The organism is Pseudomonas sp. 18175 (assembly GCF_050432925.1).
Lineage (GTDB): Bacteria > Pseudomonadota > Gammaproteobacteria > Pseudomonadales > Pseudomonadaceae > Aquipseudomonas.
In genome coordinates this window covers 114,527-171,679 of sequence record NZ_JBKFTO010000014.1, presented here as the reverse complement: position 1 = coordinate 171,679, position 57,153 = coordinate 114,527, and the positions used below count along the sequence as shown (strand labels likewise).

51 protein-coding genes and 1 pseudogene (2 of these 52 only partly in view) are annotated in these 57,153 nt (G+C 59.3%); 34 read left to right on the top strand and 18 right to left on the bottom strand.

Going from position 1 to position 57,153, the window contains the following annotated elements; genetic code table 11:
- Positions 1–156 carry the 3' portion of a glycine zipper domain-containing protein gene (locus tag ACLD1Y_RS20355; protein WP_429479613.1) on the top strand. Its footprint begins 318 nt before the window's first position, so 156 of the gene's 474 nt are visible here — the last part of the coding sequence; its start codon lies beyond the left edge, outside the window; the stop codon is at positions 154–156.
- Positions 157–315: 159 nt separating this feature from the next.
- Here ACLD1Y_RS20355 and ACLD1Y_RS20350 read toward each other — a convergent pair whose 3' ends face one another.
- From ACLD1Y_RS20350 to ACLD1Y_RS20340, 3 genes are all read right to left on the bottom strand, one after another.
- Entirely contained in the window at positions 316–747 is a 432-nt protein-coding gene (locus ACLD1Y_RS20350) for an acyl-CoA thioesterase (RefSeq protein WP_429479612.1), read from the bottom strand.
- A gap of 23 nt (positions 748–770) precedes the next feature.
- Positions 771–2,708, bottom strand: a complete 1,938-nt coding sequence (locus ACLD1Y_RS20345) for a RecQ family ATP-dependent DNA helicase (RefSeq protein WP_429479611.1) — start codon at positions 2,706–2,708, stop codon at positions 771–773.
- 296 nt (positions 2,709–3,004) lie between these two features.
- Positions 3,005–4,180, bottom strand: a complete 1,176-nt coding sequence (locus ACLD1Y_RS20340; protein ID WP_429479610.1) for a tetratricopeptide repeat protein — start codon at positions 4,178–4,180, stop codon at positions 3,005–3,007.
- A gap of 173 nt (positions 4,181–4,353) precedes the next feature.
- Between ACLD1Y_RS20340 and ACLD1Y_RS20335 the strand changes: the two genes are divergently transcribed.
- The 9 genes from ACLD1Y_RS20335 to ACLD1Y_RS20295 all read left to right on the top strand — a co-directional run bounded on the left by ACLD1Y_RS20335 (position 4,354) and on the right by ACLD1Y_RS20295 (position 11,005).
- On the top strand, positions 4,354–4,524 hold the full coding sequence (locus ACLD1Y_RS20335; RefSeq protein ID WP_016979054.1) for a YhfG family protein: 171 nt from the start codon (positions 4,354–4,356) through the stop codon (positions 4,522–4,524).
- Positions 4,524–5,123 (top strand): putative adenosine monophosphate-protein transferase Fic, encoded by a 600-nt coding sequence (locus tag ACLD1Y_RS20330; RefSeq protein WP_429479609.1) that lies wholly within the window; start codon positions 4,524–4,526, stop codon positions 5,121–5,123. The genes ACLD1Y_RS20335 and ACLD1Y_RS20330 overlap by 1 nt, the downstream gene beginning before the upstream one ends.
- A gap of 301 nt (positions 5,124–5,424) precedes the next feature.
- Positions 5,425–5,745: a hypothetical protein gene (locus ACLD1Y_RS20325; RefSeq protein WP_429479608.1), complete on the top strand. Its 321-nt coding sequence runs from the start codon at positions 5,425–5,427 to the stop codon at positions 5,743–5,745.
- 270 nt (positions 5,746–6,015) lie between these two features.
- Positions 6,016–6,498, top strand: a complete 483-nt coding sequence (locus tag ACLD1Y_RS20320; protein ID WP_429479607.1) for a hypothetical protein — start codon at positions 6,016–6,018, stop codon at positions 6,496–6,498.
- Between the two features lie 4 nt (positions 6,499–6,502).
- Positions 6,503–7,144, top strand: coding sequence for a DUF1493 family protein (locus tag ACLD1Y_RS20315; protein ID WP_429479606.1), 642 nt, complete (start codon positions 6,503–6,505; stop codon positions 7,142–7,144).
- Positions 7,145–7,416: 272 nt separating this feature from the next.
- Positions 7,417–7,773: a DUF1493 family protein gene (locus ACLD1Y_RS20310; RefSeq protein ID WP_429479605.1), complete on the top strand. Its 357-nt coding sequence runs from the start codon at positions 7,417–7,419 to the stop codon at positions 7,771–7,773.
- Positions 7,774–7,936: 163 nt separating this feature from the next.
- The gene (locus tag ACLD1Y_RS20305) at positions 7,937–8,794 is read left to right on the top strand and encodes a DMT family transporter (RefSeq protein WP_429479604.1); all 858 of its coding nucleotides are present in this window, start codon (positions 7,937–7,939) and stop codon (positions 8,792–8,794) included.
- 116 nt (positions 8,795–8,910) lie between these two features.
- Positions 8,911–10,281 (top strand): reverse transcriptase domain-containing protein, encoded by a 1,371-nt coding sequence (locus ACLD1Y_RS20300; protein WP_429479603.1) that lies wholly within the window; start codon positions 8,911–8,913, stop codon positions 10,279–10,281.
- 139 nt (positions 10,282–10,420) lie between these two features.
- Positions 10,421–11,005, top strand: a complete 585-nt coding sequence (locus ACLD1Y_RS20295) for an SLATT domain-containing protein (protein ID WP_429479602.1) — start codon at positions 10,421–10,423, stop codon at positions 11,003–11,005.
- Positions 11,006–11,058: 53 nt separating this feature from the next.
- Here ACLD1Y_RS20295 and ACLD1Y_RS20290 read toward each other — a convergent pair whose 3' ends face one another.
- Both ACLD1Y_RS20290 and hslO read right to left on the bottom strand, forming a co-directional pair.
- Positions 11,059–12,600, bottom strand: a complete 1,542-nt coding sequence (locus ACLD1Y_RS20290; protein WP_135291159.1) for a phosphoenolpyruvate carboxykinase — start codon at positions 12,598–12,600, stop codon at positions 11,059–11,061.
- A 179-nt stretch (positions 12,601–12,779) separates the two neighbouring features.
- Positions 12,780–13,682, bottom strand: a complete 903-nt coding sequence (gene hslO / locus ACLD1Y_RS20285) for an Hsp33 family molecular chaperone HslO (RefSeq protein ID WP_429479601.1) — start codon at positions 13,680–13,682, stop codon at positions 12,780–12,782.
- Positions 13,683–13,786: 104 nt separating this feature from the next.
- Here hslO and ACLD1Y_RS20280 point away from each other — a divergent pair, with 104 nt between their 5' ends.
- Positions 13,787–14,590, top strand: coding sequence for a phosphatase PAP2 family protein (locus ACLD1Y_RS20280; RefSeq protein ID WP_429479600.1), 804 nt, complete (start codon positions 13,787–13,789; stop codon positions 14,588–14,590).
- 48 nt (positions 14,591–14,638) lie between these two features.
- Here ACLD1Y_RS20280 and ACLD1Y_RS20275 read toward each other — a convergent pair whose 3' ends face one another.
- Positions 14,639–15,046 (bottom strand): RNA-binding S4 domain-containing protein, encoded by a 408-nt coding sequence (locus ACLD1Y_RS20275; protein WP_176997352.1) that lies wholly within the window; start codon positions 15,044–15,046, stop codon positions 14,639–14,641.
- 116 nt (positions 15,047–15,162) lie between these two features.
- On the opposite strand from ACLD1Y_RS20275, the gene ACLD1Y_RS20270 reads away from it, so the two are divergent.
- From ACLD1Y_RS20270 to rimK, 3 genes are read left to right on the top strand one after another with little or no spacing between them, the layout of a single operon-like run.
- Positions 15,163–15,942 carry an EAL domain-containing protein gene (locus ACLD1Y_RS20270; RefSeq protein ID WP_429479599.1) on the top strand — a complete coding sequence of 260 codons (780 nt, stop codon included), beginning with the start codon at positions 15,163–15,165 and terminating at the stop codon, positions 15,940–15,942.
- A 46-nt stretch (positions 15,943–15,988) separates the two neighbouring features.
- On the top strand, positions 15,989–16,438 hold the full coding sequence (locus tag ACLD1Y_RS20265; RefSeq protein ID WP_169868620.1) for an ATP-dependent zinc protease family protein: 450 nt from the start codon (positions 15,989–15,991) through the stop codon (positions 16,436–16,438).
- A complete protein-coding gene (rimK, locus tag ACLD1Y_RS20260; protein ID WP_003187674.1) occupies positions 16,435–17,340 on the top strand; it encodes a 30S ribosomal protein S6--L-glutamate ligase in 906 nt (301 codons plus the stop codon). The genes ACLD1Y_RS20265 and rimK overlap by 4 nt, the downstream gene beginning before the upstream one ends.
- 77 nt (positions 17,341–17,417) lie before the next feature.
- Here the strand turns inward: rimK and ACLD1Y_RS20255 are convergent, their stop codons facing one another.
- Positions 17,418–18,731 carry an ATP-binding protein gene (locus ACLD1Y_RS20255; protein WP_429479598.1) on the bottom strand — a complete coding sequence of 438 codons (1,314 nt, stop codon included), beginning with the start codon at positions 18,729–18,731 and terminating at the stop codon, positions 17,418–17,420.
- A 117-nt stretch (positions 18,732–18,848) separates the two neighbouring features.
- Positions 18,849–19,589, bottom strand: coding sequence for a two-component system response regulator OmpR (ompR, locus tag ACLD1Y_RS20250; RefSeq protein ID WP_429479597.1), 741 nt, complete (start codon positions 19,587–19,589; stop codon positions 18,849–18,851).
- A gap of 356 nt (positions 19,590–19,945) precedes the next feature.
- On the opposite strand from ompR, the gene ACLD1Y_RS20245 reads away from it, so the two are divergent.
- From ACLD1Y_RS20245 to tauD, 7 genes are all read left to right on the top strand, one after another.
- Positions 19,946–22,270: a Tex family protein gene (locus tag ACLD1Y_RS20245; RefSeq protein WP_429479596.1), complete on the top strand. Its 2,325-nt coding sequence runs from the start codon at positions 19,946–19,948 to the stop codon at positions 22,268–22,270.
- Positions 22,270–22,653 (top strand): PaaI family thioesterase, encoded by a 384-nt coding sequence (locus ACLD1Y_RS20240; RefSeq protein WP_429479595.1) that lies wholly within the window; start codon positions 22,270–22,272, stop codon positions 22,651–22,653. Before ACLD1Y_RS20245 ends, ACLD1Y_RS20240 begins: the two co-directional genes overlap by 1 nt.
- A 215-nt stretch (positions 22,654–22,868) precedes the next feature.
- Positions 22,869–24,452: a glutamate--cysteine ligase gene (gshA, locus tag ACLD1Y_RS20235; protein ID WP_429479594.1), complete on the top strand. Its 1,584-nt coding sequence runs from the start codon at positions 22,869–22,871 to the stop codon at positions 24,450–24,452.
- A gap of 263 nt (positions 24,453–24,715) precedes the next feature.
- Positions 24,716–25,693, top strand: coding sequence for a taurine ABC transporter substrate-binding protein (gene tauA, locus ACLD1Y_RS20230; protein ID WP_429479593.1), 978 nt, complete (start codon positions 24,716–24,718; stop codon positions 25,691–25,693).
- A gap of 16 nt (positions 25,694–25,709) precedes the next feature.
- Positions 25,710–26,489: a taurine ABC transporter ATP-binding subunit gene (tauB, locus tag ACLD1Y_RS20225; protein WP_135291148.1), complete on the top strand. Its 780-nt coding sequence runs from the start codon at positions 25,710–25,712 to the stop codon at positions 26,487–26,489.
- Entirely contained in the window at positions 26,486–27,313 is an 828-nt protein-coding gene (gene tauC, locus ACLD1Y_RS20220) for a taurine ABC transporter permease TauC (protein WP_429479592.1), read from the top strand. The genes tauB and tauC overlap by 4 nt, the downstream gene beginning before the upstream one ends.
- A gap of 14 nt (positions 27,314–27,327) precedes the next feature.
- Positions 27,328–28,164, top strand: coding sequence for a taurine dioxygenase (gene tauD / locus ACLD1Y_RS20215; protein WP_429479591.1), 837 nt, complete (start codon positions 27,328–27,330; stop codon positions 28,162–28,164).
- A gap of 126 nt (positions 28,165–28,290) precedes the next feature.
- On the opposite strand, the gene mgrA is transcribed toward tauD, so the two are convergent.
- The 4 genes from mgrA to epsC all read right to left on the bottom strand — a co-directional run bounded on the left by mgrA (position 28,291) and on the right by epsC (position 34,329).
- Positions 28,291–29,328, bottom strand: a complete 1,038-nt coding sequence (gene mgrA, locus ACLD1Y_RS20210; protein ID WP_049710594.1) for an L-glyceraldehyde 3-phosphate reductase — start codon at positions 29,326–29,328, stop codon at positions 28,291–28,293.
- Between the two features lie 108 nt (positions 29,329–29,436).
- Positions 29,437–30,765 (bottom strand): OprD family outer membrane porin, encoded by a 1,329-nt coding sequence (locus tag ACLD1Y_RS20205; RefSeq protein ID WP_429479643.1) that lies wholly within the window; start codon positions 30,763–30,765, stop codon positions 29,437–29,439.
- A gap of 269 nt (positions 30,766–31,034) precedes the next feature.
- On the bottom strand, positions 31,035–32,996 hold the full coding sequence (gene betT, locus ACLD1Y_RS20200; RefSeq protein WP_429479642.1) for a choline transporter BetT: 1,962 nt from the start codon (positions 32,994–32,996) through the stop codon (positions 31,035–31,037).
- Positions 32,997–33,402: 406 nt separating this feature from the next.
- A complete protein-coding gene (epsC, locus tag ACLD1Y_RS20195; RefSeq protein WP_429479590.1) occupies positions 33,403–34,329 on the bottom strand; it encodes a serine O-acetyltransferase EpsC in 927 nt (308 codons plus the stop codon).
- Positions 34,330–34,496: 167 nt separating this feature from the next.
- Here epsC and ACLD1Y_RS20190 point away from each other — a divergent pair, with 167 nt between their 5' ends.
- From ACLD1Y_RS20190 to ACLD1Y_RS20135, 12 genes and pseudogenes are all read left to right on the top strand, one after another.
- Positions 34,497–35,492, top strand: a complete 996-nt coding sequence (locus tag ACLD1Y_RS20190) for a D-cysteine desulfhydrase (protein WP_429479589.1) — start codon at positions 34,497–34,499, stop codon at positions 35,490–35,492.
- Between the two features lie 281 nt (positions 35,493–35,773).
- Entirely contained in the window at positions 35,774–36,574 is an 801-nt protein-coding gene (tcyJ, locus tag ACLD1Y_RS20185) for a cystine ABC transporter substrate-binding protein (RefSeq protein ID WP_429479588.1), read from the top strand.
- Positions 36,574–37,239 carry a cystine ABC transporter permease gene (gene tcyL / locus ACLD1Y_RS20180; protein ID WP_429479587.1) on the top strand — a complete coding sequence of 222 codons (666 nt, stop codon included), beginning with the start codon at positions 36,574–36,576 and terminating at the stop codon, positions 37,237–37,239. The genes tcyJ and tcyL overlap by 1 nt, the downstream gene beginning before the upstream one ends.
- Positions 37,240–37,242: 3 nt before the next feature.
- Positions 37,243–37,971 (top strand): annotated as a pseudogene (gene tcyN / locus ACLD1Y_RS20175) (L-cystine ABC transporter ATP-binding protein TcyN); the annotation flags it as partial.
- 521 nt (positions 37,972–38,492) lie between these two features.
- Complete coding sequence (locus ACLD1Y_RS20170; protein WP_429479586.1) at positions 38,493–39,236, top strand: hypothetical protein; 744 nt, start codon at positions 38,493–38,495, stop codon at positions 39,234–39,236.
- Positions 39,237–39,433: 197 nt separating this feature from the next.
- A complete protein-coding gene (locus ACLD1Y_RS20165) occupies positions 39,434–40,678 on the top strand; it encodes an SfnB family sulfur acquisition oxidoreductase (protein WP_429479585.1) in 1,245 nt (414 codons plus the stop codon).
- Between the two features lie 24 nt (positions 40,679–40,702).
- Positions 40,703–41,896: an SfnB family sulfur acquisition oxidoreductase gene (locus ACLD1Y_RS20160; protein ID WP_429479584.1), complete on the top strand. Its 1,194-nt coding sequence runs from the start codon at positions 40,703–40,705 to the stop codon at positions 41,894–41,896.
- Positions 41,896–43,248, top strand: a complete 1,353-nt coding sequence (locus ACLD1Y_RS20155; protein WP_429479583.1) for an LLM class flavin-dependent oxidoreductase — start codon at positions 41,896–41,898, stop codon at positions 43,246–43,248. The genes ACLD1Y_RS20160 and ACLD1Y_RS20155 overlap by 1 nt, the downstream gene beginning before the upstream one ends.
- Before the next feature lie 56 nt (positions 43,249–43,304).
- The gene (locus ACLD1Y_RS20150; protein WP_429479582.1) at positions 43,305–44,120 is read left to right on the top strand and encodes a MetQ/NlpA family ABC transporter substrate-binding protein; all 816 of its coding nucleotides are present in this window, start codon (positions 43,305–43,307) and stop codon (positions 44,118–44,120) included.
- Entirely contained in the window at positions 44,117–45,232 is a 1,116-nt protein-coding gene (locus ACLD1Y_RS20145; protein WP_429479581.1) for a methionine ABC transporter ATP-binding protein, read from the top strand. Before ACLD1Y_RS20150 ends, ACLD1Y_RS20145 begins: the two co-directional genes overlap by 4 nt.
- On the top strand, positions 45,222–45,866 hold the full coding sequence (locus ACLD1Y_RS20140; RefSeq protein WP_017736886.1) for a methionine ABC transporter permease: 645 nt from the start codon (positions 45,222–45,224) through the stop codon (positions 45,864–45,866). The genes ACLD1Y_RS20145 and ACLD1Y_RS20140 overlap by 11 nt, the downstream gene beginning before the upstream one ends.
- 23 nt (positions 45,867–45,889) lie before the next feature.
- Positions 45,890–46,516 carry a class I SAM-dependent methyltransferase gene (locus ACLD1Y_RS20135; protein WP_429479580.1) on the top strand — a complete coding sequence of 209 codons (627 nt, stop codon included), beginning with the start codon at positions 45,890–45,892 and terminating at the stop codon, positions 46,514–46,516.
- A 117-nt stretch (positions 46,517–46,633) separates the two neighbouring features.
- On the opposite strand, the gene ACLD1Y_RS20130 is transcribed toward ACLD1Y_RS20135, so the two are convergent.
- The 4 genes from ACLD1Y_RS20130 to ACLD1Y_RS20115 all read right to left on the bottom strand — a co-directional run bounded on the left by ACLD1Y_RS20130 (position 46,634) and on the right by ACLD1Y_RS20115 (position 54,263).
- The gene (locus tag ACLD1Y_RS20130; RefSeq protein ID WP_429479579.1) at positions 46,634–48,814 is read right to left on the bottom strand and encodes a glycoside hydrolase; all 2,181 of its coding nucleotides are present in this window, start codon (positions 48,812–48,814) and stop codon (positions 46,634–46,636) included.
- A gap of 255 nt (positions 48,815–49,069) precedes the next feature.
- Positions 49,070–52,117, bottom strand: coding sequence for an efflux RND transporter permease subunit (locus ACLD1Y_RS20125; RefSeq protein WP_429479578.1), 3,048 nt, complete (start codon positions 52,115–52,117; stop codon positions 49,070–49,072).
- Entirely contained in the window at positions 52,114–53,184 is a 1,071-nt protein-coding gene (locus ACLD1Y_RS20120) for an efflux RND transporter periplasmic adaptor subunit (RefSeq protein WP_429479577.1), read from the bottom strand. The genes ACLD1Y_RS20125 and ACLD1Y_RS20120 overlap by 4 nt, the downstream gene beginning before the upstream one ends.
- Entirely contained in the window at positions 53,181–54,263 is a 1,083-nt protein-coding gene (locus tag ACLD1Y_RS20115) for an efflux RND transporter periplasmic adaptor subunit (protein ID WP_429479576.1), read from the bottom strand. The genes ACLD1Y_RS20120 and ACLD1Y_RS20115 overlap by 4 nt, the downstream gene beginning before the upstream one ends.
- A 121-nt stretch (positions 54,264–54,384) precedes the next feature.
- Here ACLD1Y_RS20115 and ACLD1Y_RS20110 point away from each other — a divergent pair, with 121 nt between their 5' ends.
- Positions 54,385–55,545, top strand: coding sequence for an AAA family ATPase (locus tag ACLD1Y_RS20110; protein WP_429479575.1), 1,161 nt, complete (start codon positions 54,385–54,387; stop codon positions 55,543–55,545).
- A 116-nt stretch (positions 55,546–55,661) separates the two neighbouring features.
- On the opposite strand, the gene ACLD1Y_RS20105 is transcribed toward ACLD1Y_RS20110, so the two are convergent.
- Positions 55,662–56,513 (bottom strand): transporter substrate-binding domain-containing protein, encoded by an 852-nt coding sequence (locus ACLD1Y_RS20105; RefSeq protein ID WP_429479574.1) that lies wholly within the window; start codon positions 56,511–56,513, stop codon positions 55,662–55,664.
- Positions 56,510–57,153, bottom strand: the 3' portion of a protein-coding gene (locus tag ACLD1Y_RS20100; protein ID WP_429479573.1) for an amino acid ABC transporter ATP-binding protein. The gene runs 133 nt beyond the window's last position; only the last 644 of its 777 coding nucleotides appear in the window; its start codon lies off the right edge, out of view; the stop codon is at positions 56,510–56,512. The genes ACLD1Y_RS20105 and ACLD1Y_RS20100 overlap by 4 nt, the downstream gene beginning before the upstream one ends.

Here is a 57,153-nt window from a genome sequence, read left to right as displayed (position 1 = left end):
GGCGCGGGTGGTGCGCTGGGCAACTACATGGGCAACAAGAGCGATGACGATGATCGTCGCTCCCGCGATAGCCGTCGTTATGATCGTGATGACCACCGTGGCCGTGGGCATGCTTATGGGCATCGCAAGAACAAGCATCACTACCGTCATCGGTAGGATCTAAAGCCCGACACACATTCAATGTGGAATGGACTTGTGTGGGAGCGGGCTTGCTCGCGAACGCGCAGTGTCAGTCGACACATTAGTGACTGTACTGCCGCATTCGCGAGCAAGCCCGCTCCCACATTTCGCTCTTCAGTGTTCGACTGATCAGTGTCACACCACTAGCCGCTGCAACGCCTCGCGCAACACCCCCGCAATCGGCACCGGCTGGTTCGATCCCCGATCCACAAACACATGCACAAACCTTCCTGCGGCACAGGCCTCTTCCTCGCCGGCCTTGAACACCGCCAACTCATACTGCACTGAGCTGTTACCCAACTTGCCCACCCGCAGGCCGATATCAATGCGCTCGGGAAAGGCAATCGACGCAAAATAGTCGCACGCTGAACTCACCACAAACCCCACCACTTCACCGCCATGAATATCCAGCCCACCTTGTTCGATCAGGTAGGTATTCACCGCCGTGTCGAAAAAGCTGTAGTAGGTCACGTTGTTCACATGGCCATACACATCATTGTCGTGCCAGCGCGTGATGATCGGCTGGAAGTGAGGGTAATCGGCACGTTGTGGCACTGAATCAGGCATGGGCGCATCTCGTGAAGGTGGGTTTACAGGTCATTCAAATGGGCCTGGGCCCAGTCGCGTACCTCGGCGTAGGGGTAGTCTTCCAGCGCAGCAAAGCCTGGAATGCCCCGCGCCTTCAGCTTGGTGAACAGCGGCACGCTGATACCGCCGAGAAACCGCGTCAGGCGTTCGGCTCCGGGCAGGTTGCCGGTGTGCTCATGATGCCTGTGGATAAAATCACCGCACAGCCCCATGAAGTTTTTATCCACAAGCGGCGGCAAGGCGGGCGGGGCTGGCAAGTGCGCAACGTGCCCGTGACAGACCGAGCAATGCCCGCAACGCTGTGGTGCGTTTTCATCACCAAAATACTGCGCCAGGCGTTGCCCCAGACAGCGGTCGGTGGCGAACAGATCGAGCATGGCGTGAATGCGCGCCACCTCGCCGATCTCATGCTGCTTGAAGCCTGTGTATAACTCGGTGCTCAGCGCCTGTGGATCAAATTCGGTGTTAAGCACGCTATAGACCTCAGTCATTTGCTTGCTCTCCAACTCGATCAGGCCTTGCTCCTGGAAGTAATCCAGCGCCTTCACCACGCGCCCTCGCTCGGCATTGTGCTGTTGATACAGCGCATCAAAATCCACCGTTGCCCAGGTTCTGGCCCGCTTGCACACTTGGATAATCGCTGCGACAAACTGCTGCCGTTCGCCGGAAAACCGGACCAGCAAAGCCTCAGGCTCGATTAGGTATTTAAAACGGTATTCCGCGTAAAACGCATAACGAGGCGCGATCACGCCTTTGAGTTCAAGCTGCACCAACAACGTCTTGAGCGGCAACTCGCGGATGTTGCTGTCATCCGATAACGACCGCAGCAAAAACTCCCACTGCCCATCGCCTCGCGCCGCCAGCAACTCATCCAGCACACGGCGGATGCCATCCTGCTCCGGCGTATCGCCGTACACAAAGTTTTCCAACACGTTGAGGCTGTCGCGATTGGCCAGCACCAGACAGTCGGACGGCTGCCCATCGCGCCCCGCACGGCCGATTTCCTGGCTGTAGTTCTCGATGGATTTGGGCAGGTCAAAGTGCACCACGTTGCGGATATCACTCTTGTCGATGCCCATGCCAAACGCGATGGTGGCGACGATGCAATTGGAGCGCCCGCCCATGAAGCGCTGCTGGATACCTTCGCGTTTATCGTGCGGTAAACCGGCGTGGTAGGCCTCGGCCTGGATGCCGTTGCGGTTCAGGTGCTCGGCAATCTGTTCAGCGGTTTTTTGCAGGGTGACGTAGACGATGCTCGGCTGGTTGGCACGCTCGCTCATCCACTGGACCAGCCTGCGACGTTTCTCCGCGCCGCCTACCGGCTCAACCAACAGGTTGAGATTGGGCCTGTAGAAGCCTGTGGTGACCACATCGCCCGGCGCAATGGCGAACTTGGCCTGCATGTCGGCAATCACCTTGGGCGTTGCTGTAGCCGTCAGCAGCAGTGCTTGTGGGATATTGAACTGGCGCTGGTAGTCCGGCAGCTTCAAATAGTCCGGGCGGAAGTTGTGGCCCCATTCGGAAATACAGTGCGCCTCGTCCACCACCAGCAATGAGATCTGCACGCTTTGCAGGAAATTACGGAAGCGCTCGTTCTTCAGGCGCTCCACGGAAATCATCAGAATTTTCAGCTCGCCGGAACGCGCGCGGGCCATCACGTCATTGGCCACCTCGCGGCTCTGGGCCGAGTCGATACTGCCCGCCGAAATGCCGTGGCGCTGCAGGAAGCCCAACTGGTCCTGCATCAACGCCAACAGCGGCGACACCACCAGCGTCAGGTGCGGCAGCAATACCGCCGACAGCTGGTAGCACAAGGACTTGCCGGAGCCCGTAGGGAAAATCGCGGCGGCTGAACGCCCGGCCAGCACGGCGCTGATCGTTTCTTGCTGGCCCAAACGAAACTGGGGGTAACCAAAGACCTGCTGGAGGGTGTCGTGCATGGGCTGTCACTCCATTGACCGCTGAGTTGGCTCAAAAACATAGCCCGGGAATCTCGGCGAATCGAGAAAGGTCGCATGGAAAAAAGAGACAGGATGATACACAGGGTGGGGGTGGCCTAGGGCCGAAGTGGGACGTTCCCAGAGAACTCGCAGGAAAACGAAAATCCAAATGTGGGAGCGGGCTTGCTCGCGAAGACGGTGGGTCAGTCCCAATTGAGTTGACTGACCCACCGCTTTCGCGAGCAAGCCCGCTCCCACACAAGCTCACACAGTTTTAGATCTGTGTTACCGCTAAATCAGCGGTTTTTTACACGCTCAATCGCCGTGTCATACACCGGATTGGCCTTCTGCTCTTTAGCCAACTGGTAGTGACGCAATGCATCCTCGAATTGGCCCGCCGCTTCGTAGATACGCGCGATGTTGTAGTAAGCACCCGCACGCACGGTCGCCGCATTCGCACCCGTCGCCAGGGCAATCGCCTTGCGGTTGGCCCAGATCGACTCGGCGGTGTTGCCGGCCTTCTGATACGCCAGGCCCAGGTTGCCGTAGGCCTTGCCGAAGCCATTGTCCAGGTCGATGGCCTGGCGGAACAGGTAGATTGCCTGGTTCAGGTTACCCGCTTGGTAGGCCGCTTCGCCTTGTATGTTCAGACGTTTCGCATCGGTCTGTGCGGAAGAGCTGACAACTACAGCGGTCACAGCAACGCTGTCATCCAGCAATGGCTTGACCTCGTTGAGCACGTCCTTGGCATCCACGCGCACACCGCTGAAGGTGTTGATGTCCTGGAAGTCGCCGCTGCCAGTCATGCGGAACACGGTCCACAGGTTGCCGCTGCGGTTCTGCGGCACGTAATAGGTACGTACCAGGGATTGCCCAATGTAAACGAACACCTTGGCTTCGCTATTGGACAGCTGGCGCGAGCTTGGATTGCCGCCGTTGCTGTAGTCATGCACGGCGTACACGTAGCTTTCGCCGTAGTGTTTTTTCTGCAGGGTGATGGTTTCCGGGCCGTAGCTGTCGGTGTCATCCACATCCAGTTCGGCGTCGGTGCCGTTCTTGTTTTCGAAGTAGATGTTGTTGCCCGGGAAGATCATGTGGGAGTCGAGGTCTTCCGGGGTTTTACCCCAGGTCAGCACTACACGCAGGCCGTCGAGGTTTTCCATGACCGGGCTAATGGCGTAGGTCATGCCCTTGCACGGGCACTTCACTACTAGGTTGGAATAGCCAGGCTTCTTGATGATCAGCAGGTTGCTGCCATCGTCGGCGGCGTCGCTAGTAAGGGTGACCTGGCCCTGGGCGTTGGTACGACCCACCACGTTTTGCGCACCGTTACGTTGCAGCAGCACTTCGGCATCGGCGATTTTCTGGTCCTTGACCACTGCGCTGAGCACTTCAATCGGTAATTGCTCGGCCTGAACTGAAAACGCTACCGCACACAATGACATCGCCGAGGCGACACGCAGCAAACCCATGCTTAACTCCCTTTAAGTAGTGGGCAGAATCGCCCTACAAGATTTTGCGCTGCAACATACGCTGAATTCAGGGCCTTGGCGGTTTTTTTGTACAAAATGTGACGTGGTTTTTATCCCGCCAACCCATTGAAGCATTGCGCTACAATCAAGCCTTGCTACCCGGGAGTACTGCGATGAGCGAACCGACGTTTGAGCAAAAACAGGATCACTACCACAAGATCCGCCGTTCCAATTACCTGGCCAGCCTGCGCCTGGAAGGGTTTGACACCCAGCCGGCCGATGTCGACAAACCCCTGCCGACCCGCGAAGCCGTTCTTGCCAAGTACCGCAACACCCCACGCTGATGCTCGACAAATACGGAGTGGGCCAGGACCCGTACTGCTATCCCGGTAGCAGCGTGCTGCGCAACCGCCTCGATTTGCACGACGAAACCCTCCTGCACCAAGCTGAGCGAGAATTGTCCGAAATTGCCGTAGGCAATCTCCCCCTTTTCCCGCCACCTTACGACCTCGAACGCCTGCAATATATCCACCGCACCCTGTTCAGCGACATCTACGACTGGGCGGGTGAGCTGCGCAGCGTCAACATCCAGAAAGGCGACACACTCTTCTGCACCCCGGAACGTATCCCCCCGGAAGCGGCGAAAATCATCCGGCATATGGAGCTGGCCAACTGGCACGTGGGCTCGACTCAGGCCGAACTGGTGACGCAGATTGCCGAAGCTTATGGTGACCTCAACGTTATCCACCCCTTCCGCGAGGGCAATGGCCGGGCGCAACGGATTCTGTTCGAGCAGATCATCGTGAATGCGGGGTATTCGGTGAACTGGTGGCTGGTGAAGCATGCGGCGTGGGTACCGGCGAATATTGATGCGGTGGCGTGTGATTATCGGGGGTTGGAGGCGATTTTTGAGCGGTGTATCAGTAGGCCTGTCAGCGCGTAATCCAATAGCCTTTGGCTAAACCATCTGTTTATTGCCCGAAAACCAACTCGATTCTAAGGTTCGCTCCGTCGCTGCCAAATCAGCGACCGGGTTTGGTCACCCGAAAAACAGCACGCATAAGTGCCATTACTTGCTCTCCGAACGTCTATCGTCTCGTACCGCAGTGCTATGGCGGCTGTGTGGGGGACGTCTTCGGACGTGTCGGAGTGCTGTTTCCGGCTGGCCAACCCGCGCACAGTCCGCCACCCACCGTTTGGCCACGGTGATGTCGGTTACCTAACAGCAAACCGAGTATCTTCAAATGCAAATACCTGAAACGATGGACCGCTATCGTCAGCTGCGAACTAACTTCACAGACACGCACCCGCTTCTCATCTACACTCAAGCCACAGCCGAAGACATCCAGTCCGCCGCCCATCAACGCATCCGCGCAGCTACCGACTTACTGGAAACCTTTTCCTGCCTGACCTTCGAACACGCCGACCTCAAAGACATTTCTCACATCACTAACGCCCTGTACTTACTCGTCCAGGACGGCTGTGATTTGCTGGAAGCGGCACAGCACGTACAACTGCAACCGGCCGCCAAGAAACCAACACAAACGGCCCAGCCAAACAGTTAAACCTGTGGGAGGGGGCTTGCTCCCGATAGCGGTAGATCAGGCTATACATCTATAACTGACTTACTGCTATCGCGGGCGCGCCCAGCTGTCAGGAGTTTCCGATTTCACCCAGAAAGCGCTCGCCAGTCCAAAAACCGGAACCCTCTGTAAGAAACCGCCAAAGCTCGTGCAATCCCCTTCCGAAAGTGCAAAAAAAGCCCTCCCGGCCCTCTACAAAATTCACCTTCATCTGACCGAAACTAGCGCCCTTTCAACAGCCCTGCAAAAAGCATGAATATCGAAAGGACTCAATATATCGGCCATTACGGCGTCACTTTCACAGTGCTTCGTCTGATCGTCCTACCTGCCAATCAACACACATTGGCAAACCTTTGTCTGTTAGAAGCGGGCATATCTGCAAACGATGTACGCCTGCGGCTCGTTGATCTCTACCGGAAGATGCTTGCTCGTGATTTACCTTGCAAGATGACTATAGCGATCTCCAAGCCGCTGACCCGACAACAAGCAGACCTACTTAACATCCGCGGGGAAATCGTTGCTGGACTAATCAGCGGCGCTGTCACAGCGCCGCTTAGTCTGGCATCGCCTGCAGCTGGGCTCGCTGCGGGAGCAGCAGTAGGCCTGACAATCAACGGCCTCATTCGTAACTACCACGCTGGTGATGTCTTTATCGGACTCGATGCTCAGGTCGACGGAGGGATAGGCCCTCAGAGATCACTGTCAGCCATGGTCCGACAGTTCCAGGGAGGCTGATAGGATGACCGAATACATTTACTGGATCAGTCTGTTTCTGATCTTCGCTCTTGCCGCGCTACTCGAAAAAACGATCAAACGTCCCGCACTCAGAAAGGGGCTTGGGCTGCTTCTTATCATAGCCGGCCCGACTCTTCTGTTCAGCGCCACTTCTTGGATAAGAGACGCACAGATCCAGAGCCTGCCTGTCATCGCCTTTGTGACTGGAATCATGTTGTTAACCAGTCAAAATCACTATCGCCGAACACGAACCACCCACCCCCTGTTGATCGCTCCGACCCTGAACCTTGCACCTAACTTCCCTGACGACCCGCTCATGCTGCACCTGCTCCAACTTCTGCATGAAGGCATTGGCTTGCCCAAGTACCAACCCATCTACCTTCACACGTCTATAAACCATGACCTGAGCGGCACCCTTGTGGAAGCCAAACATTTGATAGCTGCGTTAACGCAAGATTTCGACATCAATATGGGTGACTACAAGCACCGTCGGTATTTCAAAGGCCGGGGATTGAATGCTCACTTGAAATATGTGGAGAAGGGCAACGCAGGAAAAGTCCCGTTGACCATCAACATGCTCTATCAAGCCATCAAAGCCAAACACTGGGACTCCCAGGCGCTCGAAGCATTCGGGTATCAGAGCTAATGAATATCTACCTGCAAACAGCCACTTTTCTCGGCTTTTACCTGCTGCTGCATTACCAAATCACAGACCCCACCCTCAGAAAACGCTTTGCCGTCACCTTCATCGCAACGGGGTCGGTCCTATTGTTCTGGCTACCTTACGTCGCCATCATCCTCAGCATTCAACTCTTACCTCTGGCCCTAATCTTGATAGGCTTGGCACTCTTCATCACCCGAAACAAATACCGCCTGCTACGCAACCGCCCCCCTCACCCACTCCTGCGTGCCCCCAACATGAACCTGGCCCCCGACCTGCCCGACGACCTCGAGATGCAGCAACTGCTGCAACTCATCCACGAAGAAATCGGCCTGCCCAGACACAAGACCATCCGCCTACAAACCGCGATCAATTTCGACTTCGGCTGCGACGGCGCCGAGGCCAAGCAGTTGATGGAAGCCGTGGAACAGGCATTCGATTTCGACTTGGGCGACTACGACTCATACCGTTACTTCAACCCACCGGTGTTCGATGTATTTCTTAAACACCGCGCCAAGGGCCGTGGCGAAAAAGTCCCGCTGACCATTGGAATGCTTTACCTGGCGATCAAGACCCATAGCTGGGACACGCAAACCCTGGAAAACCTCAGCTAGTCCACAGTCATACACAGATCCACTGTGGGAGCGGGCTTGCCCGCGATGAGGCCCTTCCAGCAAATGCCTCCCTGTCTGACACGCCGCCATCGCGGGCAAGCCCGCTCCCACAGTGGATTTGCGTTAACCTGACGAGCAGTGCACAAAACACCAAGGACCTTACATGGACGTAATAATGGGCCTGCTGGCTGCCCTGCTCTGGGGCGGCACGGACTTTCTCGTCGGCCTCAACGCCCGAGCCGTCGGCGTAAAGAGAGCCGTGTACTTCGGTCAAGCCCTCGGCTTCCTGATCATGACCCTGCTGCTGGTCATCTTTCCCGCCTTCCTGTTCAAATCCCTCGACGCCCCGCTGAGCGTCTGGCTCTTGGGTATCACCGCCGCCCTGCTCACCGTCTCCGGCGCCCTCGCGTTGTACAAGGCCTTCGCCTTGGGTAAGGCCGCCATCGTCGCACCGCTGGTGACCTCTTACGGTGTAGTCACCACGCTGCTGTCTTGGGCCAGCGGTGAACACATCAGCCTCGTTCAACTCGGCTGCATCGTCCTCTGCGTCATCGGCGTGGTCCTTTCGAGCATCCACAAGGACAACAACACGCCTCACCACAACACACACCTGTCCATCGCCTACGCCATGCTAGCGGCGCTGCTGTACGGCACCAGTTTCTGGCTGCAAGGGCGCTACACATTACCGGCGCTGGGGCCGATCACGATGTTGTGGCTGAGTTACCTGGTGGGCCTGTGCGTACTGGTGGGGATGGTGCTGAAAATCAAGGACGGCCTGAAAATCCCACCGTTGAAAAACTGCACGACGTTGACCGGGGCGAGCTTGATGAACCTGGGTGGGTTCTCGGCGTTTTCATCGGGGGCGATGGCCGGCTCGGTCTCGGTAGTGACGGTGATCAGTACGTTATCAGGCGGGATCGCGGCGATTCTGGGGTTGGTGTTTTTCAAGGAGCGGTTGTCGACGGTGCAAGTGCTGGGGATTGTGCTGATTCTCGTTGGAGCGGCCATATTGAACTTGTAAAAAATTCAATGAGTGGCCTACAAACAGTCTCCTAGAGAAATAAAGCGTACGCGAAAAATCCCCAATGATGGCAAAATACCACCTGAAGATAAAAATTATGCCAGCAAGGGACAGCCATGGCTCAGGAAAAAAGAAAAGCCTTCCAGGAATACTTCAGTCCGGAAGCGCTTAGAAAGACCTTCATTGATAAAATAAAATCTAAACCGAGTATCGGTATTGACGGAACTAGTGCAGTCGCATTTGAGGCCTCTATCAGGTCCGAAACTGAGACTTGCAGCAAAAAAATCAAACTCTACAAATTTCAATTCTCCCCATATCTTGAAGAAGTTAAAAGCAAGGGAAAAAACAAATTACCTAGAATCATATCTAAACCGACAATTCGCGATAAAACCTTATTATCCTCAGCCAACAGATGCCTGCAGTCATACTTCCCTGAAGCGGTAAGCAAGAAGCTCCCCAATGAAATAATTAGAGAAATAAAAGAAACACTAAAGAACAGCAAAGATGATTTATTTTTTTGCAAAATTGACATCAGAAGCTTTTACGACCATATAAACCACGATATTTTATTAAAAATTCTAGGCAGAACCTTAGATAAAAAGACGCTATGGATAATATCGAAAGCGATCAAAAATATTACAGTTAGCGCCAACACAAAAAGAAAGTTTTACGCAATGGAGAATTCTTTGGGCGTCCCTCAAGGCCTTCCAATCTCCAACATCCTGTCTGATATCTACTTACATAAAATTGATAAAAAATTTCAATCCGACAACTACAGAAGATACGTAGATGACATATTGATCATCTCACCAACTGAAACTTCAAAAATCACAAGCCAGATCAAATTATTACTAGGTAAAATACGACTCGAGACGAATGAAAAAACCGAGGAGGGCCGAATAAGCCAAGGCCTTGAATATTTAGGGTACAATTTTATCGGAAACAATAAGGTATCGGTCAGAGACTCCTCAAGAGATAAATTCACCGCCTCGCTAATTGCACCCATTACCCGCTACAAAAAAGGGCAAGACAAATCAATCGGCACAACCTGGCTAACAGTTGAAACACGAAAAAACATCCTAATCGAACATTTAAACGAAAGAATAACCGGCGCAATAAGTGATAAAAAACGATTTGGCTGGATTTTTTATTTTATTGAAATCACAGATCTGAAAATCTTGTATGACTTAGACGCCATAGTAAAACGCGAACTGAAAAAGGCATACCTGACCCCCTCTGAAATTTCTCGCGTTAAGCGCCTTTCAAGGGCTTACCATGAAGCCAAGCACAGCCCTGAGGGTGGTTACATACATAACTATGACATTTACAAAACAACGCAGGAAAAAATAACTGCCCTGAGGCGCTTTGGATACTTAGATCCGAACGCATCCACCGCTTATGCGCCAGAACACATTGACGCGCTATTTGAAAAACTAAAATCAAATCAACTATTGCAACTTGAAAGAGATATCGGCACTATGTATTAGCCCCCTTTATGGTACGTTGCTGTGCCGTAGATTCAGGAGAGATCCTGGGTATTGGTTACTATGCTTGCGTAACAGTGGGCCTGTAAGGCTTCGGGCTAGCCCGGGGAAATTAATCAGTTAACTTTAAGGGGGCTTCTCTTTGACAAGCTTATTGGATGAACTTAAAACAAAAATATGGAAAACAAAAGGCGCCAGATTTAACGCGAGCAGGAGACTACAGGCGAGAAAGGTATGGGGCAGCTACCTCGTATCTGCATTTTCCATATACATTTTAGCCATTGGAATCTTCTCTTTAACTGAGACGCACACCAACCCCACATTAAATTTTTCTTCGATTATAGGCTCACTATTAATTCTAGTATTCAGTTTACATGAGGGCTCGTTAAGTACTGAGCAAAAAGCAGAGCGACACCATGTATGCGCTAGGGATCTAACCGCACTATATGACAAAGTCGCGCTACAGACTCAGTTAGCTAATGATGACAAAGCAGAGGAATTAATAGAGGAATATGCCCGTATAATCGAACGATCTCCCGAAAATCATGACGTGATCGATTACGACCTATTCAGAACGGAACACAAAGACTTTAAAGTCCCCGCCACCACAAAAATCAAAATCGAGCTTGCTTACTACAGCTTTCAAACCACGTGTCTAATTATGATTGCGACCCCTCCAGTAATGCTTTTCATTTTTTATGTTACACAACAGCCAAAAACGCTCTGAAATCAAATAAAAAGCCGCCTCACAAGAGGCGGCTTTTTCACAACCAACGAATCTTACAACTTAGGACCCGCAGCCTTGATCGCATCGCTCACTTCAAACTTCTTGAAGTTCTCGATGAACAAGCCAGCCAGCGCCTTCGCTGCTTCATCGTAGGCAGCCTTGTCAGCCCAGGTGTTACGTGGGTTCAACAGGCCGGTCTCAACGCCCGGTACGGCCAGTGGCACGTCGAGGTTGATAGTGTCGAGGTGTTCGGTTTGCGCACCGATCAACGCGCCGCTCTGGATCGCTGCGATTACGCCGCGAGTGGTCGGGATGTTGAAGCGGTTGCCGACGCCGTAGCCACCGCCGGTCCAACCGGTGTTGACCAGGTAGACCTTGGAGCCGAAGCCGCGGATACGCTTGATCAGCAGCTCAGCGTATTCGCCAGCCGGACGCGGGAAGAACGGTGCGCCGAAGCAGGTGGAGAAGGTCGACTTGATGCCGCCACCGGAGCCCATTTCGGTCGAGCCCACCAGTGCGGTGTAGCCGGACAGGAAGTGGTAGGCCGCTTGTTCTTCGCTGAGGATCGACACGGGCGGCAGTACGCCGGTCAGGTCGCAGGTCAGGAAGATCACTGCGTTTGGCTCGCCGCCCAGGTTCTGTTCGGAACGCTTGGCAACGTGCTCCAGCGGGTAGGCTGCGCGGCTGTTCTGGGTCAGGCTGACGTCGGTGTAATCGGCGTGCTTGGCGTCGTTGATCACAACGTTTTCCAGCACGGCGCCGTGCTTGATGGCTTTCCAGATAACCGGCTCGTTCTTCTCGGAGAGGTCGATGCACTTGGCATAGCAACCGCCTTCGATGTTGAAGACCACGCCTTCGCCCCAGCCGTGCTCGTCGTCACCGATCAGGTAACGGCTTTCGTCGGCGGACAGGGTGGTTTTACCGGTGCCCGACAGACCGAAGAACAGGGTCACGTCGCCTGCTTCGCCAATGTTGGCGGCACAGTGCATCGGCAGTACGTCGGAAGCTGGCAGCAGGAAGTTCTGCACCGAGAACATGGCTTTCTTCATTTCACCGGCGTAACGCATGCCGGCGATCAGCACTTTCTTCTGGGCGAAGTTGAGGATCACGCAACCGTCGGAGTTGGTGCCATCACGCTCTGGCACGCACTCGAAGTTGGCCACGTTGAGCACTTGCCATTCTTCACGGCCGGCCGGGTTGTACTGGGCCGGGTTGATGAACAGGCAACGACCGAACAGGTTCTGCCAGGCAGTCTGGGTGGTCATTTTCACGGCGAGGTAGTGGTCTTCGGCCGCACCTACGTGAACGTGGGAAACGAAATGCTCTTGCGCGTTGTTGAAGGCCTCGACGCGAGCCCACAGGGCATCGAACTTGTCGGCCGGGAACTTGCGGTTGATCGGGCCCCAGGCGATAGCGTCCTGGGTAGTAGGCTCTTCAACGATGAAACGATCGACTGGCGAACGACCGGTACGATGACCGGTTTCTACGACCAGCGCGCCAGTATCGGCAAGCACGCCTTCACCGCGCTGCAGGGCTTCTTTGACCAGATCGTCAACACTCAGATCGGTGTATACGGCGTTATTGGCTTGCGTCATGAGGTTCCCCGTCGGCCTATGGCCGAGTGCTCCAAACGTTTTGTAGTAGAAAGTTGCGCACTACTACCGCGAAAAAAGTGGGCCGGATTATGCCAGAAAAGCCCAAAAAGAGTAGGGCCCTCCCGTCAGAACTGCGCTAATCCGGGGTTTGTCAGGTGATTTACCTGTGCTTAAACGTTTTAGTGGCGGGTATCCGAAGGGGTGTCGATGCCTGCGCCGGCGAACAATTGCACTACATCGGCGGCATCGAACAGGTAACGCTCATTGCAGAACTGGCAGTCGATCTCGATGTTGCCACCGTGCTCAACCACCAGGTTTTGCGCGTCTTCCAGGCCTAAGCTGACCAGGGCGTTGCCTGAACGCTCGCGCGAGCAACTGCAATGAAAGCGCAGGGTCTGTGCGTCAAACAGTCGCACGGCTTCTTCGTGATACAGGCGATGCAGGATGGTTTCGTTGCCCAGACCCAGCAGTTCTTCAGCTGTCAGCGTACCGGCCAGAGCGGTAAGGCTGCGCCAGCTTTCGGCACGATCATCGTCGTCCTTGATGCGGTCGGCCGGCAGTTGTTGCAGCAGCAAGCCACGGGCACGCTTGCCGTCGGCGTTCAGCCAGAACTTGGTGCCGACTTGCTGGGACATCACGAAATAGTTGGTGAAGCAGTCCGACAGGGTTTCGCCGTCGAGGTCGACGATGCCCTGGTAACGCTGGCCTTCGGTTGGGTCGACGGTAAGTGCCAGCACACCGTTGGGCATCAGGTCGGACAGGGTGGCGTCCGGGGCGATCAGGTCGGCGTCGTAGCGGGCCAGGCCACGGATGTCGCGCTCGCTGGAGCATTCGATCATCAGCAACGGGATCGGGCCTTCGGAGCGCGCCTGCAAAATCAGCAAACCGTCGAACTTCATGGTGCCCACCAGCAGCGCAGCCGCCGCCATCAGCTCACCGAGCAGTTGCGCGACCGGCTCCGGATAGGGGTGCTTGGCAAGGACTTCGGCATAGCTGCGCTCCAGCGAGACCAGTTCGCCGCGGGCGTCGGTCTCATCGAAGATGAAGCGTTGGGTGAAGTCGGTATCCGGTAGATCAGTCATAGGTCTGGGTATCTGAATTGATGACAAATTGATTACAAGGTTTATAAAATTAAACGCTTTAGCACCAATTTGGTGCGGTCTTGTAAAGCACTGGGGGACAGTTTATGAACAATCCGGGTTTGTTCCAAGCCAAGTGGAACCTCGGGCGATGGGCCTTTTGCAATCTACTCGCTCTCGGGCTGCTGTGTTTTTGGCTGTGGCCCACGGGCCAGATGCTGTGTGTGGTTTTCGACGAGTGGCTGTTTCATCTACTTAATGACCCGCTGGCGAGCAACGCGACATGGCTGCATGTGTGGGCTGTAGCCAGTTTGCGACCGTTCGATGCAGTGGTCGGCGTGATCCTGCTAACGCTGTTGATTCGCGGCGATTGGGTATTCAAGGCCGTGCAGGTACGCCAGGCGGCGTTAGGTTTTGTCGGTATTTTGTTGCTGTTGTTGTTCATCCGCATGCTGTTTTCCAAGCTCGCTGCGCAGATGGGTTGGCAACACAGTAGCCCGTCGATGGTGATCAGCGGTGCGATTCAGATGAGCGACTATTTCCCAGGCCTGGAAAAGACCTGGGAATTGAAGGACCGCTCCAGCCAGAGTTTCCCGGGGGATCACGCTTCGGTGTTGTTGGTCTGGGGGATGTTCATGACGGTGTTCGCCAAGCGGATTGGCCAACTGCTGGTGATTTGGGGCCTGGCGCTGCTGTTCATGATGCCGCGCCTGGTGGCAGGTGCGCATTGGGGGCAGGATGATTACATCGGTGGCGTATTGCTGGCGTTGTTGGCGCTGGGCTGGGGTTATTACACGCCGTTTGCGGCGAAGGTGTCGCAGGGGTTGTTGCGGGTGACAGCGCCGATATTCAAGTTGTTGCGCACTTTGCCAGTCATCGGGCGTTTAAGCGTCATGCGCACAACTTCCTAATGACGCCGCTCCCACATTTGATCGCCATTGGGCGGAAGATCCGGGTAATCAATCGTCATTGCCACTGCCGCGAAACTTGAACAAATCGCGGCGCTGCTTCTTGCTCGGTTTGCCGTCGGTGCTCAAGCCCATGGCGCCAGCCTTGCGCATCGCCGCCGCATTTTCGCGCTTGGCGATACTGGCTTCGGTTTCGGCGTATAACGCCTGCGCTTCGGGCGCGCCACGGCGCACGATAGACAGGGCCTGCACGACGATGGTCTTTTCATCAAACCCGGTGCGTATCTGGAATTCGTCGCCGACGCGCGGCTCTTTGCCCGGCTTGCAGCGTTCGCCGCGATGGTGCACCTTGCCGCTCTCGATGGCGGCCTTGGCCAGGGCACGGGTTTTGTAAAAACGCGCCGCCCATAACCACTTGTCCAAACGGACCTTTTCTTCCTCTTCCTGCTTTTGAGCCACTTGAATTCCTCGCTCTGAAAAATGTCGCAACTGTAGTGTTGAAACCCTTCGACGCATAAACCCTGGCGCTCGCCTAAGATACGCCAGGTAGCAACCTGTTTCGCGAGGAATACGCCTTGACCGATTTCCCCAACTCACTCACCTCGCCCAACCTGCGTTGCGTGGGCTGCCAGGAAAGCGAACCCTTGGGCTTCGACTTTTCCTTTGCTTACCAGCCAATCGTAGACCTTCGCGATCACTCCATTTTTGCCAATGAAGCGCTGGTACGCGGTGTTAATGGCGAAGGGGCGCTCTCGGTGCTGGAGCAAGTCAACGAGAGCAACCGTTACCGCTTCGACCAACGTTGTCGTACCCAGGCAATCGCCGGGGCCGCGGCCCTGGGGATGCAAACCCACCTCTCCATCAACTTCATGCCAAATGCCGTCTATCGCCCGGAGTTGTGTATACGCAGCACGCTGGAAGCGGCGCGCGCGCATAATTTCCCTCTCAATCAGCTTATTTTCGAGACGCTGGAAAGCGAGCACGTAGATAACTATCGCCATTTGACGAATATTCTGCGTGAATACCGCCAATTCGGCTTCAAGACCGCCATCGACGATTTCGGCGCGGGCTATTCGGGGCTGAATCTGCTGGCCGATTTCCAACCTGATCTGATCAAACTCGACATGGCGCTCATTCGCGATGTCGACCAAGACCGTGTCCGTCAGGTGATCGTCCAGGGGATTGTCACAATCTGTGAGCAGTTGGGGGTTACTGTCATCGCCGAAGGCATCGAGAGTGCTGGCGAGCGTGACTTTCTATCCGACTGTGGAATATTTCTGATGCAGGGATTTTGGTTCGCCAAGCCCGCATTCAAAGCCCTTGCCGAGGTTTCCCCAAAGGCCTGGGCGAATTGACCGGTTACCCATATTGAAGACATTTGACCATTTGACCGTTGTGGGTCTGCGTGAGTGGGTGGCACTTCCCGACTTGGGAGTGGCAGGCCTGCGCGCGAAGATCGACACCGGTGCAAGCACCTCAAGCCTGCATGCCACCGATATCGAGCCGTTTGAACGCGACGGTGAGAAATGGGTGCGCTTTACCGCGCACCTGGGCAGCGTGGTGCAACTGCGTCACCGCCGCTGCGAAGCGCCTCTGGTGACGATGAAAACCATCAAGAGCTCCAACGGCCATGCGCAGGTGCGCTATGTGATCAGCACCACCCTGGCGTTGGGTGATCGGGTATGGCGGGTGGAGTTCACCCTGGCCTGCCGCAAAGCCATGCGTTACCGACTGTTGCTCGGCTCCAAGGCGCTGATCGACGGCCAGTTGGTAGTCAATCCCGGCGTCAAGTACGTTCAAGACAAGCCGGTGTTCCCGGTCTCTACTATTTCTGCCCCAGGTGCTGCATGAAGATTGCTGTGCTGTCGCGAAACCCGCGTCTGTATTCCACCCGCCGCCTGGTCGAGGCCGGCACCGAACGTGGCCACGAAATGGTGGTGATCGACACGTTGCGTGCCTATATGAACATTGCCAGCCATAAGCCGCAGATCCACTACCGGGGCAAGCCGCTGGAAGGCTTCGATGCGGTGATCCCGCGTATCGGTGCTTCGGTGACGTTCTATGGCTGCGCGGTGCTGCGCCAGTTTGAAATGATGGGGGTGTTTCCCCTCAATGAATCCGTCGCCATTGCGCGCTCGCGGGACAAACTGCGTTCGCTGCAGCTGCTGTCACGCCGTGGCATCGGCTTGCCAGTCACCGGCTTTGCCCACTCCCCGGACGACATTCCCGACTTGATCGAGATGGTCAACGGCGCGCCATTGGTGATCAAGGTGCTGGAAGGCACCCAAGGCATCGGCGTGGTGTTGTGCGAAACCGCAACGGCGGCAGAATCGGTGATCGAGGCGTTCATGGGCCTCAAGCAGAACATCATGGTGCAGGAGTACATCAAAGAAGCCGGCGGTGCGGATATCCGTTGCTTCGTGGTGGGCGACAAAGTGATTGCCGCGATGAAGCGTCAGGCCAAGCCGGGTGAATTCCGCTCCAACCTGCACCGTGGCGGCAGCGCCAGCCTGATCAAGATCACCCCGGAAGAGCGCATGACTGCGCTGCGGGCGGCCAAGGTGATGGGGCTGAGCGTGGCGGGTGTGGATATCTTGCGCTCCAACCATGGGCCGTTAGTGATGGAGGTGAATTCGTCGCCGGGGCTGGAGGGGATTGAGACCACCACCGGGAAGGATGTGGCGGGGATCATCATTCAGCACCTGGAGAAGAATGGTGGGCCGAATATGACTAGGACCAAGGGTAAGGGCTGATAAATCAGTCTGTGCCACGCTGAGAAACCAATGTGGGAGCGGGCTTGCTCGCTCCCACATTTGAACTGTGTTGTTTGCTAGACCGCGTCTCTGGGCAACATCAGACCCAGCGGCAAACGCACCCGCGCTTCCAGGCCACCCCCTTCACGGTTGCGCAACTCAACATTGCCGCCATGCATCGAAGCAATCCGCCGCACAATCGCCAGCCCCAGGCCTGTGCCTTTGCCGCCCCGGGCACGATCGCCACGGGTGAACGGGTTGAAGATTCCTTCCAGCTCATCCGGATCGATACCGGCCCCTCGGTCCAGCACGCTCAACACCACATAGGGTGCTGCGCTGTCGCCGGAGACGTACGCAGCCACTTCCACATCGGAACCTGCGTGATGCAAAGCGTTACCGATCAGGTTGTTCAAGAGTCGCTTCATCGACACCCGGCGCAAGGCAAATGGCTGGATCGGTTCCAGGCGCATGCGCACCTGCTCGCCATTCTGGTTGTAAGGCGCGACCACCTCCCGAACCAAGTCAGTCAGGTCGACCTCCTCCACCACTTCATCGCGGCCATCGCGAATAAACGCCAGGAACTGGTCGAGAATCGCATCCATGTCTTCGATATCGCGAACCATGTCATCCGTCAGGTCGTTGTGGTCGCCCATCAGTTCCAGCGAAAGTCGTAGTCGGGTCAACGGCGTACGCAAGTCATGGGACACCCCCGCCAACATCAACTCGCGCTCGCGCCCGGCCTGTTCGACGTCCTCCGCCATCTGGTTGAACGCGCCGTACACTTCGGTCATCTCACTGGGCGTATCACTGACCGGCAGGCGCACGCTACGTCCCTGCCCCAGTTGACGGGCGGCAAACACCAGGCGCTTGAGTGGTTGGTTGAGCTGGCGAACAAAAATCCACGCGGACGCGGTTGAAAGCAAGCCAATTGCCAGGAACCAACCCAGCACGTTCCAGATCTTCTGCCCCCGCAGCGGGTGCGGGTACAGCGGCACCTTTAGCCAGTCTTCACCCAGGCTCGGCGCACGTACCCAAAGCGCGGGCGATACATGCATGCGCAGCCGAACCTCGGTGTCTTCACCCAGCTCGGCCTGCATCTGGCGTTGGTAAATCTCGCTATAGGGCCAATGTTGCTCGCCCTCCGGTACACCGGCACCGGCAACACGCACCAGGGTCGCGGCCTTGGCGATTTTTTCGCGGTTCTCAGGGTCGGCGGCCCAATAGGCCCGCAGCGTCAGGGCGACACCGTGGCTGTATTGCCGATCCACCAGCACGTCCTCGTTCATCAACAGATAAACCAGCGTCAGTGCCTTGGAAAACAGAACGACGATCAGCACCAGCCAAAGGGTGCGAGAAAAGAAACTTTGAGGGAACCACAGCGGGGTTTTCATAGAAGACAGCTAGACACCTTGCAGGAACGAGCAGCGCTCGCAGAATTGCAGACGCCGGGCATCCCGTCGACCCTCATGGGGTCAAACGCCAGGATGCCCGTTCCTGCAAAACATCGGTCACTTGGTAGCGGTGCCATCCGGCACAAACACATAACCTACGCCCCACACCGTCTGGATATACCGCGGCTTGGATGGGTCTGGTTCGATCATCCGGCGCAGGCGCGAGATCTGCACGTCGATGGAGCGCTCCAAGGCGTCCCATTCCCGACCACGGGCCAGGTTCATCAGCTTGTCGCGGGTCAGCGGCTGGCGCGCGTTCATCACCAACGCCTTGAGCACTGCGAATTCACCGGTGGTCAGCATGTGCACTTCATCGCCACGCTTGAGCTCACGGGTGGCCAACGACAGTTCGTAGTCGCCAAAGGTGACGCTCTCGTCTTCGCTGCCCGGTGCGCCCGGTACGGGCGGTGCCTGACGACGCAATACGGCCTTGACCCGTGCCATCAGCTCATCCGGATTGAACGGCTTGGCCAGGTAGTCATCAGCGCCCAGTTCCAGGCCCTTGATGCGGCTCAGCTCATCGCCTTTGGCGGTGAGCATGATGATAGGAATCTGGTTGTTCGCGCCGCGCAGGCGTTTACAGGCCGTCAGGCCGTCTTCGCCGGGCAGCATCAGGTCGAGTATGACCAGGTTGAATACTTCACGCCCCAGCAGGCGGTCCATCTGCTCGGTGTTCGGCACCGCGCGGGCGCGGTAACCCTTGGAGTTGAAAAAACGCTCCAGCAGGCTGCTCAGCCCCGGATCGTCATCAACGATGAGAATTTTCTCGCCTTCAGCAGTTTGTGCAGTGCTGCTCATTGGATGCTCCTCTTATCTCGGCGCGCATTATGGCGTAGCTGCCGTTATACGCACCGTGTGCATTGTTAGCAGATTTTTCCTCTACCGCCAGCGAACCCACGCGCTACAACCGCCGGTGCAGTACCCCCCAAGGGCAGAACGCTGGTTATAATGCGGCGCCTTCGTGCAGGGCAACGTCAGATCGTTACCGTTTACTGCCGGGCTTTTTTCACCCGCTTGTCGTGATTTTTTCGATTTCGAGGGTCAATAGGCTGCCTCTTGACCCAGGCAGCGGCGCCAGTCGGGCCGCTCAACCAGCCTTGCCGGGCCTTGTTTTCCGGGCCTGCCAGCTGCTTTTAAGAATTTCAGGTGGTTTTATGGACAGCATCAACAGCCGCATCGCCGAGGAACTCGGTGTACGCCCACAACAGGTCGAAGCGGCCGTCGCTCTACTGGATGAGGGCTCCACGGTGCCCTTCATCGCCCGTTACCGTAAAGAAGTGACCGGCAGCCTCGACGACACCCAACTGCGTCACCTGGAAGAGCGCCTGCGCTACCTGCGAGAACTCGACGAACGGCGTATCAGCATCCTCGCCAGCATCGAGGAACAGGGCAAGTTGACCCCACAGCTTGAGCGCGACATCAAGCTCGCCGACACCAAGACCCGCCTCGAAGACCTCTACCTGCCGTACAAACAAAAGCGCCGCACCAAAGGCCAGATCGCCCTCGAAGCCGGCCTGGGCGAGCTGGCCGACGGCCTGTTCAACGACCCGTCGCTGACCCCGGACACCGAAGCCGCGCGCTTCATCGACGCCGAAAAAGGCGTTGCCGACGTAAAAGCCGCCCTCGAAGGCGCCAAGTACATCCTCATGGAGCGTTTCGCCGAGAACGCCAGCCTGTTGGAAAAGCTGCGTACCTACCTTAAGCAGGAAGCCATCCTCAGCGCCCGCGTCATTGCCGGCAAAGAGGAAGAAGGCGCCAAGTTCCGCGACTACTTCGAACACGACGAGCCGCTCAAAAGCATGCCGTCCCACCGTGCGCTGGCGATTTTCCGGGGTCGCAACGAGGGCATTCTCAGCTCCGCACTTAAAGTCGGCGACGAGCTGCCAGGCACCATGCACCCGTGCGAAGGCATGATCGGTCAACAATTCGGCATCCAGAATCAGAATCGTCCTGCGGATAAGTGGCTGGGTGAAGTGGTGCGCTGGACCTGGAAGGTCAAGCTCTACACCCACCTGGAAACCGATCTGCTCGGCGAGTTGCGTGACGGCGCCGAAACCGAGGCGATCAACGTATTCGCCCACAACCTGCACGACTTGCTGCTGGCCGCACCAGCCGGCCCACGCGCCACCCTGGGCCTCGACCCGGGCCTGCGCACCGGCTGTAAGGTGGCCGTGGTCGATTCCACCGGCAAGCTGCTGGACCACGCCACCGTGTACCCCCACGTACCGCATAACAAGTGGGACCAGACCCTGGCGATCCTGGCCGCCCTGTGCGCCAAGCACGCCGTGGACCTGATCGCCATCGGCAACGGCACCGCCAGCCGCGAGACCGACAAGCTGGCCGCCGAACTGATCAAAAAATACCCGGCCATGAAGATGACCAAAGTCATGGTCTCCGAAGCCGGTGCATCCGTGTACTCGGCGTCGGAACTGGCTTCCAAGGAATTCCCGGATCTGGACGTGTCGATCCGTGGCGCGGTGTCCATCGCCCGTCGCCTGCAGGATCCACTGGCCGAACTGGTGAAAATCGACCCTAAATCCATCGGTGTCGGCCAGTACCAGCACGACGTGTCGCAGCTGAAACTGGCGCGCGGCCTGGATGCAGTGGTGGAAGACTGCGTAAACGCCGTGGGCGTGGACGTAAACACCGCTTCCGTCGCACTGCTGGCGCGTATCTCCGGCCTCAACGCCACCCTGGCGCAGAACATCGTCACCCACCGCGACGAAAACGGCGCGTTCAAAACCCGCGCGGCGCTGAAAAAGGTTGCACGCCTGGGCGAAAAAACCTTCGAACAAGCTGCTGGCTTCCTACGCGTCATGAACGGTGACAACCCGCTGGATTCTTCTGCGGTCCACCCGGAAGCCTACCCGCTGGTGCAACGCATCGCTGCCGAAACCGATCGCGACATCCGCTCGCTGATCGGCGACGCCGCGTTCCTCAAGCGCCTGGACCCGAAGAAGTACACCGACGAAACCTTCGGCGTGCCGACCATCACCGATATCCTGCAAGAGCTGGAAAAACCGGGCCGCGACCCACGTCCCGAGTTCAAGACCGCCGAGTTCCAGGACGGCGTCGAAGACCTCAAGGATTTGGAACTGGGCATGATCCTCGAAGGCGTGGTCACCAACGTGACCAACTTCGGTGCCTTTGTGGATATCGGCGTGCATCAGGACGGTTTGGTGCATATCTCCGCGCTTTCGGAGAAATTCATCAAGGACCCACGTGAAGCGGTGAAGGCCGGTGATGTGGTCAAGGTCAAGGTCATGGAAGTCGACATTCCGCGCAAACGCGTGGGCCTGTCGATGCGCATGAGCGATACCCCTGGCGAGAAAATCGACGGCGCCCGTGGCGCACGTCCAGGCTCGGCGCCACGCCAGTCGCAAAACAACGCACCGCGCAAGGAAACGACGGCTGCCGCACCAAGTAACAACGCCATGGCCTCGCTGTTCGCCAACGCCAAACAGTTGAAGAAACGCTGATGGAGATCCCGGCCGGTTTGACCCAGAGCGCATTCAGCGAACTGATCGGCTGCCGCCTGCAACGCCTTGAAGAGGGCGTTGCCGAGGTGGCCCTGACCCTGGAGCCGCACCTGCGCAACCGCGCGGGCAAGCTCCATGGCGGGGCGATTTTCAGCCTGGTGGACATCACCATGGGGCTGGCCTGTTCCAGCTCTCATGGTTTCGACCAGCAGAGTGCGACCATCGAATGCAAAATCAACTACATCCGCGCCGTCGAAAACGGTGACGTGCTGTGCACCAGCCGGGTGATTCACGCCGGCAGGCGCACCCTGGTAGTCGAAGCGGATGTGTACCAGGACGAAAAACTGGTCGCAAAAGCACAAGGCACCTTCGCTGTCCTATAGCTCCCCACCCTCGATTTGAGTTAATTTCGGCGCTGCACTAAACAGCGTCGGAATTTTCTTGCTGCGCTATAGCCAAATTCATGGAGTGAAGTCGGCTTTTTCAGAGCGGGTCAAATCGACTCTAGACCAGGCGATCACGCCAGTTTTAACTTCACCCTTGTAGACCGTCCTGCCCACCCCCATATTGGGGCGACTGACGCGTGAAGGAATCCAACTTGAGCGAACTTCTCAACCGCCGCCTGGCTCTGCTCGGCAAGCGCGAACACCTCTCCCTGCTAGAGCAGTGCTTGCACGGCATCGAGCGTGAATGCCTACGCGTCACAGGTGAGGGCCGCCTGGCGCAAACGCCGCACCCTGAAGCCCTGGGCGCCGCGTTGACCCATGAACAGATCACCACCGACTACTCGGAATCGCTGCTGGAGTTCATCACCCCGGCCCTGCCCAACCCGGCCGATACCCTGGAAAGCCTCGACAAGATCCATCGTTTCGCCTACAGCAAGCTCGGCAGCGAGTACCTGTGGAGCCCCTCGATGCCGTGCCCGTTGCCGGCCGAGGAAGATATTCCGATTGCCTACTACGGCACCTCCAATATCGGCCAGCTCAAGTACGTGTACCGCAAGGGCCTGGCCCTGCGTTACGGCAAGACCATGCAGTGCATCGCCGGCATCCACTACAATTTTTCCCTGCCGGAACAGTTGTGGCCGTTGCTTAAGGAGACCGAAGGGTTCGTCGGCACTGACCGCGACTTCCAGTCCAATGCCTATATCGCGCTGATCCGTAATTTCCGTCGCTACAGCTGGTTGCTGATGTACCTGTTCGGTGCTTCGCCGGCCCTGGACGCGGGTTTCCTGCGCGGTCGCTCACACCAGTTGGAAGTGTTGGACGCCGACACCCTGTACCTGCCGTACGCCACCAGCCTGCGCATGAGCGACCTGGGTTACCAGAGCAACGCCCAGGCTGGCCTGACGCCGTGCTACAACGACCTGGCCAGCTACACCGACAGCCTGCGCGAAGCGGTTGCAACGCCCTACGCGCCTTACGTCGAGATCGGCACCCACAAGGACGGTGAGTGGGTACAGCTCAACACCAACATCCTGCAGATCGAAAACGAGTACTACTCCAACATCCGCCCCAAGCGCGTGACCTACACCGGCGAGCGGCCGATCCAGGCGTTGGTGGCCCGTGGCATCCAGTACATCGAAGTACGCTGCCTGGACATCAACCCGTTCCTGCCGATGGGTATCGACCTGCAAGAGTCGCGCTTCCTCGACGCGTTCCTGTTGTATTGCGCACTGAACGACAGCCCGCTGTTCGCCAACAACACGTGTGGCAACGCTACGTCCAACTTCCTCAGCGTGGTCAAGGAAGGTCGCCGTCCGGGCCTGCAATTGCAGCGCGATGGCCAGCCTGTGGACATGAAGGAATGGGCCGCCGAGTTGCTGGAGAAGATCGCACCGCTGGCTGCCCTGCTTGATGAGAGCCACGGCATCAGTGAACACAGCCAGGCGCTGGACGCGCAACTGGCGAAGGTCAAGGATTCGTCCCTGACCCCGTCGGCCCAGGTGTTGGCGGCGATGGCCGAGCGCAAGGAGAGCTTTGCGCAGTTCTCCCTGCACCAGAGCCAGGTGCATGCTGAGCATTTCCGCAAGGAACCGCTGCCGGCAGAAGAGCAGGCACGCTTTGAGGAGTTGGCGCGTAAGTCGCTGGCACAGCAGGCGGAGCTGGAGCAGAACGAAGTGGGCGATTTTGATGTGTTTGTGGGCTCGTACCAGGCGAGCATTCTCGCCATCAGCAACTAAAGCAGAACTCGGCTTCCTCTGTGGAGCCTGGATTCTGTGGGAGCTGGCTTGCCTGCGATGGCGGTGTATCAGTTAGCATCTGAGCTACTGACCCACCGCCATCGCAGGCAACCCAGCTCCCACATTTATTTGTGCCAGCCGGAAGATCTGGCTCCACGCTTCTCCTCATAAGCTAATTCGAAAATGTTATTTATTTTCGAGTTCTTAGATCATTTAGTCTCCTCACACGCCGACCCTCGGCCGCCTGATTGAGGAGCTTCCCCTTGAAACTATTGACCCCTCTGCGCCTCTTGGCTGCATTGTCCCTGGCTGGTGCCAGCCTGTTTGCCCAGGCGGCGGATGTGACCATCGCTTACCAGACCACCGTGGACCCGGCCAAAGTCGCCCAGGCCGACGGCGCGTACGAAAAAGCCACCAACGCCAAGATCAACTGGCGCAAATTCGACAATGGCGCCGATATCATCGCCGCCATCGCCTCCGGCGACGTGCAGATTGGCTACCTCGGTTCCAGTCCGCTGACTGCTGCCATCACCCGCAAAGTACCGGTGGAAACCTTCCTCGTAGCCACCCAGATCGGCGGTGCCGAAGCCTTGGTGGCACGCAACGGTTCGGGGATCAACAGCCCCCAGGACCTGATTGGCAAAAAAGTCGCCGTGCCGTTCGTGTCCACCGGCCACTACAGCCTGCTGGCTGCGCTTAAGCACTGGAACATCGACCCGTCCAAAGTCACCGTCCTCAACCTCGCGCCTCCGGCAATCATCGCCGCCTGGAAACGCGGCGATATCGACGCCACCTACGTATGGGACCCCGCCCTGGGCGTGGCCAAGGAAAACGGCAAGGTGCTGATCACCTCCGGCGAACTGGCCAAGTTTGGCGCACCCACTTTCGATGCCTGGATCGTGCGTAAGGATTTTGCCGAGAAGCACCCGGAAATCGTCACGGCCTTCGCCAAGGTCACCCTGGATGCCTACGCCGCCTACCGCAAAGACCCACAAGCCTGGATCGCCGACAAAGGCAACGTCGACAAGCTGGTGAAGCTGTCCGGCGCCAAGGCCGCTGATATCCCATTGCTGCTGCAAGGCAACGTCTACCCGCTGGCCGCCGACCAAGTGACCCTGCTGGGCGCACCGACCACCAAGGCCGTAACCGATACCGCGGCGTTCCTCAAGGAACAAGGCAAGGTCGACGCCGTACTGCCGGACTACGCCCCATACGTCAGCGCCAAGTTCATTACCAACTGATCAGGAGTTCATCGCGATGGCCTTGCTACAACTGGAGCGCATCAGCGCACAGTACCCAGGCGCCACACAACCGGTACTGTCTGACATCTCAATCGACCTGGGGCCCCAGCAATTGCTGGTGGCCCTCGGCCCGTCCGGCAGTGGCAAGACTTCGCTGTTGAACCTGATCGCCGGCTTTGTCGAACCCTCCTCCGGGCGCATCACCCTTGATGGCGTGCCGGTCAAAGGCCCCAGCGCCGAGCGCGGCGTGGTGTTCCAGGACGACGCCCTGCTGCCCTGGCAGGACGTGCTGGCCAACGTCGGCTTTGGCCTGGAACTGGCCGGCGTGCCCAAGGCGCAACGTGAAGTGCGCGCCCGGGAGATGCTCGCGCTGGTGGACCTGGCCGGTTTCGACAGCCGTCGTATCTGGCAACTCTCCGGTGGCCAGAAACAACGCGTCGGCCTGGCCCGTGCCTTGGCCGCTGACCCGCGCGTGCTGCTGATGGACGAACCCTTCGGCGCCCTCGATGCCTTCACCCGCGAGCAGATGCAGGAGCTGTTGCTGCAAGTCTGGCGGCGCACAGCCAAGCCGGTGTTCCTGATTACCCACGACATCGAAGAGGCGGTATTCCTCGCCACTGATTTGATCCTGCTGGCGCCCAACCCAGGGCAAATCGTCGAACGCCTGAGCCTGGACTTCGGTCAGCGTTACGCCGCCGGTGAATCGGCGCGGGCGATCAAGTCCGACCCGCGCTTTATCGAAACCCGCGAACACGTGCTGGGCAAGGTGTTCTCCCAACGGCAGGTGTCCGCATGAGCAGCTATGAACTCGCCGCCAAGCCGGTGGTGCACCCGGTTATCCCGGTGCGCCGCAGCTTGAGCACACGCTGGATCAGCGTATTGACCCTGGCCGCATTGTTGACGCTTTGGTGGGCCGTGACCGCCACCGGTTTGATCGAACCGCTGTTCCTGCCACCGCCGTCCGCCGTGCTGCAAAAAGGCTGGCTGCTGGTGACCAGTGGCTATATGGACTCCACCCTGTGGCAACACTTGGCCGCCAGCCTCAGCCGCATCGGCCTGGGCCTGGGTTTTGCCGTGCTGACCGCCGTACCGGTAGGCATCGCCATCGGTTCCAACCGTATTGCCCGTGGCGTGCTCGACCCGCTGATCGAGTTCTACCGGCCGATCCCGCCACTGGCCTATCTGCCGTTGATCGTGATCTGGTGCGGCATTGGCGAGCTGTCCAAGGTGCTGCTGATTTACCTGGCGATCTTTGCGCCCATCGCCATCGCCACCGCGACCGGCGTGCGCACCGTCGACCCGGCCAAGTTGCGTGCGGCGCAATCATTGGGGGCCACCCGCGCCCAACTGATCCGCCATGTGATCCTGCCGAGCGCCTTGCCCGACATCCTCACCGGCGTGCGCATCGGCCTGGGTGTGGGCTGGTCCACCCTGGTCGCCGCCGAGTTGATCGCGGCCACCAGTGGCCTGGGCTTTATGGTGCAGTCGGCGGCGCAGTTTCTGGTCACCGATGTGGTGGTACTGGGCATCCTGGTCATCGCCCTGATCGCCTTCGCCATGGAAATGGGCCTGCGCGCCCTGCAGCGTAAATTAGTGCCGTGGCATGGCCAGGCACATTGAGTGATGAGAACCGCATGAGCAGCCTGACCGTTACCCCAATCAGCACCGCCCTGGGCGCCCAGATCAGTGGCGTCGATATCACCCAACCGCTGAACATTGAACAGCGCGACGCCATCGAACAGGCGTTGCTCACCCACTCGGTGCTGTTCTTTCGCGGCCAAGCCATAAACCCGCAGCAACAAGCGCGGTTCGCGGCGAATTTCGGCGACCTGCACATTCACCCGATCTACCCCAACGTGCCGGAACAGCCCGAAGTGCTAATCCTCGACACCGCCGTCACCGACGTGCGCGACAACGCCGTGTGGCACACCGACGTGACCTTCCTGCCCACCCCGGCACTCGGCGCGGTACTCAGCGCCAAGCTGCTGCCGGCGTTTGGTGGCGACACGTTGTGGGCCAGTGGGATCGCCGCGTATGAAGCGCTGTCGGCGCCGTTGAAGCGGTTGCTCGACGGGTTGACCGCTACCCACGACTTCACCAAATCCTTCCCGCTGGAGCGCTTTGGCAACACCGCCGAAGACTTTGCGCGCTGGGAAGAAACCCGCAAGAAAAACCCACCGTTGTCCCACCCGGTGGTGCGTACGCACCCGGTGAGCGGGCGCAAGTCGCTGTTCGTCAGTGATGGGTTTACCACCAAAATCAACGAACTGGAGCCGGCGGAAAGCGAGGCGATTTTGAAGCTGTTGTTCGCCCACGCGACACGGCCAGAGTTCACCATCCGCTGGCGCTGGCAGGAAAACGACGTAGCGTTCTGGGACAACCGCGTGACCCAGCACTACGCGGTGGATGACTACCGGCCGCAGCGGCGGGTGATGCACCGGGCGACAATCTTGGGCGATGTGCCGTTCTAAGCCACACTGAAGAACAAATGTGGGAGCGGGCTTGCTCGCGAATGCGGTGGGTCAGTCAACAGATTCAGCGACTGATTCACCGCATTCGCGAGCAAGCCCGCTCCTACATTGACCGCGTACTGCCTTTTATTCAGCGGTGGAGGGCTTTTCCCATAGATTGATCCCGCCTTCCTGGGCAAACCGGTCGATCTCCGCCAGCTCCTCAGCACTGAAGCTCAAGTTCTTCAACGCACCCACGTTCTCGATGATCTGCTCCGGCCGGCTCGCACCAATCAGCGCGCTGGTCACCCGTGGGTCGCGCAACGTCCAAGCCAGCGCCAGTTGCGCCAAACTCTGGCCACGACGCTGGGCGATTTCATTGAGCGCACGCACGTGAGCAATGTTCTCTTCGGACAAGTGCTTGGCCTGTAGCGAACCACCGCCCGGACGGTTCACCCGCGCATCCGCAGGCACCCCGTTGAGGTACTTGTCGGTCAACAAACCCTGGGCCAATGGCGTGAACGCAATCACCCCGGCACCGAGTTCTTCGGTGGTGTCCAGCAAGTCTTTTTCCACCCAGCGGTTAAGCAGGTTGTAGGCCGGTTGGTGGATCAGCAGCGGCACTTTCCACTCTTTGAGCAGGGCGGCGATTTCGCGGGTTTTTACCCCGGAGTAGGACGAGATACCGATGTACAACGCCTTGCCTTGTTGCACGGCAGTGGCGAGGGCGCTGGCGGTTTCTTCCAGTGGGGTGTCGGCGTCAAAGCGGTGGGAGTAGAAGATATCCACGTAGTCGACGCCCAGGCGTTGCAGGCTCTGGTCCAGGCTGGCCAATACGTATTTGCGCGATCCGCCGCCCTGGCCGTAAGGGCCGGGCCACATGTCCCAACCGGCCTTGCTGGAGATGATCAATTCATCGCGGTAATGCTTGAAGTCTTCGCGCAGCAAACGGCCGAAATTGATCTCGGCGCTGCCGTACGGCGGGCCGTAGTTGTTGGCCAGGTCGAAGTGGTTGATACCCAGGTCGAACGCCGTGCGCAACAGGGCGCGCTGGGTGTCGATCGGGGTGCTGTCGCCAAAGTTGTGCCACAGGCCGAGGGACAGTGCAGGCAGCACCAATCCACTGCGGCCTACGCGGCGATACGGGATAGATTCATAGCGGTTTTCGGCAGCAATGTACGTCATCGAATCCTCTCTGGGCTTGGGGTTAATAAGGCCTGGGAATAAGGTTATTCCCAGGCCTTTTAACCCGCTGAATCGCTTAAGTCTGCCCTTTCGTTTTACAGCAATTGCCTACCAGAGTGGAACGACATAGCTGACATAAAAGCGGTTTTCATCCTGCACAGTGGCGCCGGAAATATCCGGGCTGGCGTGGGCGTTTTTCCAGGTCACACCCAGGCCTTTGAGGGTGCCTGTTGGCACTTGATACGCCACCGCAACGTTACGCTCCCATTCGCTGGTATTGCCCTGTGCAGTGCGGATGTCGTCGCCATGGGCATAGGCGGCGGAGAATGTCACACCGGTGAGGCCGAGCTTGCCCAAATCATATTTGTACTGCGCCAACCAGGTGCGCTCGCCGGCGTGCTGGAATTTGTTCAACTGCATGTTGGTCAGTGCCGGGGTGTCAGCGCCCGAGCCTGGGCCTTGGCGGTTATCACCGCTGTTGAGGCCGGAGTCGAGGTAAGGGAAGTCGCTGTCGCCGCTGTTTTTCTGGATACCCAGGCCGACGGTATGGCCGTCCAGGCTGTAGCTCTCAAGCAGGCTGGCGGTGGTTTGGTTGATACGGCCCTTGTTAACGCCGTCTTCGTAGAGACCACTGGCGGCATAGTCTTTGTCGCCATCGGCGTTGCCGCCCACGCCGAGGCTACGGAATACGCGGATATCGGTGTCGATCGCGCCCACCGATAACGCGTCATGGCGCTTGGCGCCGAGGAAGAACTGCTGGTAGTAATCCTCAAGGTTGGAATACCACAGGCTGACGGTGGTGTTCTGGATGCCGGTGTAGTCGGCGCCGCCGAACAGGAAGCGGTCGCTCTCCTTGGTACCGCCGGCGGTGATCATGCCCTGGTCGCCGGTCTCGTTGCGGATCTTGGTCTTGAGGATATCGCCACCGGTGAAGGTGAAATCACTCAGATCCTTGGACACCAACTGCACACCGGTATTGGTCTGCTGGTACAAGCGGCCGTCGGTGTTGGCGAGGATCGGGTTGTTGCCGTAGAGGGTGCCGACGCGCAGTTCATCCTTGGCAAAACGCATCTTGAACGTAGGGCTGAGCACACCGAACTGGTCGGCGGATTTGCCGTTGTCCAATGGGAACATGCTGCCGGGGTAGCGGCCTTGGTGATCCTTGTCGTTGAGGTCGCCGCCGGAGTCCAGTTTCAAGCCGTAGAACGCTTGAAGATCAAGGCCGAAACCCACCGGCCCCTCGGTGTAGCCCGACTTGAAGTTGAACTCGAAACCCTGGCCCCAATCGCGAATGCTGTGAGCCTTGGCGTTGCTGTTCACCACATCACGCCCCTGCTGGTTCAGATAACGGTTGAGCAGGGTCACATCGGCGTGGCTGTCATCGATAAAGTCGGCGTGGGCGGACAGCATAAAGCTCGCCATGGCGGCACCCACCATGGGGCTTAATAACATCTTCATTGTTACCGGTCTCCGTCACTGTTCTGAAATGAAAGCGTCAAACGCTTCACACAATTACGCAGTGGACAGATGACAGTTACGCTTCAAAACCGGGTTTTGACGGATGAAATTAAATTTAAGAAAGCCCCGTAGAACGGGGCTTTGCGAGGTTTTATGTGGGAGCGGGCTTGCTCGCGAAAGCGGTGTACCAGTCACACACGCACCGACTGACAAGACGCCTTCGCGAGCAAGCCCGCTCCCACAAAAAGCTAGCGCACCAAGTGCAAGAACTGCAGATGTCGCTCGTACTGGTCAAGGATGTCGTTGATGATCTGCTCCTTGGTGTATCCCACCAAATCGTAGTCCTGGCTGCCCTCGGCCAAGTGCACTTCCGCCCGGTAGTAGCGACGGTTGTTGAGCTCCTTGGACCCCATGCCGCCACGGGCAAACGACGGCGTGAAGTAACCGCGCATCTGCACCTGGTAGATGAACGGATGTTCCTCACCATGGCCGATTTCCAGGCTGACACTGTCGTTGGACGGATCAGGCTGGGTCATCACATTCAGGCCTTTCTCGACAAACACCGCGGTCACTTCTTCGATGGCCGGGCGCACCGTGGATTCGAGGAAGCGGTACACCTCGTCCCGCGACGGGAAGTGCACGGCCTGGCTCAGACGTTGGCGCCATCCACCACGACCTCTGCGCGACGCCGACACCGGCGCCAGCGAATGCAACTGCGCAATCTGCTTTTGCGACTCCAGGTAGAACGCCTTGTGCAGCCCCCACATCATCAGCAACAGGATCATCGAGAACGGCAGCGACGTCAGCACCACGGCAGACTTCAGCGAGTCGATGCTACCGGCGAACAACAGCGCACTGGTAACCAGGCCGGTCATCACACCCCAGAACACCCGCAACCATTTCGGCCCGTCTTCGTCGGCGTTACCGCCCTTGGACGACAGGGTCGACAGCACCACGGTGCCGGAGTCGGCCGAGGTGACGAAGAACACGAAGCTGATGAACACCGTGACCGCAATGACGGTCTTGGCCCATGGATAGGTTTCCAGCAACAGGTAGAGGCTCATCGACGGGTTATCGATGGCCGACTGACCGAGCGCCGCCATACCGTGGTTGAGCACCTGGTCGATGGCGCTGTTGCCGAAGATCGACATCCACGCCAGGGTGAAACCCAGCGGGATCAACAGCACGCCGAATACGAATTCGCGGATGGTACGGCCACGGGAAATCCGCGCAATAAACAGGCCCACGAACGGCGACCATGCGATCCACCAGGCCCAGTAAAACACCGTCCAACCGCCCAGCCAGTCGCTGGGTTTGTCGTAGGCGTACACGTCGAAACTCTTGGTGGGCAAGGCGCCGAGGTAATCGCCGAGGTTCTGGATCAGGGTGTTGAGCAGGTGCTGGGTGGGCCCGGCGAACAACACAAACAGCAGCAGCGCGCAGGCCAGCAGCATGTTGATGTCGGACATCACCCGCACGCCCTTGTCGACACCGGCCACCGCGACGATGATCGCGGCGCCCATCATCAGGGTGATCAAGCCGACCTGAATCCACTGGGTATGGGCAATGCCGAACAGGTAATCCAACCCGGAGTTGAGATGCAGCACGCCAAAGCCCATATCGGCGCCAAGGCCGAACACCGTGGCGATGATGCCGAAGCCATCCACTGCATAACCGATGGGGCCATTGATGCGCTTGCCGATCAGCGGGTACAACGCCGAACGCAGCGCCAGCGGCAGGTTATGCCGGTAGGCGAAATACGCCAGCGCCATGCCGACAAACGCGAACACGCCCCAGCCATGCAGGCCCCAGTGCAGAAACAGAATCTGCATGGCCTGGCGTGCGGCGTCGGCGTTCATCGGAGCGCCCTGTGGCGGCTGCACCAAGTGGGTCAACGGCTCGGAGACGCAGAAGAAAAACAGCGTGATGCTGATACCGGCGGCGAACAACATGCCGGCCCAGGACAGGTAACTGAATTCGGGCTCGTCGTGGTCGGCACCGAGTTTTATCTTGCCGTAGCCCGATAACGCGGTGACCACCACGAAGACCAGATACAGGGTCATCGCCAGCATGTAGTACCAGCCGACCGTATTGGCCGCCCAGTTTTGCGCGGCCAGCAGCCAGGCACCGGCCTGTTGCGGGATAGCGATAACAATGACACCGAACAGCAAAATGAACGTTGCAGCGAAGTAGAAGACCGGCGCATTCATGCGCACCAGCCCGCTGGGTGGGGTGGACGATGCACTCATGAACGATGCACCCCGAGGGTTGGGAATGTGGCTGTAAAAAACGGACTCAGCAAAGGTAAGCCTCCTGTTGTGAGCGGGCAGCGAACCACCGGGTTTAACTTGAACGAGTGTTCAAGTTAAACATGGATAGGCGGTTTTGGACTAATCGCAGGGCTGAGTGGTAGGTAATTCCTACACTAGCTCAAGGAAGGGTATGACGGATGGGGATGGCAAATCGTTCAGCGATTACGCTGGCAAAAAGTGGAACGCGGTAAAAAATGTGGGAGCGGGCTTGCTCGCGAATGCGGTGGTTCAGCCAACTGATTCAGTGACTGACACACCGCATTCGCGAGCAAGCCCGCTCCCACAGGGTATTTGTGTAGGCTCGTTATTTTTGCGTGCCATCGTCATGTTGCAAATTGGCCTGGGTAATATTCGCCCCTGCCGGCACGCTGCGCGTCAGCCACACATTGCCGCCAATGGTCGAGCCCTGGCCGATGGTGATGCGCCCCAGAATCGTCGCCCCGGCATAGATCACCACATCGTCCTCGACAATCGGGTGACGCGGATGGCCCTTCTGCAACTGCCCGTCTTCATCCGCCGGGAAGCGCTTGGCGCCCAGGGTCACCGCCTGGTAGATGCGCACGCGCTCGCCGATGATCGCGGTTTCGCCGATCACCACACCGGTCCCATGGTCGATAAAAAAGCTCGGACCGATCTGCGCGCCGGGGTGGATATCGATTCCAGTGGCCGAGTGGGCAATTTCCGCACTGATGCGCGCCAGCAGCGGCAGCCCGGCACGATAAAGATGGTGCGCCAGACGATGGTGAATCACCGCCAGAATGCCGGGGTAGCACAGCAGCACTTCATCCACGCTGCGGGCGGCCGGGTCGCCGTGGTAGGCGGCGAGCACGTCGGTGTCCAGCAAGCTGCGCAGCGATGGCAGGGCCAGGGCGAAATCCTGGATCAGGCGGATGGCCAGGGCATCGACTTCGCTGTCGTCCTTGGCGCCCTGGCGGGCGGCGTAGCGCAGTTCCAGGCGGGCCTGGGCGAGCAAGGCGTTCAGCGCTACGTCCAGGGTATGGCCGACGTAGAAGTCTTCACTTTCCTCACGCAGATCCACCGGCCCCAGCCGCATCGGGAACAAGGCGCCGCACAGCGCTTCGAGGATCTGCGCCACCGCCTCGCGGGACGGCAATTCACGGCCGCCATGCTCGCCACTCAAGCGGCCATTGCGCGTTCGCCACTGGTCCCGCGCGCCGCGCAGTTGGCTGACGATGGTCTGTAATTGCCAATGGCTGGAACGCTCACTCACGGTTTTCACTCCTGACGAAATGCCCATCACTTTACGGTATGCACCCTCGCCGCCCTTAAGAACCAATGGTGCGATGCTAAGAACCATCGGGCATAACGCGATTGGCGGTTGCCCGATGAAAAGTGCCTGCCTATAGTCGCCCCATCACTTAGCAACTGTGCGTAGCCATGATCAAACAACAGCTCGACCGCTTTAACCGTCTGGAACTGCTGGGCGGCGCCACCGCCCTGGAAAAACTTGAACGGCTGTCGGCCTGGTTGGGCAGGGATATCTACGTCAAGCGCGACGACACCACCCCCCTGGCGATGGGCGGCAACAAGCTGCGCAAACTCGAATACCTGGCGGCGGATGCCATCGCACAAGGCGCCGACACCCTGGTGACCGCCGGCGCGATCCAGTCCAACCATGTACGCCAGACCGCCGCCATCGCCGCCAAGCTCGGCCTGGGCTGCGTCGCCCTGCTGGAAAACCCCACCGGCACCGAAGACCCCAACTACCTGAACAACGGCAATCGTCTGTTGCTGGACTTGTTCGACGCCAAGGTGGAATTGGTGGAAAACCTCGACAACGTTGATGACCAACTCAACGCCCTCGCCGACCGCCTGCGCAGCAATGGCAAGAAGCCCTACCTCGTCCCCATCGGCGGTTCCAACGCTCTCGGCGCCCTGGGTTACGTGCGAGCTGGCCTGGAGCTGGCCGCACAGATCGAAGACAGCGGGATTGAGTTTGCGGCCGTCGTGTTGGCGTCCGGCAGCGCCGGGACGCACAGTGGCTTGGCGTTGGCCTTGAGCGAAGTGCTGCCGAATTTGCCGGTGATTGGCGTCACGGTCTCGCGCACCGATGAAGCCCAACGCCCGAAAGTGCAGGGTTTGGCCGAGCGCACCGCCGAGTTGCTGGGTGTGGATATACCCGAGGCCTTCAAGGTGATCCTGTGGGACGAATACTTCGGCCCCCGTTATGGCGAGCCGAACGCCGGCACCCTCTCTGCGATCAAGCTGGTCGCCAGCCAGGAAGGCCTGCTGCTGGACCCGGTCTACACTGGCAAGGCCATGGCCGGGTTGCTCGATGGCATCGGGCGCCAGCGGTTTGAGGATGGCCCGATTATTTTCCTGCATACCGGCGGGGCGCCGGCGTTGTTTGCTTATGGCGCCGCCTTCAGCTGAAGGAACAGGGATCAAAATGTGGGAGCGGGCTTGCTCGCGAAGACGGAGTGTCAGTCACCAGATGTATTGACTGATCCACCGCTTTCGCGAGCAAGCCCGCTCCCACATTAGAATTTCGGCATATTCAATAAAAGAATATCAAATTAGATTTATATTATTTTCAAGTCTTAAAAACCCGCTTTATCATCGCGCCGTAGGCGAAGACGCGCTACGCGCTTTAAGGCAGGATACGACTACCGCGTCACCTGCTTCGCACAACACAAAAAACACAGGGGCTCTTCATGACTATTTCTGCATTCCGTCGCACGTTGTTGGTTGGCACTTTGGGCCTGGCACTCGGCGCTGGCCTGATCGGCCAAGCCGTTGCTGGTGAACAGCTGGACAACATCAAGAAAGCGGGCGTTATCAACGTCGGCCTGGAAGGCACCTACCCACCGTTCAGCTTTGTCGGTGAAGACGGCAAACTCGCAGGCTTCGAAGTCGAATTTTCCGAAGCGCTGGCCAAAGAACTGGGCGTTAAGGTCAAGCTGCAAGCCACCAAGTGGGACGGCATCCTTGCTGCACTGGAATCCAAGCGCCTGGACGCTGTGATCAACCAGGTCACGATCTCCGAGGAGCGCAAGAAGAAGTACGACTTCTCCGAGCCCTACACCGTTTCCGGAATCCAGGCACTGGTCCTGAAAAAGAACGAAGACAAACTCAATATCAAGTCTGCCGCTGATCTGGCCGGTAAGAAGGTCGGTGTAGGTCTGGGTACCAACTACGAAGAGTGGGTCAAGGCCAACGTCAAGACTGCTGATGTTCGCACCTACGAAGACGACCCAACCAAGTTCCAGGACCTGCGAATCGGTCGTATCGATGCCATCCTGATCGACCGTTTAGCCGCCCTGGAGTATGCCAAGAAAGCCCCGGACACCGCCGCCGCAGGCGACGCGTTTTCCCGTCAGGAGGCAGGCGTAGCGCTGCGTAAAGGCGAGCCTGAACTACTGGATGCCGTCAACAAAGCCATCGAAAAACTGCGAGCAGACGGCACGTTGAAAAAACTGTCCGAAAAGTATTTCAACGCTGACGTTACCCAATAATGGAAGCAAAGCTTCAATTGATCCTGAACTCCACGCCCTTCCTGATGCAGGGCGTGTACTTCACTGTCGTCTTGAGCCTGGGCGGGATGTTTTTCGGCTTTTTGCTGGGCTTCGGCCTGGCCCTCATGCGTTTATCGCGCTTCAAGGTGCTGAACTGGACAGCCCGTGTCTATGTGTCGTTCTTCCGAGGTACGCCGTTGTTGGTGCAGCTGTTCATGATGTACTACGGCTTACCTCAAGTAGGCATCGAACTGGACCCGATTCCCGCAGCGCTGATAGGCCTCTCGCTGAACATGGCCGCGTACATCTGCGAAACCCTGCGCGCTGCCATCAGTTCCATCGAGCGTGGCCAGTGGGAAGCAGCGGCCAGTATCGGCATGACCCGTGTACAGACATTGCGTCGGGCTATCCTGCCGCAGGCGATGCGCACAGCCTTGCCGCCGCTGGGTAACAGCTTCACCTCGCTGGTCAAAGACACCTCGCTGGCCGCCACCATCCAAGTGCCCGAGTTGCTGCGTCAGGCACAGTTGGTTTCGGCACGCACCTTCGAAATTTTCGCCATGTACCTGTCGGCCGCGCTGATCTACTGGGTTCTGGTCAGCATTCTTGCGCATGTGCAGAACAAGCTTGAAGACCGGGTCAACCGGCATGACCTGGAGTCTTGACCCATGATCGTGGTTGAAAAACTGACCAAACAATTCAAGGGCCAGGTGGTACTCAACGGCATCGACCTTGAGGTCAAGGAAGGCGAAGTCATCGCCATCATCGGCCCCAGCGGTTCCGGCAAGACCACCTTTCTGCGCTGCCTGAATTTTCTCGAACAACCCACCAGTGGCCGCATCAAGGTGGGTGACATCGAGATCGACACCAGCAAGCCGATCAACCAGCAAACCAGCCTGGTACGGCGCCTGCGCCAGCATGTGGGCTTTGTGTTCCAGAGCTTCAACTTGTTCCCCCACCGCACCGCGCTGGAAAACGTCATCGAAGGCCCGACCGTGGTCAAGAAGATGCCACGCGAGGCCGCCGTCGAATTGGGCCGCAAGCTGCTGGCACGCGTTGGACTGGCGGGCAAGGAGGATTCATACCCACGGCGCCTTTCAGGCGGCCAGCAGCAGCGCGTGGCGATTGCCCGTGCGCTGGCCATGGAGCCGGAGGTGATTCTGTTCGACGAACCCACCTCGGCCCTGGACCCGGAACTGGTGGGTGAAGTGCTGGCGACCATCCGCAGCCTGGCTGAAGAAAACCGCACCATGGTAATCGTCACCCACGAAATGAGCTTTGCCCGGGATGTGGCCAACCGGGTGATCTTCTTCGACAAGGGCGTGATCGTAGAGCAAGGCGAAGCCAAGGCGTTGTTTGCCAACCCCAAGGAAGAGCGCACCAAGCAGTTCCTGAGCNAAGGTGAAGAGGAGGCCACTGACTTTATCTTTGCGGTGTTGATCGAGTACCACCAGTGGGCCACCGACACCGATGATGAAGCGAGCGCGCTGGCGTGGATTGAATCGGCGCAGTTCCAGGCTGATTACGTAGCGGCCTCCCAAGCGCTGGCCAACCAAGAAGACTGACCCAAAACCAAATGTGGGAGCGGGCTTGCTCGCGAATGCGGTGTATCAGCCAACTGATTCAGTGACTGACACTCCGCATTCGCGAGCAAGCCCGCTCCCACATTTTTAACTGCATTCCAACCGGTAAAACACCCCGCCACGCCTGTCCAGAAATCCCCCTCCCCGTCAGACGCTTCTGAATCTTCGCCAACCCGCCGTTTAGCCTTTTGCCGCCATTGACGCTCCTTGGCCAACCCTCTTATCTAGCGCCCAGAGGATTGGATCCTATCCCGGCTACTCACTGAATCGTTCTTTTCGGCCCCCGCTATCCGAGGCCGGAACGATCGCTGCTGGCTGCATCAAGGAGATTACATATGACGCTCACCCTGCTCACCGCCCCGACGCTGCCCCAGGCCCTTCGCAATGGCATCAACGCCTTGGCTGCCACCCAATTGCAGGTCGATATCGCGCCCTATCCCGGCATGGATGAAGGTGACCTGATCGAACTGTTCTGGAATAACTGCTTCGCCGCCTCACGACGAGTAACCGCGTGCAAGGTGGGCACACTCACCCACCTGCGGGTGCCGGAAAGTTTCGTGCTCGACGGCGCAGCCCAAGTGCATTACCAGATCATGCAGGTCGGCCATGCACCTGCGCGTTCACTGGTGACCAGGGTGCGCGTAAAGACCAATTACCCAGGGGGCCAGCCCTTGCCCCTGCACAGCGATGAAAACCAGAACCTCGCCCCCGTAGGCCTGCCAGACACCATTCGCCGCTACGGCGTCAATGCCAGCCAAGTGCGGCGCGGTATCCCGCTGACCATCGAGCCCTACTTGAACATGGCCACAGGCGACGCCATCACCCTGCGCTGGGGCGATGTGCGCCTGGACCTGCCAAAGATCCAGGCCAAGGATGTGGGCGTGGCGGTACAGGTATGGGTGCCCTCTGCACTGATCATCGAAGCGGGTGACGACAGCCGCCTGGACGTCACCTACTGCATCCTCGACCGCGTGGGCAACAATTCACGCTGGGCGCCGACGCGCACGTTACGCATTGCTGCCGTAGCGCCAGCCCGGCCGGCCGGGACGGCGCTGATCTACCAGCCTCGAGCCCTGTGAACCTGGGTAACAGACCTTCTATGCTTATTCCAAAAAGCACGTTTATTTAAATATTTAACGCGCTTAAGGTATAAAAACCGGACCACCGGACATCTCTGATTTTTCTGTTTTTATTTCATTGAATGCGAGGTCGGTATGGTCAGAATTACCCCGGTGCATAACGCCAGGGCATTACGTGCAGCCAAGGAGCGGCGCTGATGTCTAACTTGGCTCAAACACCCCCCCAGAGTGATCTGGATGATGTAGCCCCGCTGTTGTTGCCGGCCACTGTGCTGCGCAACGACGCCGAGGCGCTGAACGCCGCCCACGAGCTGGCCCAGGCTGCCCGCCTGCAAGCCGCCAAGCGCGACCAGCAACGCAAGCTGCCCTGGGCGCTGATCGAACAGTTCACCCGCAGCGGTTTGGGCAGCATTTCCATTCCCCGCGAATACGGTGGCCCGCAGGTGTCTTTCGTGACCCTGGCCGAGGTGTTCTCGATCATCAGCGCAGCCGACCCGGCCCTGGGCCAGATCCCGCAGAACCACTTCGGCATCCTGCACCTATTGCAGGGCGCAGCCACCGAGCGTCAGAAAGAGCAGCTGTTCCAGAGCGTCCTCGACGGCTGGCGCATCGGCAACGGAGGCCCGGAACGCGGCACCAAGAACACCCTGGAACTCAAGGCGCGCATCACCGCCGACGCTGACGGTTATGTCATCAGCGGCCAGAAGTTCTACTCCACTGGTGCGCTGTTCGCCCACTGGGTCGCGGTCAAGGCGCTGAACGATGACGGCAAGCAGGTCATGGCCTTTGTGCGCCGTGGCAGCGAAGGGCTGCGCATCGTCGATGACTGGTCCGGCTTTGGCCAACGCACCACCGCCAGCGGTACGGTGCTGCTGGACCAGGTGCCCGTGGATGCAGAGCTGGTGGTCGAAAACTGGCGCATTGGCCAAACCCCGAATATCCAAGGCGCCGTCTCGCAACTGATCCAGGCGGCCATCGACGCCGGCATTGCCCGCGGCGCCCTCGACGACACCATCGCCTTCGTCCGCGAGCGTTCGCGCCCATGGGTCGATGCCAAGGTCGAACGGGCCAGCGATGACCTGTACGTGATCGCCGATATCGGCAAATTGAAGATCGAGCTGCACGCTGCCGAAGCCCTGCTGCGCAAAGCCGGCCAAGTGCTCGACCAGGTCAGCGCCGCACCGATCACCGCGCAGTCCGCCGCCCGCGCTTCGATTGCCGTGGCCGAGGCGAAAGTGCTGACCACCGAAGTGTCGCTGCTGGTCAGCGAGAAGCTCTTCGAACTGGCCGGCAGCCGCGCCACCCTCGCCGAGTTCAACCTCGACCGTCACTGGCGCAACGCCCGGGTGCACACCCTGCACGACCCGGTGCGCTGGAAGTATCACGCCATCGGCGCTTATCGGCTCAACGGCACTCTGCCTGCCCGCCATTCCTGGATTTAACCGACCAGACCTCTGGAGAAACCTATGACCCTTTCTCACCACGTCGCGGTTATTACCAGCGACGAACAAGCCCTTATTGTCGCCAGCGACCTGGCCGAAGACTTCCGCCGCGACAGCGCCCTACGCGACCGCGAACGACGCCTGCCCTTGCCTGAACTGGACGTGTTTTCCCGCTCCGGCCTATGGGGCATCAGCGTGCCGAAGGAATATGGCGGCGCGGGTGTGTCCAACGTCACCCTGGCCAAGGTCATCGCACTGATTGCCCAGGCGGATGCCTCCCTGGGCCAGATCCCGCAAAACCATTTCTATGCACTGGAAGTGCTGCGCGTAAACGGCAGCCCGGCCCAGCAAAAACGCCTGTACGCCGAAGTCTTGGCCGGCCAGCGCTTTGGCAATGCCCTGGCGGAACTGGGCACCAAGACCGCCCACGACCGCGTAACCTCCATCACCCGTGACGGCGACGGTTTGCGAATTACCGGCCGCAAGTTCTACTCCACCGGCGCGATTTACGCCCAGCGCATCCCTACGTCCGTGGTGGATGAACACGGCGTGCAACAACTGGCATTTGTGCAACGGGGCAGCCAGGGCCTGGCGGTGATCGACGACTGGAGCGGCTTTGGCCAGCGCACCACCGGCAGCGGTTCGGTGGTGTTCGACAACGTGTGGGTTAGCGCACAAGACGTGATCCCGTTCCAGAGCGCCTTCGAACGCCCGACCACCGTCGGCCCGTTGGCGCAGATCCTCCACGCCGCCATCGACACCGGCATCGCCCGTGCGGCCTTTGAAGATGCGCTGCACTTTGTGCGCACCAAGACTCGCCCGTGGATCGATTCGGGCAACGACAAGGCCACCGAAGACCCGCTGACCTTGAAAAGCTTCGGCCACCTGAGCATCCGCCTGCACGCCGCCGAGGCGCTGCTGGAACGCGCAGGTGAGTTTCTCGACCGTGCCCAGGCCGACAGCAACGCCGACACCGTTGCCGCCGCCTCAATTGCGGTGGCCGAAGTGCGCGCCCTGAGCACCGAGATTTCCCTGGCTGCCGGCAGCACCCTGTTTGAACTGGCCGGCAGCCAGGCGACCCTGGCCGAGCATGGCCTGGACCGCCACTGGCGCAACGCCCGCGTGCACACCCTGCACGACCCGGTGCGCTGGAAGTACCACGCCGTGGGCAATTACTACCTCAACGATGAAAACCCGCCGCTGCGGGGGACTATCTGATGGCCAAGAAAAAAATCCTGCTCAATGCCTTCAACATGAACTGCATCGGGCACATCAACCACGGCATGTGGACCCACCCTCGGGACACCTCCACCCAATACAAGACCATCGAGTATTGGACCGAGTTGGCGCAGATCCTGGAGCGCGGGCTGTTCGACGGCTTGTTCATCGCCGATATCGTCGGCGTTTACGACGTGTACCAGAACTCCATTGATGTACCGCTCAAAGAGTCGATCCAGCTGCCGGTCAACGACCCGTTGCTGTTGGTCTCGGCGATGGCGGCCGTGACCAAGAACCTCGGCTTCGGCCTCACCGCCAACCTCACCTACGAACCGCCATATCTGTTCGCGCGACGCATGTCCACGCTGGATCACCTGAGTCGTGGCCGGGTGGGTTGGAACATCGTCACCGGCTACCTCGACAGTGCCGCCAAGGCCATGGGCCTCACCGAGCAGGTCGAACACGACCGCCGTTACGACCAGGCCGATGAGTACCTGCAAGTGCTCTACAAACTCTGGGAAGGCAGCTGGGAAGACGACGCCGTGCGCAACGACCCGCAGGCGCGGGTGTATGCGCAACCGGGCAAGGTGCACAAAGTTGAGCACCACGGCGAGTTCTATCAGGTGGAGGGTTATCACCTGTGTGAGCCGTCGCCGCAGCGTACGCCGGTACTGTTCCAGGCCGGCAGTTCGGACCGTGGTTTGCTGTTCGCCGGGCGGCATGCCGAGTGCGTGTTTATCAGCGGGCAGAACAAGGCATCCACCAAAGTGCAAGTGGACAAGGTGCGCGCCAGCGCCGTCGAAGCCGGGCGCAACCCGGATGACATCAAGGTGTTCATGGGCCTCAACGTGATCGTGGGTGCCACCGAGGAAGCGGCCTGGGCCAAGCATGCCGAATACCTCAGCTACGCCAGCGCAGAGGCCGGGGTAGCGCATTTCTCGGCGTCTACGGCGATCGACTTTGCCCAATACGAACTGGACGAACCGATCCAGTACGTGAAGAGCAACGCGATCCAGTCGGCCACCAAGAACCTGCAGAACAACGACTGGACCCGCCGCAAGTTGCTCGAACAGCACGCCCTCGGTGGACGCTATATCACCCTCGTGGGCTCGCCTGAACAGGTGGCTGATGAGTTGGAAGCGTGGATCAGCGAGACCGGGTTGGATGGCTTCAACCTGACGCGGATTGTGACGCCGGAGAGCTACGTGGACTTTATCGATTTGGTGGTGCCGGAGCTGCAGAAGCGTGGGTCGTACAAGACTGCTTATGAGACCGGAACACTGAGAGAAAAAGTTTTCCACGGCGGCGCGCGACTCCCCGAACAGCACACCGGTTCCAGCTACCGACACTAATCAAAAATGTGGGAGCGGGCTTGCTTTCACCCATACCTTATGACTGGAAAACCACTATGAAAAAAATACTACTCGCCCACCCAGTCAAAGCACTGGCCCTGGCCCTTGGCCTGTTCAGCTCGGCGGTATTCGCCAGCGACGCAACGCTCAAAGTCGGCACCACCGCCGCCTTCGCCATCCCCCTGGAAGCCGCCGTCGCCGAAGCCGGCAAGCAAGGCTTGAAAGTCGAGCTGGTGGAATTCACCGACTGGATCGCGCCCAACGTCAGCCTCGCCGCCGGTGATATCGACGTGAACTACTTCCAGCACATCCCGTTCCTGGAAAACGCCAAGGCCGCCGCCGGGTTTGACCTGGTGCCGTACGCCCCCGGCATCATTAACAACGTCGGCCTGTACTCGAAGAAATTCAAAAGCATCAACGACCTGCCCCAAGGCGCCAGCGTGGCCATCGCCAACGACCCGATCAACAGCGGCCGCGGCCTGCAACTGCTGGCCAAGGCTGGGCTGATCACGCTCAAACCGGGCGTGGGCTACAAGGCCACCGAAGAAGACATCGTCAGCAACCCGAAGAAGATCAAGATCCTGCAAGTCGAGGCGGTGCAGTTGGTGCGCGCCTATGACGACGCCGATCTGGTGCAGGGCTACCCGGCCTATATCCGCCTGTCCAAGACCTTCAATGCCGAGTCGGCCTTGCTGTTCGATGGCCTCGACCACCCGGAATACGTGATCCAGTTCGTCACCCAGCCAAAGGGCACCAGCGACCCACGGGTGATCAAGTTCGTCGACATCTACCAGCATTCGCCCGTGGTACGCGCCGCCTTGGATAAATCCCTGGGCAAGCTCTACCAAGTCGGTTGGGAAGCTAAAAAATGACCGCCGCCCACTCTCAACTGCGCGACCTGGGCACACCGCCCAGGGACGCCGAGCAGGCAGAACTGCACCCGGACCTGAACCGCGCCCATGTGCGCTTTATCAACCTGGGCAAGAGCTACGACGGTAAGGTGCATGCCTTGCAAGGCATCGATCTGGCGATCCAGCGCGGTGAAGTGTTTGGCATTATCGGCCGCAGCGGCGCCGGTAAATCCTCGCTGATCCGCACCATCAACCGCCTGGAACAACCCAGCAGCGGGCGCGTGTTGATCGACCAGGTGGACATCGGCGACTTCGACGAAGACCACCTGGTGGCGCTGCGTCGGCGCATCGGCATGATCTTCCAGCACTTCAACCTGATGTCGGCCAAGACCGTGTGGCAGAACGTCGAGTTGCCGCTCAAAGTGGCCGGCGTGCCCAAGCCGCAGCGTGAGCAGAAGGTGCGCGAGTTGCTGGAGCTGGTGGGTTTGCAGGACAAGCACAAGGCCTACCCGGCGCAGTTGTCCGGGGGGCAAAAACAACGGGTGGGCATCGCCCGTTCGCTGGTGCACGACCCACAGATTCTGCTGTGCGACGAGGCCACCTCGGCCCTCGACCCGGAAACCACCCAGTCGATCCTCGGCCTGTTGCGCGAGATCAACAAGCGCCTGGGCCTGACCATCGTGTTGATCACCCACGAGATGGCGGTGATCCGCGAAATCTGCGACCGCGTGGTGGTGCTGGAACACGGGCGCATCGTCGAGCAAGGCCCGGTGTGGCAGGTGTTCGGCAACCCGCAGCATGAGGTCAGCAAAACCTTGCTGGCACCGCTGCAACATGGGCTGCCGGAAGAACTGCAAAACCGTTTGCAGGCCAAGCCCGTGTCAGCCGATGCAGCCGTGGTGCTGCGCTTGCAGTTCACCGGCAGCGACACCGACGAGCCGGACTTGGCGGCACTGTTCGCCGCCCTCGGTGGCCGCGTGCGTTTGCTGCAAGGCGGGGTGGAACGCATCCAGGGGCATGCGCTTGGGCAATTGTTGCTGGCGGTGAATGGTTCGCCCCACAGCGCCGAAGAATTGCGCAACCGCGCTGCAAACTGGGCACAACAGGTGGAGGTGCTGGGCTATGTGGTTTGATCGTTTATTGCAGGGCGCCATCGACACCTTGTTGATGGTCGGCGTGTCGTCGTTGATCGCTTTGCTGGTGGGGATTCCACTGGCGGTGTTTCTGGTGACCAGCGACAAGGGCGGGATCTATCAGGCACCGGCGTTGAACCGGGTGCTGGGGGCGTTCGTCAACTTGTTCCGCTCGATTCCGTTTTTGATCTTGATGGTGGCGCTGATCCCGTTCACTCGGCTGATTGTCGGCACCACTTACGGCGTGTGGGCGGCCGTCGTGCCGCTGACCATCGCCGCCACGCCGTTCTTCGCGCGGATTGCCGAGGTGAGCCTGCGGGAAGTCGATCACGGCCTGATCGAAGCCGCGCAGGCCATGGGCTGCCGGCGCTGGCACATCATCTGGCATGTGCTGTTGCCAGAAGCGCTGCCGGGGATTGTCGGCGGGTTCACCATCACCTTGGTGACGATGATCAACTCATCGGCCATGGCCGGTGCAATTGGCGCCGGTGGCTTGGGTGACATTGCCTATCGCTATGGCTATCAGCGCTTTGATACGCAGATCATGCTCACGGTGATCGTGCTGCTGGTGGTGCTGGTGGCGTTTATTCAACTGGGCGGCGACCGCTTGGCGCGAGTGCTCAATAAACGCTGATCAGTTGGGTTATATTCCCGGCCATGACTTTGAAACCCGATGACCTCGACCAGATCACCTCCACCACTCTCGGCCACTACAACACAGTGGCCGAGGACTTTCGTGCGGGCACCCGCGACCACGATGTGAGCCAGAACATCGACGCCCTCTTGCGACATATCCAGGGCACGGCGCCGTTTACCGTGCTGGATTTCGGCTGTGGACCGGGGCGGGATTTGCAGACGTTCACGCGCATGGGGCATATCGCCGTAGGCCTGGATGGCTCTGAGCGGTTTGCGCAGATGGCGCGCGAAGACAGCGGGTGTGAAGTGTTGCAGCAGGACTTCCTCAAGCTGGACCTTCCGGCGGAACGCTTCGACGGGATCTTTGCTAATGCGGGGCTGTTTCACATTCCCAAGCAGGAATTGCCGCGTGTGCTCAAGCAGTTGCATGGCGCGTTGAAGCCTGGAGGCGTGTTGTTCAGCTCCAACCCACGGGGTGAGAACCAGGAGGGTTGGAACGGGCCGAGGTATGGCTCTTATCACGACTTGGCGACGTGGCAGGCGTTGTTGAGCCAGGCGGGGTTTGTGGAGTTGGAGCATTACTACCGGCCTGCGGGGTTGCCCCGTGAGCAACAGCCTTGGTTGGCCAGCGTCTGGCGCAAGCTTTAGGGCTGTCTGGTCTGACGCCTTCGCGAGCAAGCCCGCTCCCACATTTGATCGCATTCCAAAGTTGGAACTGGGTCAAATGTGGGAGCGGGCTTGCTCGCGAAGGTCTCAAAGGCACCGCTAATCGACCTGATACACCACTGGCTCCTCACCCACCACCAACGCCGTCACACTGCGTCCGGCATACCCCTGTGTTTCCTCAGCGGAGAAATTCGCCACCAACCGCGTCCCATCCGCAAACGTGGTCTCCTGCACCCACCGATCCGCCGTCAACCACTGAAACCCAGTCATCGCCTGAGTGGCCAAGCGCTGATGCAACGGGCGGAAAAACCGGTCCTGGTGCTCGATCACCGGCAACCGCTGCTGAACCGTCGCCGCACTCAAGTGATACAGCGGCGGCACGTTGTAGAGCAGTTGGGTCAGTTCGTTCTGGGCCCGCACATTGCTCAGTTTCAGGCTGTCGAACAGCCAGTGGTGAGTGGTGATCACCGAACCATGGAACACCGCCTGGTACAGCGGCAAGCGCATGCTTGGCTCGAAATGGATCGTGCGAAACGGCTCATTCAACGGCACCGGTTTGAAGAACACCGCAGGCTGCTCCGGCGGGTACCAGTTGCCCACGTAATAGGTTGATTGCTTGTCCTGGGTCATAGCCTGGTCACCCCAGCCAATCACCGGCGTCTGCATGCCGTGGGCAAACAGAATGCCCTCGGCGGTGTTCGCGTTACCGTCTTCGGAACCGCTGGGCAGCTTCAGCGCGGTGTTCAACCAGCGCGACGCATCGATATTGCCTTCGGCGTTTTGCGCCTGGGTCATGGGAGCGCCGTCGCGGTAGCTGTCGAAAACCATGCTGGTGGCGTAGGCATCGAGGAACCAGGCGTTGAAGCCCGCCTTGGCCTGCACCGCTTGCACCCGCGCTTCCAACAAAGGCCGTACACAGCGGGGGTCGGTGTAATGGCCCGATTGCTGGAAGCCGGTTTTCAGCTTGCCGGTTTTCAACACAATCGCGCAGTTGCGATAGGCCCCGCTGCCCAGGTGAGCGGTGGTCCAGTCGGGGTTTTCAGTGGCCGACAAGGCGGTTTCATAGGAGTCATAGGGCGCCATCAGGAACCCCGCATCGACCCCGCCGCGAATCGCCTCGGGGTGCCACAGGCCACCTTCCCAGCCTTCACCAAGGGTCACCAGCAAGCGCGGAAGGTCAGCGTTGACCAGCGATTGAATCGTCTTGCTGCCCCAAGCGTCGGGGGTGTCCGTGAGCGCCCCGGCAAACGCAACGGCCAGTTCACGGCGAAGCTCGCCATAACGGGCGGCAAGCCGCGTCATATCGGGCTCGTGCACCTGCCAGCTCAGCCGGGCTTGTGTGTTGATCGCCGCGTTGAGCCCCCGTAGCAACACCGTCTGCTCGTAGCGATTAAGCATCGTGGTTTGCTTCAGCACCTGTGTGGTTTCCTTGTCCAGCAAACCCTTGAGTTCATGGGTACGCAGGCGCTCGCGCAACAACGACCAGTCCCGAACATCCCCCGGGGCCAGCAGATCATTGCCCCACAGATAGACGTGGCTGGCACCCAGCAACTTCTCGGCTTCGGGGGCTTGTCGCAGTTTGTCCGCCAGGGGCTCATAACGGCCTTGCTCCACCAACCACTGGCGATAGCGTTTGGCACCCGCCAAGAGATCGGCATCGCCCAAGTGCAGCAACAAGGTCATAGGGGCAGAGGGATCGAGCGTGGTGAATTCATGGGCCACCGACAAAGCCTGCCCTTCGTCCCAACGCAGGCGATTGTTGTAGGGGTTGGTCAGCAGCCAGCTCAAGGTAAAACGGCCGTGGTCCATGCCCCACAGCGGCAGGCTGAGGTCCTGGGTGGTGTTGATATCGCCCTGTTCCCGCAGAAACGCCTTCCACACGGCATTGTCTATGGGGACATAATGCCCTTCGGCCAACGGCCACATCAGCCCCTTGCCGATGGCGCTGGCCGGTTGTTGAAGGATCGACAGTTCGCCGGGCTCGCGCGCGCGAATGGTCAGCTTCAGGTCGCGTTGCTCAAGGGTGGCACTCACCCGAAAGGCGCCGTCATCCCATTGCCAATCGGCCTGTTGGGCGCTTTGTGAGAGTTGGCTGACAGCACGGGCTGCCACGCCGCTGGAGGCTTGCACCGGCGCTTGGCCAGTGGGTGTGGCGCGGATGGCGAGGTTGGTGGGGTCGAGTTCGACGCGCCATTGGGGGTTTTGCAGAACCGTGGTCGCATGCGCCAACGGTGAGAGGAGGACAGTGCAGATCAGAAGAATATGCCGTTGCCAGTTCATCGTGTTCGACCGGTTGGGGTGAAGGTCGAAAGGGTAAAACAGGCGATGGCCTGAAACGGGTCAATAAGACTATCAGGAGGTTTCCCACACATTTTGAGGAATGTGGAGATCCAAATGTGGGAGCGGGCTTGCTGTGGCGAGCAAGCTTGCTTGCGCTGGGGTGCGAAGCGCCCCCAAAAAAAAGCCGGAGACTGCTGCGCAGTCAACGGGAGCAAGCTCCCTCGCCACAGCAAGCCCGCTCCCACATTTTTGATCTCACTGAGCCTTAGGTTCACGGATCTTGTACCAAGCCACATACAGCGCCGGCAGGAACAACAGCGTCAGCAAGGTGGCAATAATGATCCCGCCAATCATCGCGTACGCCATCGGCCCCCAGAACACTTCGCGGGCGATGGGGATCATGCCCAGGCTCGCCGCCGCCGCCGTCAGCAGGATGGGTCGGCGCCGGTGTTCGGTGGCTTGCACCACGGCGTCCCACGGTGAATAACCGGCCACCTCGTACTCGTGGATCTGCGTCACCAGGATCACCGAATTGCGAATGATGATGCCGATCAGCGCCAATATGCCCAGGATCGCCACAAAGCCCATGGGCGTGCCCGTGGGAATCAGCGCCAGCACCACGCCGATCAGGCCCAGGGGTGCGACGCTGGCCACCAGGAACATCTTCTGCACGCTGTGCAGCTGGATCATCAGGAACGTGGCCATGAGGAACAGCATCAACGGCACCACACTGGCAATCGGGCCTTGGGCCTTGCCGCTTTCTTCCACAGTGCCACCGGTGGCGACCTTGTAGCCCACCGGCAAACCAGCGTTGAATTTATCGATGGTCGGCGCCAGCTGCTTCACCAAGTCGGTGGGCTGCATCTCATCGCGCACCGAGGCCTTGATGGTGATGGTCGGCTTGCGGTCGCGACGCCACACCAGTGGCTGCTCCAGCTCATACCGCACGGTGGCGAAGGCCAGCAGCGGAATCGAGGTGCCGTTGGGCGTGACGATCTGCAGGTTCTGCAAGGTTTCCGGCGTGCCGCGTTCGGCGTCTTCGGCGCGGCCAACCACATTGATCAGGTAGATATCGTCGTGCACCTGGGTCACCGAGGCGCCGCTGACCACGCTGTTCATCAACTGCGCGACGTCTTCGGACGACAGCCCCAATTGCCGCGCCTTGTCTTGGGCGATGTCCACCCGCAGCACTTTGCCGGGCTCGTTCCAGTCGTAGATGATCTCGCCCAGGTGGGTGTTTTGATCGAGCAAGGTGGCCAGTTCGATAGCGTGCTTGCGCACTTGGTCGATGTCCTTGCCAGACACCCGATACTGGATCGGCCGCCCAACCGGCGGGCCCATTTCCAGCGGCTGCACAAAGCTGCCAATGCCGACGAAGTCATCGCGCAGGCGCTTTTGCAGGCGCTTGATCAACTCGCCGCGCTCTTCCAGGCCTTTGCTGACGATCACCAACTGCGCGTAGTAGGGGTTTTCCAGTTGCTGGTCCAGGGGCAGGTAGAAACGGATCGCGCCCTGGCCGATATAGGTGCTCCAACGGGCGATATCCGGGTCATCCTTGATGATCGCCTCCAGGCGGTCGACGGTCTTGCGCGTCTCGTTGATCGAGGCGTTTTGCGGCAGGTTCAGGTCAACGAGGATTTCCGGGCGGTCGGATGACGGGAAGAACTGGTTCTGCACAAACTGCATGGAAAACACCGACGCCACAAACAGCGCCACGGTGATGCCAATGGCCCACCAACGGTTGCGCATGGCCCACAGCATCCCGCCGTTGAACGCACGGCCAATCCGGCCGGGCTCGGCATCGTGGGGTTTGACCTTGGCGCTGAGGATATGCACGCCAATCACCGGCGCAAACAGCACTGCCACCACCCACGACACCAGCATCGCCACGGCGATGACCGCGAACAAGGTGAAGGTGTATTCGCCCGCCGAGCTGGCGTTGAGGCCAATCGGCACGAAGCCTGCGACCGTCACCAGCGTACCGGTGAGCATCGGGAACGCTGTGGAGGTGTAGGCATAAGTTGCCGCCTGCTCCTTGGTTTCGCCTTTTTCCAGGCGCGTGATCATCATCTCCACGGTGATCATCGCGTCGTCCACCAGCAGGCCGAGGGCGATGATCAACGCGCCCAACGACACGCGCTGCATGGTGATGCCGCTGTATTCCATGAACACAAACACCAGCGCCAGCACCAACGGAATCGAGCACGCCACCACCAGCCCGGCACGCAGGCCGAGGCTGATAAAACTCACCACCAATACGATGATCACCGCCTCGAACAGCGCACTGGTGAAGCCACCCACGGCCTCTTCCACCACTTCGGCCTGGTCGGACACCTTGTGCACGCCCACGCCCACCGGCAGGTCGGCGGTCAGCTCGTCCATACGTTCATGCAGGGCCTTGCCGAAGGCTTGGATATTGCCGCCCTTCTGCATGGCAATCGCCAGGCCAATCGCCGGAGTACCGTTAAAGCGGAACATCGGCCGTGCGGGGTCCACGTAGCCACGGCTGATCTCGGCGATATCCGCCAGGCGATAGAAACGGTCATTGAGCCGCAGGTTGACGTTGGCCAGGTCTTTTTCCGAAGCGAACTGCCCGGATGTGCGCACCGAAATCCGCTCCGGCCCGGCCTCAATCACCCCGGCGGGCGTCACCGCATTCTGCGATTGCAGGCTTTGTACGACCTGGCGTTGGTCAATCCCCAGCGCCGCCAGTTTGCGCGTGGAGAAGTTCAGGTAAATCACTTCGTCCTGCTGGCCGATCATTTCGACCTTGCCCAACCCCGGCACCGAACGGATCTCGGCGCGCACCTGTTCCACGTAGTCGCGCAGCTGGCGCATGCTCAGGCCATCGCCGGTAAAGGCGTACACCGAGCCGAACACGTCACCGAACTCATCGTTGAACGACGGCCCCTGCAAGCCCTGGGGGAAGCTGCCGCGGATGTCGTCAATCTTCTTGTGTACCAGGTACCAGATATGGGGAATGTCCTTGGCACTGGTGGTGTCCTTGAGGAACACGAACACCGTGGACTCGCCTGGCCGGGTGTAGCTTTTCACGTAGTCGAGGGAGTCGAGTTCTTCGAGTTTTTTCTCGATGCGGTCGGTGACCTGCTTGAGGGTTTCTTCCTGGGTCGCACCCGGCCAGCGGGTCTGGATGACCATGGTCTTGATGGTGAACGAGGGGTCTTCTTCGCGGCCCAGGTTCATGTAGGAGAACACGCCCATCAGCAGCGCGACGAACATCAGGTACCAGACGAAGGACTGATGCTTGAGGGCCCAGTCGGATAAGTTGAAGCTCCCTTTCATCGCGGGCTGTCCTCGTCGATTTTGACTTTTTGCCCAGGTTTCAGGCTGTTCACGCCAGCGGTGACGATGCGTTCGCCGGGTTTGACGCCCGCGTTGAGCACCGCGCTGCGGGTATCACGGCTGATCACCGTGACGTCCCGCGGTTGCACGGTCTGGCTTTGGGTGTCGAGCAGCCAGATGCGGGGTTTGCCGTCCACCTCCTGCAAGGCGCTCAGGGGCAGTTCAATGCGCGGTGCGATGGCGGTGCTCAACGTGACGCTGATCGCCGTGCCCAGGCGGAACGCAGGCGGCGTCTCGGCCAGGGTCAGCCGGGCGCGACGGGTGCGCGTGGCGCTTTGGGCCTGGGGCTCGATCTCACGCACGATGGCAGTGGTGTGCACGTTGGGGTCCAGTTGCCCGGCGACCAGGAATACCACGTCCGGCGGCAGGCGCTCGGCAAGGCTGGCGGGCAGGTCGATCACCGCTTCCTTGATATCCGGGCGGGCCAGGGTCACCACTTGCTGACCGGCCGTGACCACCTGGCCGGCCTCGGCATTCCAGGCGGTGACGATGCCGGCGTGGTCGGTGCGCAGTTCGGCGTAGTTGAGCTGGTCCTTGGCTTGGTTGACCGAGGCCTGGGCCTGGTCGAGGGAAGCCTGGGTGGTTTTCAGGTCGGTCTGGGCAATGTCCAACTGGGCTTGGGCGCCGACGCCACGGTTGAACAGTTCCTGCTGGCGACGGGCGTTGGCCTGGGCGTTGATGAATTGCGCCTGCACCCTGGCCAGGTCGCCTTGGGCCGCGCGCAGTTGGTTTTGCTGGTCGGTAGGGTCGAGCACGGCGAGCAAGGCGCCCTTCTCCACTTCGGCCCCTACATCCACAGCGCGGCGGGCGATACGGCCGGGCACACGGAAACCCAGGTTGCTTTCATAGCGGGCTTGGATGGTCCCGGCGAAACGGCCAAGGGTTTCCTGATCCTCGGCCTTCACTTGCATGGACAGCACCGGGCGTATGGGCTCAGGCGGCGCTTCCTCCTTGGAGCAGGCGGCCAGCAACAGGCTGGCGGCGAGTAACACCGTCAGGCGCTTCATGGCTGGGCTCCTTGCTGGGCAATCTCGACCAGCATGCCGGGGTGCAGCAATTGCCCGCCCGCCACCACGACCTTTTCGCCGCCCTTGAGGCCATCGGCAATGATGACTTTACCGGTGAGGTAGCGCGCCACGCTGACCTTGTGCAGTTGCGCCTTGCCGTCGCCGTCGATCAGCCACACGGCAGGATCGTTGATGTCTTTGGTCAACGCCGACCAGGGCAGTTCGATGCTGGGCTTGGCCGGACCATTGGCCGTGGCGCTGACCACCGAGCCCAGCCGCATGCCGTTGGGCAATGCCTCCAGGGCAATCTTGACCTGCACAGTGCCGGTATTGGCCGCCACGGCGGGGGTCACTTCGCGGACCTTGCCCTGGGCCTTGATACTCGGGTTGTCCAACAGGCTGACGGTGATCGGCGCATCGGGCGGCGGCTCCACCAGCAGGGATTCATAGACATTGAACACCGCATCGCGCTCGCCATCCTGGGCCAGGCTGAAAATCGGCACGGTGGCCTGTACCACCTGGCCCACTTCGGCCTGGCGCGCGGTGATCACACCCGGCGCATCGGCGATCAACGCGGTGTAGCCCAGTTGCTCACGGGCATTGGCAAGCTGGGCCTGGGCGGCGGCCAACGCACTTTGGCTGCTGCGCAGAGCGGCCTGGGCGGCGTCGTATTCGCTGCGGCTGGTGTAGCCCTTGGGCAGGAGTTTTTCCTGGCGCACAAACGCGGCGGCGGTTTGTTTGACCCGCGCCTGCTCGGCCACGACCTGGGCCTGGGCGGAGTCGACGTTGGTCTGCAAGTCCTTGGGATCGAGCTTGGCCAGTACTTGCTTGGCGCTCACGCGGTCGCCCACGTCCACCATGCGCTGGATGATCTTGCCACCCACGCGAAAGGACAGGTCGGTTTGCACCCGGGCCTGTATATCCCCGGTAAGCGTGACCGCAGCGGCAAAGTCCGCCGACTGTACCGTCTGCACAAAGACCCGGGAATGCTGCTTGGGCTCAGCCTTTTCCTGGCCACAGCCGCTCAGCAGCGTCAGTAGGCCAAGTCCTAAAATACAGGTGGAAATACGACCGCCCATGCAGGCTCCTTTTGCGTGATGCCGACTTGCCAGTGTGTATGCGACTGTGAGCTTAGTTCAGGGTTCCTTATCTGCATGGAGGCTCCCATAATCCGATGGTTCCCACGCCGATTGAATGCCCATGCTCAAGACCCTCGCGGTGGCCAATTACCGCTCGATCAATAAATTGGTAGTGCCCCTGGACCGCCTCAACCTGGTCACCGGCCCCAATGGCAGCGGTAAATCCAACCTGTACCGCGCCTTGCGCCTGCTGGCGGAAACCGCTCAAGGCGGGGTGATCAACGCGCTGGCCCGTGAGGGCGGGTTGGATTCAACCTTCTGGGCCGGGCCAGAAACCATCACCCGGCGCATGCGCAGCGGCGAGGCGCCGATAGAGCCCACTGTGCGCCACAAGGTCAAACGCCTGCGCCTGGGGTTTGCTGGCGAGGACTTCAGCTACGCGATCTCTCTGGGGCTGCCGGAACTGACCCAATCCTACTTTTCCATGGACCCTGAAATAAAAAAGGAATGCATCTGGGCCGGTCACATCTACCGCCCTTCCAGCCTGCTGGTGCAGCGTTCCGGGCCGATGGTGCGCGCCCGTGACGGACGCAATTGGGACGTTCTGGCCCAGCACACGCCCAATTACCACAGCCTGTTCGATCAGGTCGGCAGCCTGCGTGGCTCGCCGGAAGTGTTGCTGCTGCGCGAGAGCATTCGCGGCTGGCGCTTTTATGATCACTTTCGCAGTGACGGGGAGGCACCCGCGCGCCAACCGCAACTGGGCACGCGCACGCCGGTGCTGCACCACGATGGGCGCGACCTGGCGGCGGCCCTGCAAACCATCCGAGAAATTGGCGATCCCGAGGCCTTGCAACACGCCATCAGCGATGCGTTTCCTGGCGCACGCCTAAGTATCCAGCCGTTGCAGGGCGGACGTTTTGCGATTGAGTTTCATCAGGAAGGTTTGCTGCGTCCGCTGTCGGCGGCGGAATTGTCGGACGGCACCTTACGCTACCTATTGTTGATCGCAGCGCTGCTCACGCCACGGCCGCCAACGATGATGGTGCTGAACGAACCAGAAACCAGCCTGCACCCGGATTTGCTACCGGCGTTGGCGCGTTTGATCATCCAGGCGTCCCAGCAGTGCCAGGTGTGGGTGGTGTCCCATGCCAGCCGGTTGATTGCGGCGTTGCAGCAGGATGCGGGGTGTAATTCGATTGTGTTGGAGAAGGTGCTGGGGGAGACCCAAATCGTTGGGCAAGGGATTTTTGATGCGCCGGCGTGGCATTGGCCGGAGTAAGTGGTGACTGGGCGGGCCTCTTCGCGAGCAAGCCCGCTCCCACATTTTGAACTGTGAATACCTTCAAATGTGGGAGCTGGCTTGCCTGCGATAGCGGTAGAACAGTCAAAGAAGAATCAACCCTGCCACTTACCGCCTTCAACAATCACGCTCTCAGGCTTGGTGTCATCGCTCAGCTCTTTACGCACATATTGGTCGTACAGCTTGAGCAAGAACTTCTCCTCACCCAGCTTGGCCAACTCGGCATTCACCCAGTCACGCAGTTCGGTGTTGCCCTTCTTCACCGCTGGCGCAATCGGCGCTTCGTCGCCTAGTTTCTCTTCCAGCACGCGGTAGCCCGGGTTCTGCTTGGCCCAGCTGAACAGCACCAGGTTGTCCTGGGCATAAGCATCACCACGACCGGCCGACAGCGCTTGCAGCGATTCGGAGTTTTTCTCGAACTTGAGCAGCTTCCAGTCCGGGTGGTTTTTGGTCAGCCAGATATCAGCAGTGGTGCCGGTGGTGACGATGGTGGTGCGGGTGGCCAGGTCATCCAGGTTTTTGACCGCGCTGTCATTCGGCACCAGGGCCTGTACCGCGACTTTCAGGTTGGGGTTGGTAAAGTCCACCGCTTCCTTGCGTTCCGGGGTCACGGTCATGTTCGCCAGGATCAGGTCGACCTTGTCGCTTTGCAAAAACGGAATACGGCTGGCGGGTTCAACGGCGACGAACTCCACTTTGTTCTCATCGCCCAGCAGGTCCTTGGCGAATTGGCGGCCGATGTCGGTATCAAACCCCACATAGCGGCCGGCCTCGTTCACAAAGCCGAACGGCGGTTTGTCGGTGAACACGCCGACGATCAACTTATCGCGGGCCTTGATCTTGTCGAGGTAGCTCGCGGCAGCAACGGGTTTGGCAGGCTCTTCGGCCTTTTTATCGCAGCCGGCCAGTACAGCGACGGCCAGCAGTGGCAGCAGTAACTTTTTCATAGCAGCTCCAGTTCCTTGGTTTTCTTGGGCAGTGTTGACACAAAGGAGAACTTCTCCAGGAACTGCTGCGCGCGTGCGGTTTGCGGGTTCGTAAAGAATTCTTCGGGGGTGTTGTGTTCGAGGATGCGACCGGCCTCCATAAACACCACGCGGTCGGCGACGGCGCGGGCGAAGGCCATTTCGTGGGTGACGATCAGCAGGGTCATGCCATCGCGGGCCAGGCCCTGGATCACTTCGAGCACTTCCTTGACCATTTCCGGGTCGAGGGCAGCGGTGACTTCGTCAAACAACATGACCTGGGGGTTCATGCACAACGAACGCACGATGGCGATACGTTGCTGCTGCCCACCCGAGAGTTGGCGTGGGAAGGCGTCGCGCTTGTCGGCAAGACCCACGCGTTCCAGCAGTTTCTCGGCCTGTTCGCGGGCTTCGCGCGGGTCGCGTTTTTGCACTTTCAGCGGCCCAAGCAGGATGTTGTCGAGCACGCTCATGTGGGGGAACAGGTGGTAGCTCTGGAACACCATGCCAATGTCCTGGCGCACTTGGCGCCAGTCGGTTTTTTTGTCCAACAGCTCGTTGCCGGCAAAGCGCAGGCTGCCGCTGTGGGCCACTTCCAACCCGTTGAGGCAACGCAGCAAGG

What these genes read in the sequence shown, in the direction of transcription:
- ACLD1Y_RS20300 (WP_429479603.1), top strand. Translation starts at nt 8,911, where the DNA reads ATGGCTCAGGAAAAAAGAAAAGCCTTCCAGGAATACTTCAGTCCGGAA.
- ACLD1Y_RS20135 (WP_429479580.1), top strand. Translation starts at nt 45,890, where the DNA reads ATGACTTTGAAACCCGATGACCTCGACCAGATCACCTCCACCACTCTC.
- tauC (WP_429479592.1), top strand. Translation starts at nt 26,486, where the DNA reads ATGAGCAGCTATGAACTCGCCGCCAAGCCGGTGGTGCACCCGGTTATC.
- ACLD1Y_RS20205 (WP_429479643.1), bottom strand. Translation starts at nt 30,765, where the DNA reads ATGGTGGGTGCCGCCATGGCGAGCTTTATGCTGTCCGCCCACGCCGAC.
- ACLD1Y_RS20305 (WP_429479604.1), top strand. Translation starts at nt 7,937, where the DNA reads ATGGACGTAATAATGGGCCTGCTGGCTGCCCTGCTCTGGGGCGGCACG.
- ACLD1Y_RS20325 (WP_429479608.1), top strand. Translation starts at nt 5,425, where the DNA reads ATGCAAATACCTGAAACGATGGACCGCTATCGTCAGCTGCGAACTAAC.
- ACLD1Y_RS20290 (WP_135291159.1), bottom strand. Translation starts at nt 12,600, where the DNA reads ATGACGCAAGCCAATAACGCCGTATACACCGATCTGAGTGTTGACGAT.
- ACLD1Y_RS20110 (WP_429479575.1), top strand. Translation starts at nt 54,385, where the DNA reads ATGCTCAAGACCCTCGCGGTGGCCAATTACCGCTCGATCAATAAATTG.
- ACLD1Y_RS20130 (WP_429479579.1), bottom strand. Translation starts at nt 48,814, where the DNA reads ATGAACTGGCAACGGCATATTCTTCTGATCTGCACTGTCCTCCTCTCA.
- ACLD1Y_RS20190 (WP_429479589.1), top strand. Translation starts at nt 34,497, where the DNA reads ATGATCAAACAACAGCTCGACCGCTTTAACCGTCTGGAACTGCTGGGC.
- ACLD1Y_RS20170 (WP_429479586.1), top strand. Translation starts at nt 38,493, where the DNA reads ATGACGCTCACCCTGCTCACCGCCCCGACGCTGCCCCAGGCCCTTCGC.
- betT (WP_429479642.1), bottom strand. Translation starts at nt 32,996, where the DNA reads ATGAATGCGCCGGTCTTCTACTTCGCTGCAACGTTCATTTTGCTGTTC.
- ACLD1Y_RS20155 (WP_429479583.1), top strand. Translation starts at nt 41,896, where the DNA reads ATGGCCAAGAAAAAAATCCTGCTCAATGCCTTCAACATGAACTGCATC.
- ACLD1Y_RS20315 (WP_429479606.1), top strand. Translation starts at nt 6,503, where the DNA reads ATGACCGAATACATTTACTGGATCAGTCTGTTTCTGATCTTCGCTCTT.
- ompR (WP_429479597.1), bottom strand. Translation starts at nt 19,589, where the DNA reads ATGAGCAGCACTGCACAAACTGCTGAAGGCGAGAAAATTCTCATCGTT.
- ACLD1Y_RS20165 (WP_429479585.1), top strand. Translation starts at nt 39,434, where the DNA reads ATGTCTAACTTGGCTCAAACACCCCCCCAGAGTGATCTGGATGATGTA.
- ACLD1Y_RS20345 (WP_429479611.1), bottom strand. Translation starts at nt 2,708, where the DNA reads ATGCACGACACCCTCCAGCAGGTCTTTGGTTACCCCCAGTTTCGTTTG.
- ACLD1Y_RS20350 (WP_429479612.1), bottom strand. Translation starts at nt 747, where the DNA reads ATGCCTGATTCAGTGCCACAACGTGCCGATTACCCTCACTTCCAGCCG.
- ACLD1Y_RS20245 (WP_429479596.1), top strand. Translation starts at nt 19,946, where the DNA reads ATGGACAGCATCAACAGCCGCATCGCCGAGGAACTCGGTGTACGCCCA.
- ACLD1Y_RS20115 (WP_429479576.1), bottom strand. Translation starts at nt 54,263, where the DNA reads ATGGGCGGTCGTATTTCCACCTGTATTTTAGGACTTGGCCTACTGACG.
- hslO (WP_429479601.1), bottom strand. Translation starts at nt 13,682, where the DNA reads ATGACTGATCTACCGGATACCGACTTCACCCAACGCTTCATCTTCGAT.
- tauB (WP_135291148.1), top strand. Translation starts at nt 25,710, where the DNA reads ATGGCCTTGCTACAACTGGAGCGCATCAGCGCACAGTACCCAGGCGCC.
- ACLD1Y_RS20105 (WP_429479574.1), bottom strand. Translation starts at nt 56,513, where the DNA reads ATGAAAAAGTTACTGCTGCCACTGCTGGCCGTCGCTGTACTGGCCGGC.
- ACLD1Y_RS20340 (WP_429479610.1), bottom strand. Translation starts at nt 4,180, where the DNA reads ATGGGTTTGCTGCGTGTCGCCTCGGCGATGTCATTGTGTGCGGTAGCG.
- ACLD1Y_RS20255 (WP_429479598.1), bottom strand. Translation starts at nt 18,731, where the DNA reads ATGAAAACCCCGCTGTGGTTCCCTCAAAGTTTCTTTTCTCGCACCCTT.
- ACLD1Y_RS20310 (WP_429479605.1), top strand. Translation starts at nt 7,417, where the DNA reads ATGAACCTGGCCCCCGACCTGCCCGACGACCTCGAGATGCAGCAACTG.
- mgrA (WP_049710594.1), bottom strand. Translation starts at nt 29,328, where the DNA reads ATGACGTACATTGCTGCCGAAAACCGCTATGAATCTATCCCGTATCGC.
- ACLD1Y_RS20125 (WP_429479578.1), bottom strand. Translation starts at nt 52,117, where the DNA reads ATGAAAGGGAGCTTCAACTTATCCGACTGGGCCCTCAAGCATCAGTCC.
- ACLD1Y_RS20120 (WP_429479577.1), bottom strand. Translation starts at nt 53,184, where the DNA reads ATGAAGCGCCTGACGGTGTTACTCGCCGCCAGCCTGTTGCTGGCCGCC.
- ACLD1Y_RS20145 (WP_429479581.1), top strand. Translation starts at nt 44,117, where the DNA reads ATGACCGCCGCCCACTCTCAACTGCGCGACCTGGGCACACCGCCCAGG.
- tcyL (WP_429479587.1), top strand. Translation starts at nt 36,574, where the DNA reads ATGGAAGCAAAGCTTCAATTGATCCTGAACTCCACGCCCTTCCTGATG.
- tauD (WP_429479591.1), top strand. Translation starts at nt 27,328, where the DNA reads ATGAGCAGCCTGACCGTTACCCCAATCAGCACCGCCCTGGGCGCCCAG.
- ACLD1Y_RS20150 (WP_429479582.1), top strand. Translation starts at nt 43,305, where the DNA reads ATGAAAAAAATACTACTCGCCCACCCAGTCAAAGCACTGGCCCTGGCC.
- ACLD1Y_RS20140 (WP_017736886.1), top strand. Translation starts at nt 45,222, where the DNA reads ATGTGGTTTGATCGTTTATTGCAGGGCGCCATCGACACCTTGTTGATG.
- tcyJ (WP_429479588.1), top strand. Translation starts at nt 35,774, where the DNA reads ATGACTATTTCTGCATTCCGTCGCACGTTGTTGGTTGGCACTTTGGGC.
- rimK (WP_003187674.1), top strand. Translation starts at nt 16,435, where the DNA reads ATGAAGATTGCTGTGCTGTCGCGAAACCCGCGTCTGTATTCCACCCGC.
- ACLD1Y_RS20330 (WP_429479609.1), top strand. Translation starts at nt 4,524, where the DNA reads ATGCTCGACAAATACGGAGTGGGCCAGGACCCGTACTGCTATCCCGGT.
- ACLD1Y_RS20160 (WP_429479584.1), top strand. Translation starts at nt 40,703, where the DNA reads ATGACCCTTTCTCACCACGTCGCGGTTATTACCAGCGACGAACAAGCC.
- ACLD1Y_RS20320 (WP_429479607.1), top strand. Translation starts at nt 6,016, where the DNA reads ATGAATATCGAAAGGACTCAATATATCGGCCATTACGGCGTCACTTTC.
- ACLD1Y_RS20240 (WP_429479595.1), top strand. Translation starts at nt 22,270, where the DNA reads ATGGAGATCCCGGCCGGTTTGACCCAGAGCGCATTCAGCGAACTGATC.
- ACLD1Y_RS20280 (WP_429479600.1), top strand. Translation starts at nt 13,787, where the DNA reads ATGAACAATCCGGGTTTGTTCCAAGCCAAGTGGAACCTCGGGCGATGG.
- ACLD1Y_RS20335 (WP_016979054.1), top strand. Translation starts at nt 4,354, where the DNA reads ATGAGCGAACCGACGTTTGAGCAAAAACAGGATCACTACCACAAGATC.